The sequence below is a fragment of the Rhizobium sullae genome, from assembly GCF_900169785.1.
In the GTDB taxonomy this organism is placed as follows: domain Bacteria; phylum Pseudomonadota; class Alphaproteobacteria; order Rhizobiales; family Rhizobiaceae; genus Rhizobium; species Rhizobium sullae.
This window is the reverse complement of the sequence record NZ_FWER01000004.1, coordinates 226,990-284,660: the sequence shown is the minus strand read 5'-3', so window position 1 is coordinate 284,660 and position 57,671 is coordinate 226,990. Positions and strand designations below refer to the sequence as shown.

Genomic DNA, 57,671 nt, shown 5'->3' with positions numbered 1-57,671 from the left:
GACGGCGTCAACGTCACCGACGGCCTCAAGGCCGGCGATCTCGTCGTTGCCGCCGGTACGCAGTTCATGACCGAGAACCTGAAGGTCTTGGTTCCGGGTCAGCAGTCGGCTTCCGCCGAGCCTGCCGGCACCGTCCAGTAATTGCTGTCCAGGAGAGGGAAGACTGTCATGGACAACACAACCACTGAAAAACGCCCCTTCAACCTGTCGCGTTGGGCTATCGGCCATCCGAGTATCGCGCGCTTCCTCTTCGGCTTGATCATCGTCACTGGTGCGCTCGGACTGATGCGCATGGGCCAGAAGGAAGATCCGGACTTCACCTTCCGTGTCATGGTTGTGCAGGCCCTATGGCCGGGCGCATCCATCCAGGAAATGGAGGATCAGGTCGTCAACAAGATCGAGCGCAAGCTGCAGGAAACCCCACATCTCGATTTCGTTCGCTCCTACACCCGTGCTGGCAGCGCGATCATCACGCTGCAGGTCAAGGGTGATACCAACGCCGCGGAAGTGGCGGACGCCTTCTATCAGGTGCGCAAGAAGGTCGGCGATATTTCGAACGAACTGCCCGAAGGCCTGCTTGGGCCTTATTTCAATGACGAATTCGGCGATACCTTCATCACGCTTCATTCAATCAGCGGCGACGGCTACTCCTATCCGGAACTGAAGAAATTCGCGATTCAGGCGCGCGACATGCTGCTTTCGACGCCGGGCGTCGAGAAGGCCGTCATCATCGGCGACCAGCCAGAAAAGATTTATATCGACGTTTCGTCCAAGGCGCTTGCCGAACGGGGGCTAACAATCCTCGACTTGCAGAATGCCATCAAGGGCCAGAACAATGTCGATCCCGCAGGATCCGTCGATACCGGCCTCCATTCGGTGCGCATTTCCGTCGAAGGCGATGTAAAGAAGGTCGAGGATATCCGCGAACTGCGCCTGCGCTCCGGAAATCAGGTGACGCGTCTCGGCGATATCGCCACCGTCACCTCCGGTCTCGAAGACCCCTATCAGCGCAAGTACCGCTTCAACGGGCACGAAAGCGTGCAGGTTGGCGTGGTTATGGCCAAGGGCTTCAAGGTCACGGATGTCGGCAAGGCCATCGAGGCGACCTACCAGCGCTTCGATGAATCTCTGCCCTATGGCGTTTCCGTCGACCAGATTTCCAACCAGCCGGATGTGGTGACGGACGCCATCAGTGAATTCATGCATGCGCTTGGCGAAGCATTGATCATCGTGCTGATTGTCTCGTTCCTGTCGATCGGCTGGCGGTCTGGCCTTGTCATCGCGATCGCGATTCCGCTCGTGCTGGCTGCTACTTTCGCCATCATGTACGAAATAGGCATCGACCTGCAGCGCATCTCGCTCGGCGCACTCATCATTGCGCTTGGGCTCTTGGTCGACGATGCGATGATCGTCGTCGAGATGATGGAACGAAAACTGGAAGAGGGCCTGGTGAAGATCGAAGCCGCGAGCTTCGCCTATTCCTCGACCGCCTTCCCGATGCTGACCGGCACGCTGATCACCACGGCGGGCTTCATTCCCGTCGGCTTTGCGGAGTCGACGGCCGGCGAATATGTGCGCTCGCTCTTCTACGTGGTCGGCATCGCGCTCGTCGTCTCTTGGTTCGTGGCGGTCTATTTCACGCCGTGGCTCGGTTACATGATCCTCAAGCAACGCAAGCACGCTGGCGAGCATCATGATGTCTTCGATACGCGCTTTTATCGCCGCCTGCGGACCACCGTCGCCTGGGCCGTGCGCCATCGCATCATCGTGCTGGCCGCCACGCTCTTCACCTTCGCCACGAGCCTCTGGGCCTTCCAGTTCATTCCGCAGAACTTCTTCCCGCAGTCCTCGCGCCCCGAGATCCTCGTCGATCTCTGGTTGCCGGAAGGCACCAGCATCAAGGAAGTCGAGACGCAGGCAAAGGCGCTCGAAGCCAAGATGATGGATGACAAGGACAAGAAGTTCGTCGCCACCTATATCGGTGAAGGCGCGCCGCGCTTCTTCCTGCCGCTCGACCAGCAGCTTCGCAATCCGAACTTCGCGCAGCTCCTGATCATCGCCAATGACGAGCCTGCCCGCGAGCGGCTGATCGTCAAGCTGCGCGGCATCCTTGCGGAAGATTTTCCGTCCATTCGCAGCAAGGTCGACCGTCTCTTCCTTGGTCCACCGACGGGCTGGCCCGTGCAGATGCGCGTCATGGGGCCGGATCGCCAGGAGGTTCGCCATATCGCCGATCAGGTGAAGGCGAAGTTTGCAGAGAATCCGCAGCTCGGCGCCGTCCACGACGACTGGCTGGAGCCGGTGCCGGCCATGAAGCTGGTGATCGATCAGGATCGCGCCCGCGCTCTTGGTGTTACCTCGCAGCGTGTCCGTCAGACGCTGGAGGCGGCGATGTCCGGCCAGCCCCTTGACGACTTCCGCGACGGCGAAGAGACGGTCTCGATCGTCGCCCGCGAGCCGGATTCCAGCCGTTCGCTGCTATCGGCTGTCAATTCGGTCTATGTCCCGACAGACTTCGGTGGCTCCGTTCCGGTCGCGCAGGTCGCCAAGGTCGTCCCGGCGATGGAACAAGGCGTTGAATGGCGGCGTGACCGTCTGCCGACGATCACGGTTCGCGGAACGCTGCCGGACGGCATTCAGCCGAACGACGTGGCGATGAAGATGTATGCCGATATTCAGGGCCTGCGCGACAGCCTGCCTGCCGGCTACCAGATCGAAATCCAAGGCGGTGCGGAAGATGCTGCCGAAAGCCAGGCCTCGATCGCAGCCAAGGCGCCGATCATGCTCGTCGTCATTGTTCTGCTCTTGATGGCGCAGCTACAGCACTTCGGCAAGGCGATGCTGGTGCTGGCCACCGGCCCGCTCGGCATCATCGGTGCTGCCGCGGCGCTCCTCATCAGTGGTGCACCCTTCGGCTTCGTCGCGATCCTAGGCGTTATCGCGCTGCTCGGCATCATCATCCGCAACTCGATCATCCTCGTCGATCAGATCGACCAGGACATCAAGGCGGGCATGCACCGGCAGGAGGCGATCGTGGGTGCGGCCGTGCGCCGTTTCCGGCCGATCATGCTGACGGCGCTGACGGCGGTCCTGGCCCTCATCCCGATCTCCCGCGGCGTCTTCTGGGGTCCGCTCGCCTACGCGATGATGGGCGGCATTCTGGTCGCGACCGTGCTGACCATTCTCGTGCTGCCCGCCGGCTATGCCCTCTTCTTCGGCCGCGAGCCGAAGGCGACGGACGCCGAGGCCGAATTTGCCAATGCCAACCAGGAAGAGGCGGAAGACCATCGTCCGCCGGCATTGGCGGCAGAGTGAAAATGGCGCGGTGAAAGCCGCGCCGTTTTCATCTTTTTGATCAGCCCCAAAAACGCTCTTACGCCGCTTCCGCTTTCAAGCCCAGGAGAGCTGCGCCGATGAGGCCCGGCTCTAAACGGCATTCGCTGCGCACGATCAACGGCCGGTCGAACTTGCGTAGCGTGCGGCTTCTCACTGCCTTGTCGAGTTCGGCAAGCAGCGGCTCGACATTGGAAAGTCCGCCACCAACTGGCACGATGGTCGCGCCGGTGATATTGATCGTGAGCGCCAGGGGTGAGGCGACGAGATCGGTATAGACGTCGATCGTGCGCGTTGCGTTTTCCTCACCCCGTTGCCATTGCGCGATGATCTCCTCGCTCGTGAAGTCAAGGTTGTGCAACGTCTTGTGAAGCCGCTCCAGGCCGCGGGCGCCGCCGACGGTATCGACACAGCCGTTCTGGCCGCAGCCACACCGAAAGGCTGGGATTTTCACAGGAGGATTACCGGCTTCGGAGGCGAGGATCGGGCCATGACCCCATTCGCCAGCAAAACCGCCCGATGCATTGACGAGCCGGCCATCGGAAACAAGCCCGCCGCCGACGCCGGTGCCGAGGATCGCGCCGAAAACAATGCGGTGGCCTCGTCCAGCGCCGAGCTCGGCTTCTGCCATGGCAAAGCAATCGGCGTCGTTGGCAATCAGCACCGGAAGACCAAGTTCGGCCTCCAGATCAGCCGCAAGGCTGCGGTTGTGAATGCAGGGAATGTTGGCGCAGGTCAGCCGCTGTGTGTCGGGATCGACAACACCGGCAATCGAGAAGGAAAGGCGCGAGGGCGTTTCACCGGTTTCGGCGATGATGCTGCGGATCGTCTCGGCGAAAGCGGCGAAATCATCTTTCGGCGTCGGGCGGCGGCCAAGCGGGACGATGTCCGTTTCAGAATGCGCGATGCCGCCCTTGATTGCCGAACCGCCGATATCGAATGAGATGATCATGTTATCCGCCGTCTCGAAAGTTTCCGCGTCTGCTCGCACCCTTCGGGCGGATTTGCAAGTCCTGTGCCGGCAGGTTCACCCTGCTTCAGAGGGTCAAGCGAAGGGTGTCGGCGAAAAATAGTCATGTAATGGCCGTGATCCAGAACTGGCACGGCCATGATGGCGGCGCATTCGACAGAGAAGATTCACACTGGGATGGTATCAGTCGCAAGCCGACGAGCCGGGATGCAATGACAATCGAGGGAATGGAGAGATCACGCAGGCATTTTGTCAGGGGTCCACGCCCAAAGGGGCGGCGGCTTTCTGCTATCCTGAGGCAGCTTGCGGGTGACAGAAGCCGTGAGCGCATTTCAATCGGCGATCTTTTCGAGGTGATGGGAGACCGCGCGACCGGCGCGCTGATGCTGGTCTTTGCCATTCCCAATCTGGTGCCGACGCCGCCGGGAACCTCCACAATCCTCGGCGCGCCGCTGCTCTTTCTGGCCTCGCAGCTGACATTCGGGCTGAAGCCATGGTTGCCGAAGGTAATCGCCGGCCGCTCGATGAGGCGCGAGGATTTCGAAGTGGTCGTCTCGCGCATCCACCGTTGGCTCGCCTTTGCCGAACGCATGCTGCAGCCGAGGCTTTCCTTCCTCGTAGAGCCGCCTGCCGAATATCTTGCGGGCTTTCTCTGCCTGGTGCTTGCGATCATCCTCACGCTTCCCATCCCGCTCGGCAATATCCTACCGGCCTTCGCCATCTGCCTGTTTTCTTTCGGCATATTGGGCAGGGACGGTCTCTTTTCGCTGTTCGGAATGATCATGGCCGGGATTTCGCTGACAGTAGTCGGCGGCGTGAGCTACGGCCTTATCAAGGCTGCGATCTTCTTCGTCACAAATTGGTTCGCCTGAGCGAATTTTCGCCCACGCGACCGTTGCATTTTCTCAATGCACTCGACTTTTGCTCAATTTTGTTCTGATCTGGCGCTGCGCAGACTCAGAGAACATTCATACACGCGGTAGACCTCAATGGCGAAAAGAACCGAGACATCGGGACGGCTGGACGACGCAGCGCGTGCAGGTTGGCTCTATTACGTGGCTGGCCGTACGCAGGACGAGATCGCCTCTGCGATGGGTATCTCGCGGCAATCGGCGCAGCGGCTGGTGTCGCTGGCCGTCGCCGAAAAACTCATCAAAGTGCGGCTCGATCATCCGATTGCTGCCTGCCTTGAGCTTGCCAACCAGCTGCGGAAGAAATTCGACCTCAAGCATGTCGAGATCGTGCCGAGCGATCCGGGGTCTTCATCGAGGACAGTCGGCATCGCCGAAGCGGCGTCAGCCGAGATTGAGCGCTGGCTCAAGCGGCCGGATCCGATCGTGCTCGCCGTTGGAACCGGCCGTACGCTGAAAGCCGCTGTCGACCAGCTTCCGATGATTGAATGTCCGAACCATCGCATCGTTTCGCTGACGGGCAATATCACCCCGGACGGTTCGGCCGCCTATTACAATGTCATCTTCAGCATGGCGGATGCGGTGAAGGCGAGGCACTTCCCGATGCCGCTGCCAGTGCTCGTCACCTCGGCGGAGGAGCGCGAATTGCTCCATGGCCAGCAACTCGTGCGCTACACGCTTGCGATAAGTGCCCAAGCCGATGTGACCTTCGTGGGTATCGGCGAACTGGGCATCGACGGCCCGCTTTGCGTCGACGGCTTCCTGGAGAAGGACGAGATGATGGAGCTGATGCGCGAGGGCGCGATCGGCGAAATCTGTGGCTGGATTTTCGACGGGGAGGGCAGGCTTCTCGATAATCCGATCAACGAACGCGTCGCGTCGGCTTCGATTCCTTCACGCGAAACCTCGACAGTCATAGGAATCGCCAAGGGCAAGCGCAAATTTAAGGCGATAAGAGCCGCAATCGTTGGCCGTCAGATCAATAGTCTGATCACTGATGAAGAGACGGCTGAGTTTTTGCTCAGTATTTGAGCAAAAATTATACTGTTTTGAATCAACAGGATAGCCAGTCATTTCGCTATCGCAGCAACGAATTCAATTGACATTCCGTACCCAGTGGTGAGTAATTGCCCATGAGCAAAGCGAATGCTCATACCCATCTTCTGGGAGGAAGATATGACATTGAGAACTATTCTGCTGGGCGCCTGCTCAGCATTGGCGTTTGCCGGCATGGCTTCGGCCGAAACGCTGACGATCGCGACCGTGAACAACGGCGACATGATCCGGATGCAGAAGCTGACGGATGACTTCAAGGCAAAGAATCCCGACATCGACCTTGAATGGGTTACCCTCGAAGAGAACGTTCTGCGCCAGAAGGTCACGACCGACATCGCGACCAAGGGCGGCCAATACGACGTTCTGACGATCGGCACTTATGAAGTTCCGATCTGGGCAAAGCAGAACTGGCTCTTGCCGCTCGACAACCTCGGCGCCGACTACGACGCCGACGACCTGCTGCCGGCAATCCGCAGCGGCCTGACCGTAGACGGGAAACTCTATGCTGCGCCATTCTACGGCGAAAGCTCGATGGTCATGTACCGCAAGGATCTGTTCGATACCGCCGGCCTGAAGATGCCCGACGCGCCGACCTGGGATTTCATCGCTGACGCTGCGAAGAAGATCACCGACAAGGACAAGGGAATCTACGGCATCTGCCTGCGTGGCAAGGCCGGCTGGGGAGAAAACATGGCCTTCCTGACGGCGATGTCGAACTCGTTCGGCGCCCGCTGGTTTGATGAGAGCTGGAAACCCCAGTTCGACCAGCCGGAGTGGAAGGACACGCTGAGCTTCTACGTCGACTTGATGAAGGAAGCCGGCCCTCCCGGCGCTTCGTCGAACGGCTTCAACGAAAACCTGGCGCTCTTCCAGACCGGCAAGTGCGGCATGTGGATCGACGCTACCGTCGCGGCTTCCTTCGTCAGCAACCCGAAGGAGTCAAAGGTCGCCGACAAGGTCGGCTTCGCACTGGCCCCGGACAAGGGGCTCGGCAAGCGCGGCAACTGGTTGTGGGCCTGGAGCCTCGCTATCCCGGCGAGTTCGCAGAAGGTCGAAGCGGCCGAGAAGTTCGTCGCCTGGGCAACGGGCAAGGACTACTCCAAGCTCGTCGCCGAGAAGGAAGGCTGGTTGAACGCCCCTCCCGGTACGCGTACCTCTCTGTATGAGAACGCGGAATACCAGAAGACCGCACCCTTTGCGAAGATGACGCTGGACTCGATCAACGCCGCTGACCCGACCAAGCCGACCGTCAAGCCGGTCCCCTATGTCGGCGTTCAGTTTGTGGCGATCCCGGAGTTCCAGGGCATCGGTACGGCCGTCGGCCAGCAGTTCTCGGCCGCTCTCGCCGGCCAGCTCTCGGTCGAACAGGCCCTGCAGAGCGCGCAGCAACTGACGACCCGCGAAATGACCAAGGCTGGATACATCAAATAACAACCTCCTGAGACGGTGGGATTGTTGACCTCCCGCCCCTCTGGGCCGCCGAATGCCCGAATTGCGTCGGCGGCCCCTTTTTTCCTAGCTGCCCTGCAGCCGCGTGCCCCTCGAAACAGGATCGGTCATCGCCATGGCAACGTTACACACCCGCTCCGCAGCGCGAATGATGATCGCACCGTCCGTCGTGCTTCTCTTCGCTTGGATGATCGTTCCGCTTGTGATGACGATCTACTTCTCGCTGCTGAACTACAATCTTCTCAGCCCGGGAATGGAGAGCTTCGTTGGCTTTCTGAACTACAGCTACTTCCTGTCCGATCCGGCCTTTTTCGCGGCGCTCACCAATACGCTGCTGCTGGTGCTCGGCGTGCTGATCATCACGGTGGTCGGCGGTATCGCCTTCGCCTTGCTGCTCGACCAGGACATTTATGGCCAGGGCATTGTGCGCATCCTGGTGATTGCGCCTTTCTTCGTGATGCCGACGGTCGCAGCCCTCGTCTGGAAGAACATGTTCATGAACCCGGTCAACGGGCTCTTCGCGCATCTTGCGAAGGCGCTCGGCCTGCAGCCCTATGACTGGCTGGCAAACGCGCCGCTCTTCTCGATCATTCTGATCGTTGCCTGGCAGTGGCTGCCGTTTGCGACGCTGATCCTGCTCACGTCTCTGCAGTCTCTGGACGAGGAGCAGAAGGAGGCTGCGGAAATGGACGGCGCTGGCGCGATATCCAGATTCATCTATATCATTCTGCCGCATATGGCGCGCGCCATCACGGTCGTGATCCTGATCCAAACGATCTTCCTGCTCTCGGTTTTTGCCGAAATCCTGGTCACCACTAACGGCGGCCCGGGTACGCAAAGCACGAACCTGACCTACCTCGTCTATGCGCAGGCGCTTCTGCAATTCGATATCGGCGGTGCCTCGGCGGGCGGTATCATTGCCGTCATCCTCGCAAACATCGTCGCGATCTTCCTTGTCCGCCTTGTCGGCAAGAATCTGGAGGCTTGAGATGGCTAGAAAAGTCACCACTCAACGCAAGGTCATCATGACGGCCATCGCCTGGACGCTCGCGATCCTGATTTTCTTCCCGATCCTTTGGACGTTTCTCACGAGCTTCAAGTCGGAAGCCGACGCCATCGCTTCGCCGCCGCAGTTCGTGTTCTTCCACTGGACGACGGAAAGCTATGCAGAGGTGCAGAGCCGGTCGAACTATCTCGGCCACTTCATGAATTCGGTGATCATCTCCTTCGGCTCGACGCTGATCGGTCTCATCATCGCGATCCCGGCCGCCTGGGCCATGGCGTTTGCGCCGACCAAGCGGACCAAGGACGTGCTGATGTGGATGCTGTCGACAAAGATGATGCCGCCGGTCGGCGCGCTGATCCCGATCTACCTGATGTTCCGCAATTCCGGGCTGCTCGACAGCCGGTTGGGGCTGGTGATCGTGCTGATGCTGATCAACCTGCCGATCATCGTCTGGATGCTCTACACCTACTTCAAGGAAATCCCCGGCGAGATCCTCGAGGCGGCGCGCATGGACGGCGCGTCGCTCGCCAAGGAAATCATCTACGTGCTGACGCCGATGGCGGTGCCGGGCATTGCCTCGACGCTACTCCTCAACATCATCCTGGCCTGGAACGAAGCCTTCTGGACATTGAATCTCAGCGCCTCGAAAGCCGCGCCGCTGACAGCATTCATCGCCTCCTACTCCAGCCCCGAAGGTCTGTTCTACGCCAAGCTTTCCGCAGCATCGACGATGGCAATCGCGCCGATCCTGATCCTCGGCTGGTTCTCACAAAAGCAACTCGTCCGCGGGCTGACCTTCGGCGCGGTGAAATAAGACATCAGGGAGAGAAACATGGGCAGCATTACCCTTCAGAGCGTTTCGAAGGTCTTCGGCGAAGCCAAGGTCATCCCTTCGATCGATCTCGAAATCAAGGACGGCGAATTCGTCGTCTTCGTCGGCCCTTCGGGTTGCGGCAAGTCCACGCTGCTCAGGCTGATCGCCGGGCTGGAGGACGTTTCCGGCGGCAAGATCGTCATCGACGGCAAGGACGCGACCGAAAAGGCGCCATCCGAGCGCGGACTTGCGATGGTGTTCCAATCCTATGCGCTTTATCCGCATATGAGCGTGCGCAACAATATTGCCTTCCCGCTGAAGATGGCGGGCATGGACAAGGCCGAGATCGACAGGAAGGTAACCGACGCCGCACGCGTTCTGAACCTCACTGACTATCTGGAGCGGAGACCACGGCAGCTTTCCGGCGGCCAGCGGCAGCGCGTTGCGATCGGCCGCGCCATCGTGCGCCAGCCGTCGGCCTTTCTCTTTGACGAGCCGCTGTCGAACCTCGATGCCGCACTTCGCGTCAACATGCGCCTGGAAATCAGTGAACTGCACCAGCAACTGAAGACAACGATGGTCTACGTCACCCACGACCAGGTGGAAGCCATGACCATGGCCGACAAGATCGTCGTGTTGAACCGCGGCAACATCGAGCAGGTTGGCTCGCCGCTCGAGCTTTACAAGAGCCCGCGCAATCTTTTCGTTGCCGGCTTCATCGGCTCGCCGAAGATGAATTTCATCACCGGTCAGAATGCGGCGGCGCTGAATGCCCACGCGATCGGCCTGCGTCCTGAGCATGTGCTGCTTTCGATGGACAGCGGTGACTGGAAGGGCAGGGTTATCGTCGCCGAGCATCTCGGCTCCGACACGTTCCTGCATATCGATGTCGAAGGCATCGGCTCGGTCACTGCACGCGGTGGCGGCGATTTCGCGGCGAAGGCCGGGGACATCGTCCATCTGACGCCGGACAAGGCGCGCATCCACAAATTCAACGAGGGCGGCCTCGCCATCTGAGGCGACGGCCGGGTGGGGTGGGAATGCAGACCGGGCAAGGCGCCCGGTTTGCCGAAAGCAGGGCGGCTGGATACGCTCCGCAAGGCCTCAAGAGGACTGAAACATGACGTGCAAACTATCGCTGGCAACGCTTTCCGATGCGGCTAAAACGGCCACCATCCCGGCTTATGACAGAGCGTCGCTCAAGCCTGGCATCGTGCACTTCGGCGTTGGCAATTTCCACCGCGCGCACCAGGCTATCTATCTCGACGACCTTTTCAACGAGGGCCAGAATCACGACTGGGCCATCATCGGCGCAGGCGTGCTCCCTTCCGACGCCGCGATGCGCGAGAAGCTTGCTGCGCAGGACTTTCTGACAACGGTCGTGGAGCAGGATAACAACAAGACGGCGGCGCGTGTGACCGGTCCGATGGTCGGTATCCTGCCGGTCGGCGATTCCGGAGCCATCATCGCCAAGCTCTCCGATCCTGCAATCCGCATCGTCTCGCTGACGATCACCGAGGGCGGATATTTCATCGACGCGGCGGGAAAGTTCAATCCGGCGCATCCGGCGATTGCTGCGGACGGACAGAACCCGTCCGAGCCAAAAACCGTTTTCGGCCTGATCGTTGCCGGTCTCAAGGCGCGCGAGGAGAAGGGCATCGTGCCCTTCACCGTTATGTCCTGCGACAACATTCCGCATAACGGTGCCGTCACCAGAAACGCCGTCTTGGGTACGGCGGAGCTCTCCGATCCGGCGTTTGCCGTGTGGATCAAGGCCAATGTCGCCTTCCCGAATGCCATGGTCGATCGCATTACGCCGGCAACCGGGCAGCGCGAGATTGATCTGTTGAAGGACACGTTCGGAATCGAGGACAACTGGCCGGTCTATTGCGAAGAGTTCAAGCAGTGGGTGCTGGAAGACAAATTCACCGCCGGACGGCCGGCGCTTGAAAAGGTCGGCGTCACCTTCGTTCCAGATGTCACGCCTTACGAGCATATGAAGATCCGCATCCTGAACGGCGGCCATGCGGCGATCGCCTATCCGGCGGCGCTCATGGACATTCATTTCGTGCATGATGCGATGGAAGAGCCGCTGATCCGCGCCTTTCTCGCCACGCTCGAAAACGACGAGATCATCCCGATCGTGCCGCCCGTGCCGAACACCTCGCTCAAGGATTATTTCGCGCTTATCGAGCGCCGTCTTCTCAACCCGAAGATCGCCGACACGGTCCCGCGTCTGGCGCAGGACGGATCGAACCGTCAGCCGAAATTCATCCTGCCCTCGACGCTCGACAATCTGCGCCAGGGCAAAGACGTCGTCGGCCTTTCGCTGGTTTCGGCTCTCTGGTGCCGCTATTTCGCGGGCACGACCGATAGCGGCAAAAAGATCGCCTTCAATGATGCCAGTGCCGACCGCCTCCATGCGGCCGCGCTGAAGGCAAAGGACGATCCGATGGCATTCCTTGCCTTCGAAGACATTTTCGGCGAAGTGTCGCAATCCGAGGTATTCCGCAAGCGTTTCGCGCATGCCTTGAAAACCCTGTGGGAAAAGGGCACCCGCGCGACCTTGCAGCTCTATCTCGACGGCAAGCTTGCAGTGTAGGAAATCAGGATGGCGGCAAATCCTGCCGCCATCGATCCGGCCTTATGCATAGGGGGGCGCAACGACAATGCATCCGATCCGAACTCTGGTTGGTCGTTCATGACTGATGCTGAAATACGCCTGGTGATTTTCGATTGCGACGGAGTTCTCGTCGATAGCGAACCGATTTCTGTAAGCGTGCTCGTCGGGGCGATGAACGACCTCGGCATCCCCATCACCGAGGAAGAGGTCTATGGACGATTCCTCGGCAAAAGCCTCGCTACCGTCATCGAAACGATGAAGAGCGAATACGAGGTGCATGCCGGCGAGGAGTTTCTCGAGCGCATCCGCACCAATCTTTATGCGCGGTTCAGGAAGGAACTGAGGCCGATCGAAGGCATAGGTGCGACGATCGACGCGCTCGCCATCCCCTGCTGCGTCGCCTCGTCGAGCCAAGTCGAGCGTATCAGGCTGTCGCTCACGGTCACCGGCCTTATCGACAAGCTGCCGAACATCTTCAGCGCCTCGATGGTGAAGAATGGCAAGCCGGCGCCCGATCTCTTCCTGCATGCGGCGCGCGAAATGCGTGTCGATCCGAAGAACTGCGTCGTAATCGAAGACAGCCCTGCGGGCATCGAGGCGGCCAAGGCTGCAGGCATGACAGTCTTTGCCTTTACCGGCGGCTCACATGCCAATTTTGCGGGCTATCGTGCCGAACTCGACCGACTTACGCCGGAACTCGTGTTTGACGCGATGCCGGATTTGATACACCTTATCCAGAAACAAAAGCTGGACGGGACTCACCCTTGATGCATGATCATGTGGTTGCGGTGGATGTCGGCACCGGCAGCGCGCGTGCTGGCGTGTTCGACGCCTGCGGACGCCTGCTCGGCAAAGGCGAACATCCGATCATCATGAACAGGCCACGTGAAAACCATGCCGAACATGATTCCGAAAACATCTGGTCCGCGGTCTGCATCGCCGTTCGCAAGGCGATGGGACAATCGGGCGCAGCTCCCGTGTCCGTCGGCGCGATCGGCTTCGACGGCACATGCTCGCTCGTCGTCCGCGATGTCGATGGCGGGCAGATCAGCGTCTCGACGGGCGGCGAGAGACGCTTCGACACCATGGTCTGGCTCGACCACAGGGCGCTGAACGAGGCGGATTTCTGCACGGCCACCGAACATGCGGTTCTCGATCATTCCGGGCATTTCATGTCGCCAGAGATGGAGATGCCAAAGCTGATGTGGTTGAAGAAAAAACTGCCCGGCACATGGATGAACGCCGGCTATTTCTTCGACCTTGCCGACTTCATGACATGGAAAGCGACGGGCTCATTTGCCCGTTCGCGCAGCACGCTGACGGCGAAGTGGAACTATCTGGCGCACAAGGAAAAGGGCTGGCAAAGAGATTTTCTGGCGCAGATCGGATTGGAAGACCTGCAGGAACGCGGCCGTCTGCCCGATGAGACAGTGCCGGTCGGTGCGAGCGTCGGCACCTTGACCCAGGAGGCTGCATCGGCTCTCGGGCTGACGACGGATTGCCATGTTTCGGCGGGCCTGATCGACGCCTATGCGGGCGCGCTTGGCGCGCTTGCCGGCTATGCGGCCGACCCAGCGCAGCTTGAGCGTCATCTGGCGCTTATCGCAGGAACCTCGAGCTGCATCATTTCGTTCTCCCGCGATCGCAAGCCAAGTCACGGTATGTGGGGACCTTACTATGAGGTCGTCTTTCAGGATTCGTGGCTCGTTGAAGCCGGCCAATCGGCGACTGGCGCGTTGCTCGATCATATTGTGCGCATGCATGCCGCCGGCGGCGAGCCGACCGCCGCATTGCATCAGAAGATTGTGTCCCGCATTGCGCAGTTGCGTTCCGAAGAAGGCGATACACTCGGTTCGCGCATCTTCGTGCTACCGGATTTCCATGGCAACCGGTCGCCGCTTGCCGATCCGCACGCGGTCGGCACCATCAGCGGGTTGACGCTCGATACGTCATTCGACGGGCTTTGCGCACTCTACTGGCGTACGGCCGTCGGCATTGCGCTCGGCATCCGGCATATTCTCGAAAAGATGAAGGAATATGGCTACGCGCCGGACACGCTGCATGTTGCTGGCGGGCATGTGAAGAACCCCGTGCTGATGGAACTTTATTCGGATGCTACGGGCTGCAGGGTCGTCGTGCCGAAGATGAATGAGGCTGTGCTGCTGGGAACTGCGATCGGGGCGTCTGTTGCCTGCGGCTTACATAAGGATCTCATGGCGGCCGGGGCGGCAATGTATCCCGGGGGTGACGAGCGTGCGCCCGACGTGACAAAGCGGGCTCTGTATGATCGCGAATACCGGCGGTTTCTCGCGATGTATCGCCATCGCGCCGAGCTGGAAGCGATAAGCTAGCGATTGCCGCTTTCTCCGAGAATGGTGCCGAATTCCGACATTCGCCGCCGACGTTCGAATGCCTCTTCGCCCGCGGCGGCAATGACGGATTCCGACAGACAGTCGAGAAGAGCGATCAGCGGGGGAAGATTGTCCTCGTCGGGCGAGCGGGTAGGCGGAAGCGCCAGCATGATGTTGGATTGATCGGGCAGCCAGTCGCTGTTTTCCGTCGTGATCAGCACGACCTTGTAGCCATAACGCCGCGCCGTTCGCGCCAACAGACGCGCTTTGCCGAAGCGTCGACAATCGATGATGATCAGGAGGGCACCCTCGCCGCTCGGGCGGGCGAAGAGTTCGGCGAAGCGGTTTGTCGAACCGTCCAGTGCGTGGACGCCATCGCGGGACCGTGTCAGCCGGTGGGCGAAATGTGTCGCGAAGCCCGCGAGCCGTACATGCGTTGCAATGAAAACTTCGCGCGCCGTGCCGATCATCGCTACGGCTTCGGCCCAGTGCGTCTGTGCCGTCAGATGATAGATGTAGTGCAGCGCCTGAATCTGCTCGGTGACGAGCAATGCAAGCGGCTTTCCTTCCGAGGCATCGGTCTGCAACTCGCTGAGCGAATTTTGAAGCTGGACTGGAGAGGTGACGGCGGTTTCGCGGAAATGAATTTTGACGCTGTCGAGTCCTTGATAGCCGAGCGCGCGCAGAAAACGGCCAACCGTCATCGGGCTTAGATCGAGGCGGTCGGCCACCGAAGCTGCGGTCTCAAAAGGAAGGTCGTTCAGGTGCTCGGTAAAATATTTCGCGATCCTGCGTTCGGCCGGAGTGCCTGACTTCACATAGTGTCTGAGCTTCTGGACAAAGTCTTCCACATCAGCCTCCTGACTTCCCAGAGGCATTTCGCGGATGCGCTATTGGCGAGACTTGCCGTTGCAACTATTTCCGGAAGCTGCGTCCCAGGCTCAAGTTTATATCGAATACTATAGACTATATATTAGTGTGTTATTTTAGACAAGTTTTCCATTGTTGCATGTAATTTTATTTCGACTTGCCGTCGGGCGTTGAGATTCCTACATGCGCAGGCATAAACCGGAGATGCGAAGAATGATCCTCGATGCCGCGCGCCTTGCCTTTGTCAACCTTTTTGCACGGGAAACCCGGTCGGTTTTCTGGAAGGTGCTGGGGCTTACGCTCCTGGCACTCATTGGGCTCTGGTTCATGCTGCGAAGCCTGTTCATGACTTTTCTGTTTCCGTGGATCGCGGGCTTCTTTCCGGAAGTGCCCGATTGGGCTGGCTGGCTGAGCTTCGTCTTTGTCATTCTCGCAGGCATCGGTCTTGCCTTGGGGCTGGCGCTGCTGCTGTCGCCCGTGACGGCGTTGATTGCCGGCCTTTTTCTCGATGACGTGGCGGAAGTGGTAGAGAAGCGGGATTATCCCGAGGATATCCCGGGAACGGCCATGCCGCTCGGCCCGGCAATCGCGAGTTCACTCAAGTTCTTAGGCGTTGTGATCGTCGGTAATATTGTCGCCCTTTTCCTGCTTTTCATTCCGGGCGTGAACCTGATCGCCTTCTTCCTGGTGAACGGTTATCTGCTCGGCCGTGAGTTCTTCGAGTTTGCCGCGATGCGCTTCCGTTCGCCGGAGGAGGCGCGGCTCTTCAGGGCGAAGCACGCTTCCACGGTCTTCCTCGGCGGCCTGGTCATCGCTGCTTTCCTGGCGGTTCCCTTCCTCAACCTGCTGACGCCGCTCTTTGCTGCAGGCATGATGATTCATCTCTACAAGCTGATTTCCCAAAGGGACCTCGGTTTTCACCGCAGAGCAGTTTGAGGAGGCCGATGGTTCGGCTACTCGACGGCCTCGCCAATCACCTGCGGCGGTAATTCGACCAGCGGCGCCGGTATCTCGCAGCTCTTTTCCGGTGATTTGCACAGATCGGCGATCACGCAGCGTTCGCATTCCGGGCGGCGTGCCTTGCATGTGTAGCGGCCGTGCAGGATCAGCCAGTGGTGAGCGTGATAGAGGTAGTGCCTGGGGATCACCTTCATCAGGCGGTCCTCCACCTCTTCCGGTGTCTTTCCCGGTGCCAGCTTGATGCGATTGGCGATGCGGAAGATGTGCGTGTCAACCGCCATGGTCGCTTGAGCGAAAGCCATCGAGAGCACTACGTTCGCCGTCTTGCGTCCGACCCCCGGCAGGCGCACGAGTTCTTCCCGTGTCTGCGGAACCTCGCCGTTGAATTCGTTGACCAGCATCTGCGAGAGCGCCATGACGTTCTTCGCCTTGTTGCGATAAAGGCCGATCGTTTTGATGTAGTCGCGCAGGCGTTCCTCGCCGAACGCCAGCATCTTCTCCGGCGTATCTGCTACCTTGAAAAGCGGCCGCGTCGCCTTGTTGACACCGGCATCCGTTGCTTGGGCGGAGAGCGCCACGGCAACGACGAGTGTGAACGGGTTAGTGTGTTCCAGCTCGCCTCTGGGTTCCGGTCGCTGGATCGAGAAGCGGCGGAAGATCTCTTCGCGTTCGGCTTGCGAATACGCGGTGCGTACGGCCGCCGGTTTGCGGCGGCTGATCACTTCTGGTCCTGGCGGGGCTTTGCGGGCGGATTTGAGTTTCGGTTCTGGCATAGACAATCTATACTCATCAGCCATGACGGAAAGCAACGCCGACAGCGCGAACGAACAGCCTGTTTTTGCAGCCGAACTTTTTCCTTACCGGTCGCTCGGCCGCAAGGGTTTCAGAGTGCTGCTGCTGATTTCCGGTGCCGTCTGTTTCATGTATGGGATGTTCTTTATCGCTACCGGTGCCTGGCCGATCGGCTTCTTCTTCGGGCTGGATTTCGCGTTGCTCTACGGTGCCTTCTGGCTCAACTACCGCTCCGGCAAGGCGCGTGAGGAAGTGACCGTTTCGCGCACTGATGTCACAATCCGCAAGTTCGCGCCTTCCGGACGCATGGTGGAGCATCACTTCAATCCCTTCTGGGCGCGTTTCCTCGTCCGCCGCCACCAGGAAATCGGCATTCTCTCCATGCATATTTTCGGCGAGGGCCGGCGGACGGACATCGGCTCCTTCCTCAATCCAGATGATCGCGAAAGCTTCGCCAACGCCTTCAAGGGCGCGCTTGCGGCGGTCAAGCAGCGTATTTGAACGCTGCGCAAGAAACGGGTGGCTTGCGGTCCTCCCCTTGACTATCTCCTTGTTACAAGGAGAAGAACGATGAATATGATCGCAAATCTGAACAGAGACATTACGCCCGAGAGCCCGGACTACGAGACCGTCCGGCAGGTCATCGAGCTCATCACCGAGGATTATCGCGACCAGCCGTCGCTGGAGGCGATCGCCGCGCGGCTCAACCAGTCGCCGACGCAGCTCCAGAAGACGTTTACCCGCTGGGCCGGGCTTTCGCCCAAGGCCTTCCTGCAGGCGGTTACGCTCGATCATGCGAAGCGATTGCTGCGCAAGGAAGATATGCCGCTGCTCGAAACTTCGATCGAGGTGGGTCTTTCGGGTCCGAGCCGTCTTCACGATCTTTTCGTCACCCATGAAGCGATGTCGCCTGGCGAATGGAAGGCAAAGGGCGGCGGCCTGACGATCCGCTACGGCTTCCACCGGTCTCCCTTCGGCGTCGCGCTGGTCATGGCCACCGATCGCGGCCTTGCGGGCCTTGCCTTCAGCGATCTCGGCGACGAGGCCGCCTGCTTGGAAGATATGACTTGCCGCTGGCCGAATGCCCAATATGTCGAAGATCGGCAGGCCACCACGCCTTATGCCGAGCGCATCTTCGAGCCCGGAAAGTGGTCTGCCGACCAGCCGTTGCGGGTTGTGCTCATCGGCACGGATTTTCAGGTCCGCGTCTGGGAAAGCTTGCTCAAGATCCCATTCGGCAAGGCGGTAACCTACAGCGATATCGCCAACGACATCGGCAAGCCGACAGCGATGCGTGCAGTCGGCGCCGCGGTAGGACGTAATCCAATCTCATTCGTCGTGCCGTGCCATCGCGCGCTCGGGAAAAATGGCGACTTGACGGGCTATCATTGGGGTCTCACCCGCAAGCGGGCGATACTCGGCTGGGAAGCCGGTCAGGCTTAAGATTTAGTATTCCGGCAGCCGTGGTCCCTTCTCCCAGCGGGGAGATACACACTCGACCTCGCGCCGCTCGGCCGTTCGCGACTACCTCGCTCACCCCTCACCGCCGCGCTATCGATCCGACACTTCTCCCCGCTGGGGAGAAGACACAAGCGGTACCGTCTCGGCCAAATCCAAGAGCGCCTTTGCGGCGCTCTCGTCCGTGATCAGCGTATTGCAGCCGATGCGCCGGATGGTGGCGCGGATCGCCACCGCGCGGTGCGCCCCACCTGAGGAGAGCACGATGTGCCGTGCCTTCTTCAGGGTATCCAGATCGACCGACATCACACGGCTGTTGATCGAGTGATCGACAGTGTTGCCGTCCTTGTCCAGAAAATTGAACATCGTGTCGCAGACGCAGCCGGCGTCGATCAGCTCTTGCAGTTCGGCCTTCGAAATCCAGCCCTCCGACAGCGATGTCGAATGCGGGCCGATGTCACCGCAGCTAACGATCGCAAGATCGAGGTCTTCCGCCAACCGGTAGATCGTGTCCAGTCCGCATTTCTCGATCAGATTGCGCTTGGTCTCGACCGAATCGACGAGCAGCGGCGAGAGGAACATGTAGCATTCGGCGCCGAGCTGGCTTGCCAGCCGCCACGTATAGTCAATGGGGTTTGTTTGATGCACGGCGACGATGCCGCCAAGCAGCGAAACGACCTTGCAATTGGCGCGGCGGGGCGGACGAAAACTCGAAAGCGACGCCGTCATTGTGCGCCCCCAGCCAACTCCGATCGTATAGTCGTCTGGAATCGTCTCGGACAGGAACTGGCCGAGCGCGAGGCCGACGCTCTTTGCCAGACTACCGACGTCGGAATTGACGGGAGCGGGGACAACGATCGCCTCGTCGAGCCCGTAGGCGCGCTCCAGCTTCACGGAGAGCTCGACGCAGTCGCCAATCGAATCGTTGATCCAGATCTGCACCTCGCTGCGCTTCATCGCTTCGTCGAGCAGGCGGATGACCGTCGTGCGGCTGATGCCGAGCTGCTCGGCGACGTCCTTTTGCGTCAGGCCCTGATTGTAATAGAGCCACGCGGCGCGCAGCCTCAGCGACGAGGCTTCTGAGTAAGCGGTGTGCGTGCCACGTTTCAGCTTACCCACATCTTCTCCTGTGTGAATTTCACCCTACTTGCACCCCGGAGGCGACAGCGCCGGCATTTTTCTTGAGGATGATAATGACGCGTGTGACACTTATGTCAATTGAAATGAACAAATGTCCTTGACTTTCCCTTTAGGGAACGGCGATAGTCACGTCAACACAGCCGTTACTTGTCTGTCCGAGGGACAAAATGTGCGGACGCACGGGGAGGTCTCGGCCGGACCGGCGCCGGCCGCAGCTCAAGTTAGCAGTTCGAGTTCACAAGGGATTTTTGACCATGACATCCAAGCTTGACCAACTCCGAGACATGACCACGGTCGTCGCCGATACCGGCGACATCGAGGCCGTCGCCCGCCTGAAACCGGTGGATTGCACGACCAATCCAACCATCGTTTTGAAGGCGCTCGGGACGCCGATGTTTGCCGATACCATCAAGGAAGCCGTGTCCTGGGGCAAGAAACAGGGCGGAAACAGCGATGCGGTAGCCGCAGCCGTTGCCGACCGCCTTGCAATTTCAGTCGGCGCCGCCTTGTCGAAGCTCGTGCCGGGCCGCGTATCTACGGAAGTCGATGCCGACCTTTCCTTCGACACGGAAGCATCGATCGCCAAGGCGCGCGGCATCATTGCCTCCTACAAGGAGCGCGGCATTGAGCGTGACCGCATTCTCATCAAGCTTGCTTCCACGTGGGAAGGCATCCGCGCTGCGGAAGTGCTGCAGAAGGAAGGAATCGACTGTAACCTGACGCTTCTCTTCTCCAAGGCCCAGGCCGTTGCCTGTGCCGATGCGAAAGCCTTCCTGATTTCGCCCTTCGTCGGCCGTATCCTCGACTGGTACAAGAAGTCGACCGGGAAGGATTATACTGCGGAAGAGGATCCGGGCGTTCAGTCCGTCCGCGACATCTACAACTACTACAAGGCGCATGACATCAAGACGATCGTCATGGGTGCCTCGTTCCGCAATGCCGGCGAAATCGAAGCGCTGGCAGGTTGCGATCGCCTGACGATCAGCCCGGCGCTGCTCGACGAACTCGCCAGCGATCAGGGCACGCTTGTCCGCAAGCTCTCGCCCGACGCCAAGGAGGCCGAGCCGAAGATCGAAATCGACGAGAAGACCTTCCGCTGGATGATGAACGAAGATGCGATGGCAACCGAAAAGCTCGCCGAAGGCATCCGCGCCTTCGCCAAGGACCTGACGGCGCTGCGTACGATGGTCCAGAAGGAATTGCAGCTCGCTGCCGCCTAACGTCTTCATAGAAAGCAACTGAAGGCGCGGTTGCCAATGGCGGCCGCGCCTTTTTCGTGCTGATATCAAGGGCATGGAGCCTGAGGAAAGTCATGGCGGACAACGATCAGCGCAGCCCGATGATGATCTATGCGGTCCGGCATCGGACCATCATCATTGCTTTCATCGCAGGCTTGGCGGTTTTCCTGCTTCTCACTTCCCGGGACGTGAACGCCAAGAATGTGCTAATCGGCTGGAACGTTACGGCCATCGTCTTCACCTGCATCAGTTGGCGAAGGATGTTGCGGGCGACGGTCGCGGATATCAGGAAGCGAGCAGAAGATCTGGATTTTTCCGACACCTTCGTGCTTTTCCTGTCGATCACGGCGGCGCTCGCGAGCATTGCCGGCATCGGGCTCGAGCTGCATTCCGTGAAAGAAGCGCCGCCTGATGTGGCTTTGGCCAGGGCCTGTGCGGCGGTCGTCACGATCCTGGTTTCGTGGATTTTCCTCCATACGCTCTTCACCATCCATTACGCCCATCGATTTTACGGCGGACTGGACAAAGGTGAAGGATTGATTTTCCCAGACAGGATCGGAGAGCCTGTTTACTGGGACTTCCTTTATTTCTCATTCACGATCGGCGTCGCGGCACAGACGGCGGATGTTGCCGTTTCCTCTATGACAATGCGCAAGATCACGCTGCTTCATGCGGTGCTGTCGTTTCTCTTCAATACGACAATCCTGGCACTCGCGATCAATGTCGGAGCGAGCCTGCTCTAGGCAGGGCCATGAGCGTTAGAGAACCGCCTGGCCGGCCATTAGCGCCAGGATCAGGAAGATCAGGAAGATGACGAGGGCGATGCCGAAAAGGACACGCGCGATCGTTGCAGTGGCGGCGGAGATGCCGGAAAAACCGAAGAACCCGGCAACCAGCGAAATGACGAGAAATATGAGAGCCCATTTGAGCATGGAGGTTTCCTCTGTGTTGGATACAGAAGAGGACGCGGGAAAGACCAAATTGTTCCGCCGCAGTTGTCTGCGACGGTCTTGGTCACAACTGACACGGGTCAAAATTACTTAACCATGGTTGATCATCACGTGCCGGACGGCGGTGTAATCCTCGAGCGCATAGACCGACATATCCTTGCCGTAGCCGGATTGCTTGAGACCGCCATGCGGCATCTCGTTGACCAGCATGAAATGCGTGTTGATCCAGGTGCAGCCATATTGCAGGCGCGCAGCCGTCTTCATGCCGCGGCTGATATCATTGGTCCAGACGGAGGATGCGAGGCCATAGTCGCTGTCGTTCGCCCAGGCAACGGCATCCTCGATGTCGCTGAAGCGCGTCACGGAGACGACAGGGCCGAAGACTTCGCGACGGACGATCTCGTCCTCCTGCGTGGCGCCGGCAATGACGGTTGGCGTGAAGAAGAACCCCCTGTCGCCTGAGGTCTTACCGCCAGCAGTGATTTCCATGTGCTTGTGCTCGGCGGCGCGGGTGACGAAGCTTTCGACGCGGTCACGCTGGCGCTTGGAGATCAGCGGGCCGATCTCGTTTTCGGTGTCTTCAGCCTGGTTGAACTTAATCGAGGAAACCGCCGAGGAGAGGTCGGCGACGAACCTGTCGTAGACCTTGGCATCGGCATAGATACGGCAGGCGGCGGTGCAGTCCTGGCCGGCATTGTAGTAACCGAAGGTGCGGATGCCGGAAACGACCGCATCGATATCGGCGTCGTCGAAGACGATGACAGGGGCCTTGCCGCCGAGTTCCAGATGCGTGCGCTTGACGGTCTTTGCGGCGGCCTGCAGCACCTTCTTGCCGGTCGCGACATCGCCGGTGATCGAGACCATGCCGATCTTTGGGTGGTTGATCAGCGCATTGCCAACACTTTCGCCGCGGCCGAGGACGACGTTAACGACGCCCTCAGGCAGGATATCGGCGAGCAGTTTCGCCATCTTCAGAGCCGTCAGCGGCGTTTGTTCGGAAGGCTTGAAGACGACGGTGTTGCCGCCGGCGATCGCGGGTGCCAGCTTCCAGGCCATCATCATCAGAGGATAATTCCAGGGGGCGATCGAGCCGACGATGCCGATCGCGTCGCGGCGGATCATCGAGGTATGGCCGGGCAGATATGCGCCGGCGACGGGGCCGTGCAGGTTGCGGACAGCTCCGGCAAAGAAACGGTAGCAATCGACGATTGCCGGGATTTCGTCGTTGAGCACGGCGTTGATCGGCTTGCCGCAGTTCAGTGCTTCAAGCGTGGCAAAGCCTTGTGCGTCTTCCTCTATGGCACCGGCGATCTTCAGCAGATAGCTGGAGCGTTCGGCGGGTGTCGTCTGCGACCAGCTCTTGAAAGCCTTCCCGGCGGCGTCCACGGCGGCATCGATCTGGCCGAGCGAGGCTTCCGGCAGATTCAGCACCGTCTCGCCCGTCTTCGGGTTCAGGATGTGCTCTTCCGTTTCCGTGCCCGCTTCGAAGCGGGATCCAATCAGCATCTGGGTGTCCATGATGTTCTCCCTTTTCATTTGCCGGCGCCGGCGATCTGGTCGCCGTCGCGGGTGAGGTAGTAGGCTGCCAGGATCGGCAGGAAAGTGACGAGCACGACGGCCATCGCGACCACGTTGGTAACGGGGCGTTGGCGGGGTCGGATGAGTTCTTCGAGCATCCAAATCGGCAGCGTCGATTGCTGGCCGCCGGTGAAGGTGGTGACGATGACTTCATCGAAGGACAACGCAAAGGCGAGCATGCCGCCAGCAAGCAGCGCCGTGCCGATATTCGGCAGGATGACGTGCCGGAAAGTCTGGAAGCTGTCGGCGCCGAGATCCATCGAGGCCTCGATCAGCGAGCCGGAGGTGCGGCGGAAGCGGGCGACCGCATTGTTATATACGACCACAACGCAGAAAGTGGCGTGACCAAGTACGATTGTCCAGACCGAGAACGGGATGTCGAACAGGCTGAAGGCCGAGCGCAGCGCAATGCCCGTGATGATGCCGGGAAGCGCGATTGGCAGGATGACGAGCAGGGAGATTGCCTCACGGCCAAAGAACTTCGTCTGGCTGACGGCAGCGGCGCAGAGCGTGCCGAGCACCAGCGCGATGGCTGTGGCGATGCAGGCGACTTGCACAGAAAGGCCGAGGGCCGCCCAGACATCAGGCCGGTTCCAGGCCACGTCGAACCACTGCGTCGTCAGGCTGGGCGGTGGCCACTGGTAGCTCTTTTCCTCGGTGGTGAAGGCATAGATGAAGATCAGCAGGATCGGCAGATGCAGGAAAAGCAGGCCGCCGGCAGCTGCGATCTTCAGGAGGAGAGGGGAGCGTTGTCCGCGATCAGAGCGCATCGAAAGCTCCCTGCTTCTTCGCCATCCAGAGATAGATGGCCATGATGACGATCGGCACGACGGAGAAGGCGGCGGCAAGCGGCACGTTTCCGGCTGTGCCCTGCTGCGCATAGACCGCCTGGCCGATGAAGAGACGCGAGGAACCGATGATCTGCGGGATGATGTAATCGCCGAGGGTCAGCGAGAAGGTAAAGATGGAGCCGGCGACGATGCCGGGCAGCGCCAGCGGGAACAACACCGTGCGGAAGGTCTGGCTCGGCGTGGCGCCGAGATCGGCGGAGGCCTCGATCAGGTTTGCAGGCACGCGCTCGAGGGCGGCCTGCGTCGGCAGGATCATGTAGGGGAGCCAGATATAGACGAAAACGACGAAGGTGCCGAGATAGCTCACCGAAAGCGAATTGCCGCCGACGACCGGCAGCGTGAGAATGCTGTCGAGCAGCCAGGAGAGGTGCAGCTTGGCGAAAATCCAGGTGAGGATCCCTTCCTTGGCGAGAATCAGCTTCCAGGCGTAAACCTTGACGAGATAGCTCGACCAGAGCGGCAGCATAACGGCCAGATAGAAGAAGGCCTTCCATTTTCCCTGTGCGTAGCGCGCTGCGTAGTAGGCGATCGGGAAGGCGATGACGGCAGAGGCGATCGTCACCATGGCCGCCATCACGACGGTACGGACGATGATATCGAAATTGGTGGGGTTCAGAAGCTCAGCATAGGTCGCGAGCGTGAACTCGTAATTGACCAAGCCGGAGAAATCGTCGATCGAGAAGAAACTCTGCAGCAGCAGTGCGAACAGCGAGCCGATATAGATGATGCCGAGCCAAAGCAGTGGCGGCGTCAGCATCAGCAAAAGCAGTAGCTTCGGATGGCGCCAAAACGCGTCCGATAGTCCACCGAAGAAACCGCCGCGCCCAGGCAGGATTGAGGTCGTAGCGCCGGGCTTTGTCAGAGCGAGCGCTGTCATGCTGCGTCATCCATGTAGTGCACGTCGGCCGGCTGCCAGGCGAGGCGCACGCTGGCACCGATATCCGGCACATTGACGCCGGCAGGCAGCGTGACGTGCAGGCGCGTGCCCCTCATGCCGACCGTCAGGCGAGTCGCGGCGCCAAGGAAACTGGTGTTTTCGACCGCTGCCTCAACGCCGTCGCCGGAGATGTGAATCGCTTCAGGACGCAGGCTCGCCCAGCGCCTTTCGCCGCCGAGGAGGGTCATCACATCCGGCGAGATGACGTTCGAGGAACCGACGAAATCGGCGACGAAGCGTGTCTTCGGACGGCGATAGATATCCTGCGGCGTGCCTTCCTGCACGGTGCCACCGTTATTGAAGACGGCGACGCGGTCTGCCATGGATAGCGCCTCGCCTTGATCGTGGGTGACGAAAACGAAGGTGATGCCGAGTGCGCGCTGGAGGCTCTTCAACTCTTCCTGCATTTGCTCCCGCAGCTTCAGATCAAGCGCGCCGAGCGGCTCGTCGAGCAGCAGAACCTTTGGCTTGTTGACCAGCGCGCGGGCGAGCGCCACGCGCTGCCGCTGTCCGCCGGACAACTGGCCCGGACGACGTATACCATAGCCTGGAAGCTTCACCAGCTCGAGCGCTTGCTCAGCCGCCTTGGTGCGTTCCACCTTACCGATACCCCTGACCATCAGCCCGTAGGCGACATTGTCCAGGATGTTGAGATGCGGGAAGAGCGCGTAGTCCTGGAAGACGGTGTTGACGTTGCGGCGGTAGGGCGGGACGCCTTCAGCCTTTTCGCCGAAAATCTGGATATGTCCCTCGGTCGGCTGTTCGAAGCCGGCGATCAGACGCAGGCAGGTGGTCTTGCCGGAGCCTGAAGGGCCGAGCATCGCGAAGAACTCGCCCGGCGCGATTTCGAGATCGACGCCGTCGACGGCGCGAACCTGGCCGAAATGGCGCGAAACCTTCTGGAAACGGACGGCGTAGGTCATTGGGGCTCCATGGTGTCTACGAGGTCGGGCGCATCAGCCAACCCCTCACAACCCTCCTCACAAGGGGGAGGGAGGTAAATTGCCGTGTTCGCTATCTGCCGGCACATGGCAGCACGTTGCCGTTCAAGCCCCTCCCCCGTGGGGAGGGGTTGGAGAGGGCTTTCCTTACCGCCCGCCGATCACGCCGATATAGTCCGACACCCAGCGATGATACGGCACGCATTCGCTCTGCGTCGTGCACTTGGCGACGGGCGTCTTCCAGAATTTGATCTTGTCGAAATGGTCGAAGCCGTTGGTGGTGCAGCCGGCATCGGTCAGCAACTCGTTGCCCTTGCAGGCGGCCGGAACGGAGGGCACCGTGCCAAACCAGGCGGACACATCACCCTGCACCTTCGGCGACAGGGAGTGCTCCATCCACATGTAGGCGCAATTCGGATGCTCGCTGTCGACGTGCAGCATGGTGGTGTCGGCCCAGCCCGTCACACCTTCCTCCGGAAAGGTCGAGGCGATCTTCTGCTTCTCAGCTTGCAGCAGGTTGACCTGGAACGGCCAGGAACCGGAGGCGACAACGCCCTCGTTCTTGAAATCGTCGATCTGGATCATAGCATCATGCCAGTAGCGGCCGATCAGTTTGCGCTGGCCGCGCAGCAGGTCGAGAGCTGCCTTGTACTGGTCCTCGTTCAACTCATAGGGATCCTTGATGCCGAGTTCCGGTTTGTGCGCCATCAGGTAAAGGGCGGCATCGGCGACGTAGATCGGTCCGTCATAGGCCTGGACGCGGCCCTTGTTGGACTTGCCGTCGGGCAGTGTTTCTTCCTCGAAGACCACCTTCCAGCTGGTCGGCGCCTTATCCTTGAACGCGTCGGTATTATACATCAGCACGTTCGGGCCCCAAACATACGGGGTTCCGTAGTGAACGTCGCCGACCGTGTGCCACGGCGCGTTCTGCAGACGCTCGTCGATTGTCTTCCAACTCGGAATAAGACCGGTATTGATCGGCTGCACGCGCTTGCCAGCAACGAGACGCAGCGAAGCATCGCCCGAAGCGGTGACGAGATCGAAGCCACCTTCGTTCATCAGCGCCACCATTTCATCCGAGGTCGCCGCGGTCTTCACGGAAACCTTGCAGCCGGTCTCCTTTTCAAAATCGGTAACCCAGTCGTAATTCTTGTCGGTCTCGCCGCGCTCAATGTAACCGGCCCAGGCGACGATGCTGACCGCACCCTCACCCTTGCCCAAGGCCTTCAATGGTTCGGCAGCGGCAACCTGCGTCACGAGGCTCAAGCTCGCTAGGGCAGTGGTGCACGACTTCAGAAGATACTTCATCGCCTGTCTCCCGGTTGGTGCCGCTTGCCGCGGCGTTTTGTTCCCGGCAGAAAAGGTGCGCTGAAAAATCCGGTTTCGCAAATTCATTTGTCAGAAAGGCGATATCGGAAATTCCGATATCGTCATCGCGGACGGCCGGATCTCATCGCTTCGGCGATGCCGACGAAATCGCGGGCCGCCTGAGGCAGACTCGAGCCTTTACGCCAAACCATGCCAACCTGCACGACCGGCAGCGAACCGGATACGTCGCGGCTTTCGATGCGGTCGCCTTCCAGCGACCAGGGGCGGTAGACGAGATCGGGAAGTAGGGCGACGCCGGCGCCTGTTGCAACGAGACTGCGCACGGCTTCGACCGAGCGGGTGCGGAAGGCGACATGCGGTCGGGCGCCGAGGGCTGACAGCAGCTTGCCGGTATTCTCTTCGATCTCATCGACCGTCAGCATGATCAGCGGCTCGCGGGCGATGTCAGCGACGGAGATGATGTCGGCTGAAACGAGCGGGTGGCCTATCGGCAGCCAGAGACGATAGGGTGAAGTCTCGAGAATTTCCGCCTGGAGCGCCATGCGGTCGCGGAGGTTGGAAATGACCATGACCGCAACATCGAGTTCGCCGCCAACCAGCAGATGCTCGAGATAGCCACCATTGTCTTCGATTGCGCTCACCTCCACACCCGGGCAGGCACGGCGGTAGCGCGCCAGGAGGTCGGAAAGTACATAGCCTGCGACCAGCGAGGTGACGCCGATGTTCAGTGTGCCGGAAAGAGCGCCTTGCAGGCTGGAAAAACTGGCGCGGGCATCGGAGACACTGGCTAGAATTTTTGTCGCATGCCGGAGAAATTGATGGCCGTTATGCGTGATCGTCAGCCCGCGCGGGTGACGTTCGAAAAGCTCGACGCCGAGGTCGGTTTCCAGCTCCTTCAGCGCTTCCGTCACGGAGGATTGCGAGATCGATAGATTCTGCGCAGCGCGCGTCACCGAACCCTGTTCAGCAACGGCGACAAAATACTGGATCTGACGAAGTGTGAAGGCCATGCATGTTTAGAACACGGCCGAACGGATCATGACAAGCGTAGTGTGTGGTGGACCTTTTTTGGTCTTTCAGCCGAATTGGTATGTTTCTTGGAAGACCACTTAAGCATTCCGAAACGTCGTTTGACTAGCTTCACTGGCATGTGTTGCGTTGGAGTTTTTTCGATGGCGGAGCAGTTGGCGTGAAGGCCTTACTGCGCATCTTCCGGCCCTCCCGGAAATTGGTGGTCGTGATCGGCGGAATGGCCCTCTTTGCGGGCGCTTCCGGCGGCGCTGCGCTTTATATCGGCAGGGACAATATTATCGGCCGGTCCCTGGAAGAGCTGAACGGCGTCTCCTGCACCGATGTCAACCTCGTGACCATCAAGAAGCAGGATCGCGTCTGGATCCGCAAATACATCAAGACCGAACCGACCGACGGCATGACGCGGGTGAAGACTGCCTTGCGCGTCGCGCAAGCCGTCTATGAGCAGGAAAAGCCCGATCTGGTGCAGGTTGTGGTTCTCGATGAGAACGGGCCGACGTTGCGTTCGGATATTCGAGGCCGCGCGATCGGCGCAGATGTGGTCTATATCCCGCATCCCGACGAGTTGGTCGAAGGGCTGAACGGCAAACCCTATACTGCCCGCTATTACGATGGTCTGGCGAGCGAGAATGGGCTGTTCTTCGGCGAGCGCATCGACTTGCCAGCCGAAGAGATCCAGGCGCTTAGCGCCTCCTTCAAGCAACGCTCCGATTGTATCGATCCGACCGCCGTCGCCGCAACCGAAAGCGAGAGCAAGATGAAGGACGGCGAGGTGGACGCATCACCGGAAGGCGAAACCGCTTCTTCGCCAGAAAGCGGCAAGGCTGCTCCAGCTTCCGGCCATTAGATCACTCACATGCAAAAGGCGGGCAACCACCGGCCGCCTGCCTTTTTGAATCTGCTTATCTTCGCTAGCCTTGCGCTCAGTCCGCCTTGCTGCGGCGAGCCGGGAAGAGGATGATGTCGCGGATCGAAGGTGAATTCGTAAGCAGCATGATCAGGCGGTCGACGCCGATGCCGAGACCGCCTGCCGGCGGCATGCCTTGGTCGATCGCATCGAGGAATTCGTCGTCCAGCTGCTTTTCTTTCTCGCCGCGCGCGTGTGCCTGCTCCAACTGCTCGACCATGCGCTTGCGCTGCTCTTCCGGGTCGTTGAGCTCCGAGAAGGCATTGCCGAGTTCCCAAGCGTTGCAATAGGTCTCGAAACGCTCGACGAGGCGCGGCTCGCCCGGCACTTCTTTGGCGAAGGGCGAGATGTCCTTCGGGAAATGCGTGACGTGCGCGGGCTGAATCAGTGTGCTTTCGACCTTCTCCTCGAAGATGAAGGCGAGGCATTCGCCCCAGGTCGCGTCCTTTTCAATTTCGAAACCAGCCGCCCTTGTGGCGGCGCGGGCTTCCTCATCGGTCTTGATTGCCAGGAAGTCGATGCCGGTTGCTTCCTTAACGGCATCGGGCATCGGCACGCGGCGGAACGGACCCTTGAAGGAGATCTGCTTGTCGACGAAGGTGAATTCCGTGCTGCCATGGATGGAAATCGCGAGTTCGGCGAACAGGCGTTCCACGAGGTCCATCATGTCCTCGTAGTCGGCGTAGGCCCAGTAGCACTCCATCATGGTGAATTCGGGATTGTGCCTTGTCGAGACGCCTTCGTTGCGGAAGTTGCGGTTGATCTCGAATACCTTGTCGGTGAGACCCGAGACGAGCGTGCGCTTCAGAAAGAGTTCCGGCGCAATGCGCAGGTACATGTCGAGCTTCAGCGCGTTGTGATGCGTCTTGAATGGCTCGGCTGTTGCACCGCCATAGACCGACTGCAACATCGGCGTCTCGACTTCCATGAAGCCGTCGTTCTCCATGAAGCGGCGGATCCCGGAGACGATCTTCGAACGTTGCTGGAAGCGGAGCTTGGATTCCTCGTTGGTCATGATGTCGAGGTGGCGCTTGCGGTAGCGCAGCTCGATGTCAGAGAGGCCATGCCACTTCTCGGGCATCGGCAGCAGCGACTTGGTCAGCATGGTGATCTGCTGAGCGTTGATCGTCAGTTCGCCGCGCTTGGTGCGGCGGACGACGCCAGTCACACCGATGATGTCGCCAATGTCGATCATCGGCAGCAGCGCGCGAGCTTCTTCGCCCGTCACATCCTTGTGGCTGAAAATCTGGATTTTGCCGGAGGCGTCATGGATATCCATGAACATGCCGGAGTTGCGCGAGGAATAGACGCGGCCGGCAACGGTGACGACATCCTGCGTCTCGGTGTCTGGCTCCAGGTCCTCGTATTTCGCAGTAAGTTCGGCATTGGTGATCGTCCGGTGGAAATGCGCCGGATAGACATCGCCGACCTGTTCGCGCAGCAGCTTCAGCTTCTGGGCGCGGACTTCCGTTGCGTCGGAGGAAAGGGTCGCTGTTTCGGTCTTTTCAGTCATGATGCAAACGTCCGGTTCAGTTCTTCGGGCCGACGAGGGAGGCGACTGCCTGCGACGCCAGTTTCAGCCGTTGCCGCACGACCGCGCGGCCGAGGATCGCCATGGAATCGAAGAGGGGCAGCGAACGCGACGAGCCGGAGATGGCAACGAAAAGCGGTGCGACGACCACCTTCAGCTTCTTGCCGATGCGGTCGGCAACGGCACGCAGCTCGGCTTCGATCGACTCGACGTTCCATTCGAGGATCTTTTCGAGGTCCGGCTGCACCGTGTTGAGGATCTCCAGGATCTCTTCCGGCGGCGACTTGATCTTAGCAAAAGCGGACGGATCAAGGTTCAGGTCCGATTTGAACAGGAAACCCATGAGGTCCGGCAATTCGCCGAGCTTGGAGATGCGCGACTGTGAGAGCGCAAGCCCTGCCTTCAGGCGATCGTTTTCCATCGCCCAGTGCAGAACGCGGTGCTGGAATTCCTCTTCCGAAAGCTTCTCGCGGATCCAGCGGCCGTTCAGCCAATCGAGTTTCTGGATATCGAAGATTGCGCCGGCCTTTGAGAGGTTCTCCGGATCGAACTTTTCGGTGAGTTCGTCCATCGTCATCAGCTCTTCGCCTTCGGCGATCTGGACGAAGAACAGGCCGAGGAAGTTCATCAGCGCCTCGGGGATATAGCCGAGTGCGGTGTAGTAAGAGATCGAGGTCGGGTTTTTGCGCTTCGACAGCTTCGACTTGTCGGCATTGCGCATCAGCGACAGATGCATGAACACGGGCGGCTCAAGGCCGAGATACCGGTAGATCAGGATGTGTTTCGGAACCGATGCCAGCCACTCCTCGCCGCGGGCGACGTGGGTGATCTTCATCAGGTGGTCGTCGACGACGTTTGCCATGTGATAGGTCGGCATGCCATCTGCCTTGAGCAGAACTTGCATGTCCACCGCATCCCACGGGATTTCCACGTCGCCATAGACGCCGTCGGTAAATTTGCAGGAACCCTCGGTAGGGATCTTCATACGCACGACGGAGGGTTCGCCCGCTGTCATGCGCGAGCTGACTTCCTCGGCCGAAAGGTTCAGGCAGTGCCCGTCATACTTCGGCGGCAGGTTGGCAGCGCGCTGCGCCTCGCGCATCTTTTCCAGGCGCTCCGGCGTGCAGAAACAACGGAAGCCGTGGCCAGCAGCAACGATCTTCTCGACATATTCGCCGTAGATATGCTTGCGGTCGCTCTGGCGGTACGGGCCATAAGGGCCGCCGACATCCGGGCCTTCCGACCACTTCAGCCCACACCATTTCAGCGCGTCCAGCACCTTCTTTTCGAATTCGGGGGTCGAGCGCGTCGCATCGGTATCCTCGATGCGCAGAATGAACTCGCCGCCGTGCTTCTTGGCGAAAAGGTAATTGAAGAGAGCGATGTAAGCGGTGCCGACATGCGGCTCGCCGGTCGGCGAGGGAGCGATGCGGACGCGGACGCCGGAAGCTGTCATTTTATGTGCCCGTCAAATGAATGCCGGACGGCTTTCCTTGGCGAAAGCGACGTTCGGCGGAAGAATGCAGGTTACTGGATCAGGAAACCGGCCGGATAAGGGCATTCTGCCCAGTTCATCCGCCGATTGTCCGTTTGGCTGGCCTTAAGGCCATATTCGACCGCGCACGTCAAGGAAAATGGGCAGTACCCTGCCTCAGTGGACAGGCCAGACGTGGAGAAGCATCGGCACGCTGACGAGAATGATGATGAAGGAGAGCGGCAAGCCAAGGCGCGGATAGTCGCTGAACCGGTAGCCACCGGGGCCGAAGACCAGCGTATTACACTGATGACCAATCGGCGTGAGGAAATCGCAGCCTGCGCCGATCGCAACCGCCATTAGGAAGGCTTCCGGCCTGTACCCTAGCGTCTGCGCGAAGCTCGCGGCGATCGGTGCCATGACAAGCACGGTTGCCGCATTGTTGAGGAAGGGTGTTATCGCCATCGCCGTTATGAGGATTAGCGCAAGCGCTCCGGAAGGCGGCATCTGGGTCGCAAAGTGACCAAGCCACCCGGCGATCAGCTCGCTGCCGCCCGTCGTCCTCAGGGAGTCCGAGACGGGAATGAGCGCCGCCAGCATGATGAGAATTGGCCCATCAAGCGATTTGTATATCTCGGCCAAAGGGATCACGCGGAAGATGACCATGGAAAGGGCCGCGCAGAAGAAGGCAACGGAAACCGGGGCGAGCCCTGCGGCAGTCACACCCATGGCCGCGACAAGGATGAGGATCGGCATAAAGGCGCGGCGCTGCGTGCCTAGCATGATATCGCGCTGCGCCAACGGCAGGCACGAGAATTCCTGCAGAAAGCCCGGCAGGTTCTTTCGGCTTCCCTGAAGCACCACAACGTCGCCCGCGCGCAATGTGACCTCACTTAGCCGCTCGGTCAGACGATGGCCATGGCGGCTCACGGCCAGCAGGTTGATGCGCCGCCGGTTGAAGAGTGAAAGCTGGCGCGCCGACCAGCCAATGAGCGACGATTCCGCCGAAATGACGGCTTCAATTGACGTGACGTCGCCTTCCGCCCTCATCTGCGGCATCTGCTTTCCCGAGAGCCTCAACTTGGCGTTGGAAACGACACGATCGAGGACTTCTGGTCTTCCCTCAAGCAGGATGGTGTCGCCGGCCCTAAGCGTGATATCCGGAAAGGGCGACATCCGGGCATGGCCTCGAAGGATCGCTGTCGCCACGACTTCTCCATCACCCAACTGCAGGATCTCGTTGAGCGCCCTCCCATCGAAGCTGGAACCCTCGACCACGCTCGCCTCGGAAAAGTAGGTCTTCAGATCGAGCGCTTCTTCCAGCGTTGGATTCTCGTTCTGCCGTTCGGGCACCAGCCAATAAAAGAAGATCAAGAACGCGACGCCGACGAGCGTTAGCGTTGCGCCGACGGGCGTGAAATCGAACATGGTAAAGGGGGTGCCGGTGATCTCGTCACGCAGCCGCGATACGACGATGTTCGGTGAGGTGCCGATCTGCGTCATCAGGCCGCCGAGCAAGGCCGCGAAGCTCATCGGCATCAGGTAGAGCGAGGGCGACTTGCCAGTTTTCCTTGAGAACTGGAACGCGACGGGAATCATGATCGCCAGCGCACCGATATTCTTGATGAAGGCGGAAAGCACTGCGACGACGATCAGAAGAAGCGCCAACTGCAGATGCAGTTTGTCGAGGTTCGGGAAGAAGCGTTTGATGGCGTTGTCGACGACGCCGGAACGCGCTACGCCCGCACTTACCATCAGCGCGCTACCGACGATGATGACGATCTCGTCGCTGAAGCCGGAAAAGGCCTTGTCGAAGGGAACAATGCCCACTGCGATGGCCAATACCAGCGCGCAACAGGCAACGAGATCATAGCGGAACCGGTCCCAGATGAAGATTGCCATCATCAGGCCAATAACGCCGAAGGCGAGAATCTGCGCAGTAGTCATGCTGCTCCAGGACTCGGACCGATCGGCGGAAGAAGATCCGCCCTCGGACAGTAAATGTGACGCTTGCGTGGCTTATCAATGCGGCGGCGCGATCAATGTTCCTGCCACCTTCCTAGCTCTTTATTTCGGCAAGTGCCCGCTGAAGTGGTGCATCGGAAATCTGGATCAATCCCGCAAAGGGGATGTCCATATCCAGGACGAGATACAGCGAGGCCGAAATAAGCAGCGCAGACATGACGAACATTGCGGCAACAATGATATTCTTGGGTGCCCGGTAGCCGAAGCTCGCAAAGATCAGGGTAAGCCAGGCAGCGAGCATGCAGATGATAGGTAGGGGGATGACCCCTTCCGACTGCTCGACGATGACCCATCGCTGCTCGACGATCTTCTGATATTGCTGGCGTGCGTTATCCCACAGAGCGACATGACCGGCATCGATAGGACTGATCACCGACAAACGATCGCCTACGCCGTTTAGGGCTAGTTCCGACGCCCGATCGCTTCTGACGAGCGAGCCGTCGATACGCGCCGTATTGGTCAATGCTTTTTCGACATAGGCAACAAGACTTTGTCGGGCGTCATGAGCTTCGAGGCCATAGGTGCGCAACGTTCGATCGAGAAGAATGATCTCGGTAGCGAAGGAATGAACGTTGTTGTCAAGTGCTTCGAATGTGTTCTTCGCCGAGTTGATCATCAGCCCGAATACGAGGGAGGTCATCACAACGAAAATATTGGCGACCAGCCGGACGACAGTGTTGGTTTCATCCTGGCGGTGATGTGCAGGCAACTTCGAATAGCCCAGCATCGTTCCGAGCGAAGCGATCACGAGGCAGGCGAAAACCAAGGCCGCTACAAGCACTTCCCGCACGGTTCCTCCCCCCATAGAATGTGCTGTCCTTCGCATGCAAACTAGCTGCTTTGAGATGATTTGCCCACTATGCGGACCATCAACCCGCTGGACAAACGAAGGTGCGGGTATCGTTTTCGCTTCGGGATTCGAGCTGGAGAATGGCTATGACTGATCTTTTGAACGTATCGGCAAAGTTGGCCGATGGCCGTGAAACGACGCTGAGCGACTATCGCGGCAAGGTGATGCTGGTCGTCAACGTTGCCTCGAAATGCGGCTTGACCAAACAATATGACGGCCTCGAAAAGCGCTGTGAAGACAAGCGCGAGCGCGGCTTCGTTATCGCGGCCTTCCCGGCCAAGGCGAAGATACGCACCCGCTCTATCAGCGTCTGACCACCGCTGGCCGCAGTGGGAAGGTCGTCGCCCGCTTCGCGCCGGATATCACGGCAGAGGATCAGCGGCTGGTGTCGGCGATCGACAGGAAACTCGTCAGGGCTGGCTGAACAAAAGCAAAGGGCGCGGTGTTGCCGCGCCCCGCTTCAATTTCGTCAATGCCCGCCGGCCTTCTTCCGCATTCGGGCGTTTCTCGCGAACATATTCAAGATTTCGACCAGCGCCGAGAAGGCCATGGCGGCATAGACATAGCCCTTCGGCACATGGAAACCCATGCCATCGGCGATCAGCGTCGTGCCAATCATCAAAAGGAAGGCGAGCGCCAGCATGACGATCGTTGGGTTCTTCTCGATGAAATTTGCAAGCGGCGCTGCTGCAAACAGCATTACTGTCACCGCTGAGATGACCGCGATGATCATGATCGGCAGGTGCGGCGTCATGCCGACAGCGGTGATGATGCTGTCCACCGAGAAAACAAGATCGAGTAGCAGGATCTGGCCGATCGCCGCCGCAAATCCCGTCGTCGCCGAACTCGCGATGAAATCCTCGTTGTGATCCTCCGGATCGACACTGTGGTGGATTTCCTTGGTGGCCTTCCATACGAGGAACAACCCGCCGGCAATCAGAATCATGTCCTTCCACGAGAAGCCGTGACCGAAAGCCTCGAAAACAGGCGTGGTGAGCTGGACGATCCAAGCCACGGTGCCAAGCAATGCAAGACGCATGACGAGCGCGAGGCTGATGCCCACCTTGCGGGCCTTGTCACGATGCTCGACCGGCAACTTATTGGTGAGAATGGAAATGAAGATCAGGTTGTCGATACCGAGAACGACTTCCATGACAACCAGGGTCACCAGAGCCACCCAGGCTGCCGGATCCTGAACAAGCATCATGATATCTTGCATATCGATATTTTTCCTCGCGCCATCAAATCTGACGCCCCGCAATTTAAGGTGAAGGCGCCAAGAAACAAGCGCGCAGGGGGATATACGAAAGCGGGAAGGCTTTTATTCCCTCACCCGTATCCAGACTTCCGTGACGCCCATGCCGGTATGGGGATCAAAATGCTCGTCGTAACGCCCGAACATGTCCGGCATCTCGGCGTGCTGCAGACCCGAGGAGGGGAGCCAAATCCCAAGGTATGATGCATCGTTGCCGGAATAGCGGAAACGTGACCGCGATGGGTGACGACAGTGTAGCGCTGACTTGGCACCTGCGTAGTAAAACCCTCCCGCAGGTCGCCCGTGTCTGTGACTTCGGCACCTGCCACATAGCGGAACTTCTCGGCTTCTCCTTCGATATGCGTGCAGATGCCATAGGCGGCGATACCGCGCTGGCCGGGAATATTGCCGCCGAAATAGGTATTTAACTTCTGCCAAAGCGAGGGAATCGCGGTATTGCCGCCCGCGAGGCAGGGCTTGATCGCTATTGTTGGATTTTAGTGCGACGCCGGGCGAAATCGAAGGCGTTTAGGCCGACCGGTTCTGGTGAGTGCCGTAAGCCGCAAGGAAAACGCGGATCGCGCCGCGGATGATACGGCTCATCTCTTCTTCGGAGGGAGGACCCGCCATGTCGCCCAAGAGGCGTAGCTTGAAGAAGCCTCCGCCGCAAAGTTCCAGGAACTGGCGCGCCGCGAGTTCGACATCCTCGATCACAAAATGCCCGGCGGCGACCTGCGTCTTCAGATAGTCGGTGAGGACGGTCCGGATGTTCTCGGGGCCGGTGAAGAAGCGTTGACAGAGGTGCGGCATGCGGTCGCGCACCCCGATGACGGTGCGTATAGCATTGATGACCTTTTCTTCGGTCGTGTGCCGGACGAAGGTCATGCCGAAATCATAAAGAGCCGTATCCGGGTCAGGATTTGCATTGAGAGCCGCACGCACGCTGGCGACAAAGGCGGCGCGCTCGGTCTCCATCATCGCGGTAAAAAGTTCTTCCTTGTTCGCGAAGTAGACGTAGAGCGTTCCTTTTGAAACACCTGCCTCGCGCGTCACGTCGTTCATGCTCGCGGCATCGAAACCGAGTTTCATGAAGACACGCTTGGCTCCTTCGAGGATCTGTTTGCGCTTTGCCGGATCCTCTCCCGCCGCCCATCGGCCGCTCGCAGCCGGGGCTTCTACGACGGAATCTTTGAAAACCTCTGTCATCGTCTCCTTAACCACGTTCGCACTCGCGAAGATTCTTTAGCAAAAATCGAACCGCGCGGTTCGATGTGACTTGATATGGCTTTAAAAAGGCTCTATGTCAACTGAACCGAACCGTTCAGTTCGATCATTATCACTCGTTTACCCGGTATCTGTTCATGTCGTCCAGTCAGAAAACCAATGTTGCACGCATTGTTAGCGATTCCGCCGAGGCCGAAGCGGCCAAGCCGGAAGCCGTAGCCTCCGCGGACGCCCCCACCGCGGAGGCTCGCGGCGCTCCGCAGGTGCAGAGCGTTGAGGCGATGCCTGATGGCAAGGTCGAGGAAAAGAAGAAGCGCCGCAGCCTGGCGCTGCCGGTCATTGCGCTTGCCCTCCTCGCAGGCGGTGCATGGTACGGCTACGAATGGTGGACGAACGGCCGCTTCATGGTCTCGACCGATGACGCCTATATCGAAGGCGATATCGCAACGATCTCGCCGAAGGTCACCGGCTATGTCGCCAAGGTGAACGTCTTCGCCAACCAGCAGGTGAAGGCCGGTGACGTGCTCGCCACGCTCGACAATGGCGATTATCAGAATGCGCTCGAACAGGCCGAAGCCCAGATCGCGACTGAAAAGCTGTCGCTGAGCCGTATCGACGCGCAGATCGAGGGCGCCAAGGCGGCGCTTGCGCAGGCGCAGGCTTCCAAGGTCGCTCTCGAGGCAGCGGTTCGCGGCGCCGAGATCACTCAAAAGCGGCAGTCGGAGCTTCAGGCGAAAGCGGTCGGCACGACAGCCGATCTCGACAACGCCAACATCGCTCTCGACCAGGCCAAGGCCAATCTCATCGGCGGAGATGCCAGCATCAAGTCATCGGAAGCCAACATCGCCATTCTCGAAGCGCAGCGCAAGGAAGCCGAAGGTTCGGTCCGCACGCTCGAACTTCAGCGGGACAAGGCTGCCCGTGACCTCTCCTTCACTGTCCTCAAGGCGCCTTATGATGGCGTCGTCGGCAACCGTTCGGTTCAGGAAGGCGACCTCGTTTCGCCGGGGCAGCGTCTGATGGCGCTCGTTCCAGTGCGTCAGCTCTATATCGACGCCAATTTCAAGGAAACGCAGATCCAGCACCTGGTTCCAGGCTCTAGAGTCAACGTGCATGTCGATGCCTACGACGATCATCCGATCGTCGGCACCGTGGAGTCGATTTCGCCGGCTTCCGGCTCGGTCTTCTCGCTGCTGCCGCCGGAGAATGCGACGGGCAATTTCACCAAGATCATCCAGCGCGTCCCGGTCCGCATTGCCCTGTCTCAGGATGCGCTTAACAGCGGCCGTCTGCGCGCCGGTCTGAGCGTCGTCGTCGATGTCGATACCCGCACGGCGCCGGCTGCAGAGCAGGCAGCAAAGTGATCAGCCAGCCGGAGTAGGGCCAATGGCTACCACCACCGCTACAGCAGGAGCCATTCCGGGCGCCGGTGCCGAAGAGCGAATGGACCCGCGCAAGCTCATCGCGTTCTTTGCGATGGTGCTTGGCATGTTCATGTCGATCCTCGACATCCAGATCGTCTCTGCATCGCTCGCGGAAATTCAGGCCGGCCTTTCCGCCGGCTCGGATGAGATCGGCTGGGTGCAGACGTCCTACCTGATTGCGGAAGTCATCATGATTCCGCTGTCGGGCACTCTCGCGCGCATCATCTCGACACGCTACCTTTTCGCGATCTCAGCTGCCGGTTTCACGCTGTCGAGCGTGCTCTGCGCAACGGCAACGAACATCGACCAGATGATAGTCTACCGCGCCATCCAGGGCTTTATCGGCGGCGGCATGATCCCATCGGTCTTTGCGGCAGCCTTCACCATCTTCCCGCCGTCGAAGCGCAGCATCGTCTCGCCGATCATCGGCCTGATCGCCACGCTTGCGCCGACGATCGGCCCGACCGTCGGCGGTTATCTCAGTCACGCCTTCTCGTGGCACTGGCTGTTTCTCGTCAACGTCATTCCCGGCATTGTGGTGGCGACCGTCACCTGGAATTTCATCGATTTCGACAAACCGGAACTGTCGCTCTTCAGGAAATTCGACTGGTGGGGGCTCCTCTCCATGGGCATCTTCCTCGGCGCACTGGAATACGTGCTGGAGGAAGGCAGTTCGAACGACTGGTTCAACGATGACTATATCGTCGCCGGTGCTGTGGCTTCCGCGGCAGGCGCGATCATCTTCTTCTATCGCGCCTTCACCGTGGACTTTCCCGTCGTCGACCTCAGGGCCTTTACCAACAGGAATTTCTCCTTCGGTTCCGTGTTCTCATTCGTCATGGGGATCGGGCTATACGGCCTCACCTATATCTACCCGGTCTATCTGGGGCGCATCCGCGGCTACGATTCGCTGATGATCGGCGAGACCATGTTCGTCTCTGGGCTTGCGATGTTCCTCACCGCACCGATCGCTGGCCGGTTGTCGACAAAGATGGACCTGCGCCTGATGATGGCAATCGGCTTTACCAGCTTCGCGGCCGGTACCTTCATCATGACACATCTGACGGATGACTGGGATTTCTACGAGCTCCTCATCCCGCAGATCCTGCGCGGCTTCGGGTTGATGATGTGCATGGTGCCAATCAACAACATCGCGCTCGGCACGATGCCGCCTTCACGTATTCGTGGTGCGTCCGGACTGTTCAACCTGACTCGTAACCTCGGCGGGGCTGTCGGCCTTGCGGTGATCAATACGGTGCTGACCAATCGGCAGGACGTGCACTATGAGCGCCTGCGCGAAAACATTGACTGGGGAAATCCGGCCGCGGTCGACCAGATCAACAACCTGACTGCCAACTTCAATTCCTATGGCATGGACGGGGCGTCGGTTGCCATCAAGCAGATGGTCGGGCTTGCCACCAAACAGGCGATCATCCTCTCCTTCAGTGACGTATTCCTGATCCTGACGGTACTTTTCATGGCCATGATCCTCGGCGTCGCGATGATCAAGAAGCCGGCACCTCAGGGCGGTGGCGGCGGAGGCCACTGAGCGTTCAAAGAAATGAAATTACGGCCGGCTTGGAAAAACCAATGCCGGCCGTTTTATGTGCGTTTGGCAACTGCCAAAAAAATTTGATTTACGTACATCAGATTTGGAGTTAATGGTTTCATCAGGAGGAGCGATGAGGCCTACAGTTCATGATATCGCCGCTGCGGCAGGGGTCAGTCTCGCGACCGTCGATCGCGTGCTGAACCAGCGCCCCGGTGTCCGCCGCATCACACGCGAGAAGGTGGAAACGGCAATCCGCAAGATCGGTTATGTCCGCGATGTCGCTGCCGCCAATCTTGCCAAGGGCCGCACTTATCCGCTGGGTTTTATCCTGCCTGCCTCCGACAATTCCTTCATGCACGGCCTCAACGCCGAAATCCGCGAAGCGATGATCCGCTCGCCGGCCGAGAGGACGAGCATCCGGACGGTTGAAGTTGCCGCCTTCGATCCCGCTGCTCTGGTCGCGGCACTCGAAAAACTTGCCGATGAACGTCCGGCCGGGATCGCGCTCGTCGCCATCGATGCACCGGAAGTGGTCGCCGCAGTCGACAAGCTGGTAGCCGTCGGCATTCCTGTCGTGACGCTGGTTTCGGACCTCACAGGATCCCGCCGACATCACTATGCGGGTATCGACAATATCGCCGCCGGAAGAACCGCAGCGCGTCTTCTCGGACGCTTTCTTGGCGATGCCGAGGGCGAGGTGGCAGTGCTTGCGGGTTCCATGCTGGTGCGCGACCATCGCGAGCGGCTGGAAGGCTTCGCCGCGTTGATGGCGCAGGAATTTCCAAAGCTTTCCGTCCGGCCGGTCCTCGAAGGCCGCGACGATCCCGAACTGGCGCATATGCTGGTCGCCGATGCCTTGGCCAAGCACGAGCGGGTGATTGGCGTCTACAGCTTGGGCGCCGGCAACCGTGGCCTTATCAGAGCGCTGAAGGCGAAAGCATCATGCCGCACTTTGACGGTCGTTGCCCATGAGTTGACCGTCCATACACGCGCGGCCCTCATCGACGGCACGATCGATGCAATCCTCAATCAGAACGCCGGCCACGAGGTGCGCAGCGCAATCCGGGTTCTTAAAGCAAAGGCCGACGGGCTTGCCGTCATCGATGCGCAAGAGCGCATCCGCCTCGACATATTCCTGAAAGACAATCTGCCGTAACGGCAAGGAGAATGACATGTATCTGGGTCTCGATCTCGGAACCTCGGGCGTCAAGGCGATGCTCATCGACGGCAATCAGAAGATCATCGGCTCGGCGAATGGTTCGCTCGAGGTTGCGCGTCCGCATTCCGGCTGGTCGGAACAAGAACCGTCGCATTGGATTCGTGCGACGGAGGAGGCAGTAGCGGGCCTGAAGGGCAAACATCCGAAGGAATTTGCGGCCGTCAAGGGTGTTGGCCTTTCCGGCCAGATGCACGGCGCGACGCTGCTCGACGCCGATGACAAGGTGCTTCGTCCCTGCATTCTCTGGAACGATACGCGTTCTCACGTTGAGGCTGCAGCGCTGGATGCGGATGCGAGGTTCCGTAGGCTCACCGGTAACATCGTCTTTCCCGGCTTCACCGCGCCGAAGCTTGCCTGGATCGCCAAAAACGAGCCGGAAGTCTTCGCCAAGGTACGCTGGGTGCTGCTGCCGAAGGACTATTTGCGGCTCTGGCTGACCGGTGAGCACATGTCGGAAATGTCGGACTCGGCAGGCACGTCATGGCTCGACACTGGCAAGCGCAAATGGTCGCCGGAGCTTCTGGCTGCGACGGGTCTCGACGAGAATCAGATGCCTAAGCTGGTCGAAGGGACTGAGCAGGCCGGCAAACTACGCGGCGAACTTGCCGCCAAGTGGGGCATTGCGGGCGATGTCGTCGTTGCCGGCGGGGCAGGGGACAATGCGGCATCTGCCTGCGGCATGGGCACGGTCAGTCATGGGGCGGCCTTCGTCTCGCTCGGCACCTCCGGCGTTCTTTTCGCGGCGAATTCCGCCTATCTGCCGAAGCCAGAGAGTGCGGTCCATGCCTTCTGCCACGCACTGCCGAACACCTGGCATCAGATGGGCGTCATTCTCTCGGCCACCGATGCCTTGAACTGGCATTCGAACGTCACCGGCAAATCCGCCGCAGACCTCACGAACGAACTCGGCGAGGCGCTGAAGGCACCATCCGGCGTCACCTTTCTTCCTTATCTTTCAGGCGAGCGCACGCCGCACAATGATGCCGTCATACGCGGCGCCTTCATCGGCCTTGAGCATGAAAGCAGCCGGGTGGTGCTGACGCAGGCGGTGCTCGAAGGCGTGTCCTTCGCCATCCGCGACAATCTTGAAGCCCTGCGTTCGGCAGGCACGGATATTTCCCGCGTTACCGCCATCGGTGGCGGTTCACGCTCGCGCTACTGGCTGGCGTCGATCGCAACGGCGCTTGGCGTCCCGGTAGACCTGCCGGCGGACGGCGATTTCGGCGCGGCCTTCGGTGCCGCCCGCCTCGGCCTGATTGCGGCCACACGTGCCGATCCGGTTGCCGTATGCACGCCGCCAAAGACGGCAGGAACGATCGAGCCGGTCGCGGCTTTGAGCGGTACGTATGAGGATGCCTACAGACGCTACCGGGCGCTTTATCCGGCGATCAAATCGCTGGTGCATTAGTTCGGATAGCCCCCTCACACTACCCTCTCCCCGAGGGGAGAGGGGGAGCCTCGCAGAACCGGCTTCGAAAGAGGCGCGATGTTGCAGCGGGTCTCTTCTCCCAACTGGGAGAAGGTGCCGGCAGGCGGACGAGGGGGCCGTCTGGCAGAACAACAATTTGAAACCCAAGGAGACAAAACCATGAGCACCGGATTTTTCGGCGACATCCAGAAAGTGAAATATGAAGGGCCGGATAGCACCAATCCGCTGGCCTTCCGCCACTACCAGCCCGACGAAATTGTCATGGGCAAGCGCATGGAAGACCATCTGCGCTTCGCGGTTGCCTACTGGCACACTTTCACCTGGCCGGGTGGCGACCCCTTCGGCGGCCAGACCTTCCTGCGTCCGTGGTTCGAAGACACGATGAAGGCTGCGAAGCTAAAGGCCGACGTCGCTTTCGAATTCTTCCAACTGCTCGGAACGCCGTTCTATTGCTTCCATGACGCCGACGTGCGTCCGGAAGGCAAGAACTTTGCGGAGAACACGAAGAACCTCAACGAGATCGTCGACTACTTCGCCGAGAAGCAGGTGGCGTCCGGCGTCAAGCTGCTCTGGGGCACAGCGAATCTCTTCTCCAACCGCCGCTTCATGTCCGGGGCTGCGACCAATCCGGATCCGGATGTCTTTGCATTTTCGGCTGCGACGGTGAAGACCTGCATGGATGCGACGCAGAAGCTCGGCGGCGAAAACTACGTTCTATGGGGCGGCCGCGAAGGCTATGAGACGCTGCTGAACACTGATCTCATGCGCGAACTCGACCAGCTCGGCCGCTTCCTCAACCTCGTCGTCGAATACAAGCACAAGATCGGCTTCAAGGGCACGATCCTCATCGAGCCGAAGCCGCAGGAGCCGACCAAGCACCAGTACGACTACGATGTTGCGACGGTTTACGGCTTCCTGAAGAAGAACGGCCTCGAAAACGAAGTGAAGGTCAACATCGAGCAGGGCCATGCGATCCTCGCCGGCCATTCCTTCGAGCACGAGCTGGCGCTTGCCAACGCGCTCGGCATCTTCGGCTCGATTGACATGAACCGCAACGATTACCAGTCCGGCTGGGATACTGACCAGTTCCCGAACAACGTTCCGGAAATGGCGCTCGCCTACTACCACGTCCTGGCAGGCGGCGGCTTCAAGACCGGCGGCACGAACTTCGACTCCAAGCTCCGCCGCCAGTCGCTCGATCCGGAAGACTTGCTGATCGGCCACATCGGCGGCATGGATTGCTGCGCCCGCGGTCTCAAGGCGGCGGCCAAAATGATCGAGGACAAGGCTCTCTCCAAGCCGCTCGAAGACCGTTACGCCGGCTGGAACACCGCCGAAGGCCAAAAGCTGCTGCGCGGCGAATACTCGCTGGAGCAGATCGCCGGTTGGGTCGAGAGCAAAGACATCAATCCGCAACCGAAGTCCGGAAAGCAGGAACTGCTGGAAAACGTCGTCAACCGCTACGTTTGAGCGATGCGGCCGGCGGCAGCTTTCATTCGGCTGCCGCCGCCGTCTGTCCTACTTCCACGTCCAGTTGCGCGAGGGCGCGGAGACCGAGTTGCGGACCACCAGATCGGGTCTGAGCAGGATTTCTGTCTCGGCTGGCTGGCCGTCTGACAGGAGTTCGAGCAGGAGCGCCATGGCATGCTTGCCGATGGCTGTGCGTGGCTGGCGGATCGTCGTCAGCGATGGCGATATGAAGACCGCCTGCGGCACGTCGTCGAAGCCGGTCACGGAAAAATCCCGTGGAATATCGTAGCCGCGCGCACCGAGGCCTATTATCACGCCGATCGCTGTCTGATCGTTGACGCACATGAAGGCCGTCGGCAGGGTATCGCGCATGAAAAGTTGTTCGACCGCCAGTCGTCCGCTTTCGATCGTGCCGTCACCTTCGAAGACAATTCGAAGATCGGCACCGATGCCTGCGGCATCCAGTCCCGCGTCATAACCCATGCGCCGTCGGCTATAGGCCAGGCGGGTGCGCGAATCGCCGATGAAGGCGATCTTCTGGTGGCCCTCAGCAATCAGCAGATCAACTGCCTTGCGGGCTCCGGCGGTATCGTCGACGCCGACATAGGGAATACCACCGTTGAAGACCGGCTCGAATACGCCAACGCTGGGCGGCAGGCGCGCCGTCATCGTCTGATGGCCGAAGGGCAGGATGCCGGTGAAGAGGATCAGCCCGGCCGCTTGGTTGGAATTCAGGAATTTCAGATATTCGAGGCCGCGTTGCGCATCATTCTGCGTATGGCCGATAAGGATGCCGTAGCCATGTGCGCGCGCCTCATTCTCCAGTCCGATCAAGATGTTGGAGAAATTCGGATCGCCGATGTCAGGCGCGACGACAAGAATCATGTTCGAGCGCCCGAGCCGCAGGCTGCGCGCCATCGCATTCGTTGTGTAGCCGGTGATGGCGATTGCCTGATTGACTTTGAGGCGCGTCGAGTTCGCGACTTTCTCAGGCATATGGATTGCGCGGGAGACCGTTGCAATCGAAACCTGGGCAATTCGGGCGACATCTTCGATTGTTGCGGGGCTGGAATTCGACACTGCGCTCTGCCTTGGGTCTCGTCTTGACCCGGGACACTACACAGACTTCCCCGAAGGTCAAAGGCGACGCTGAAAAATTGCCGTGTGGGCTATGATGTAAACCTTTACATGGGCAATGTAAAGGTTTACACAATCCGTCAGCGGACGGGAGCCGTATGGAGGGAATAATGGGTCCGGAGACCGTCGACGACGGCGCGGTGGTGCTGTCCGCAAGGCGAATTAGCAAGTCGTTCAGCGGCGTGCAGGTCCTTTTCAGCGTCAATTTCGATCTTCGCGCCGGCGAAATCCATGCGCTGATGGGCGAAAACGGTGCCGGCAAATCCACCCTCGTCAAGATCCTTTCCGGTTTCGAAGAGCCAAGCTCCGGCGAAATCCTGCTCGACGGCAAGCCGGTGAAGCTGCCGCCCAATGGTGCCGCCGAAGCGCTCGGCATCGTCATCATCCATCAGGAATTCAATCTCGCCGAACATCTGACCGTCACCGAGAGCCTGTTTCTCGGCCGCGAGGTCACGCGTTTGGGCGTCCTCGACCGCAAGTATATGCGTGCTGAAGCGCGGCGTGTCCTCGATCTTCTCGGCTCGCATGTCGACGTGAATGCGCAGATCAGCACGCTCTCGATCGCCGACAAGCAGATGGTGGAGATCGCCAAGGCGATCAGCCGCAATGCGCGGATCGTGTTCATGGACGAGCCGACCGCCGTGCTCTCTCGCGAGGAGATCAACAGCCTGTTCAAACAGGTGCGCAAGCTTCGCGACAAGGGAACGAGTTTCGTTTTCGTTTCCCACAAGCTTGACGAAGTCATGGAACTGACGGACCGGGTCACCGTGCTGCGCGATGGCCAATGGGTGAAGACCTCGCCCACCTCCATCCTAGACGGTGAATCGATCGCCCAATTGATGGTCGGGCGCGAACTCTCCAGCCTATATCCTGCCAAGCATGAGCCCAATGTCGACGAAGTGATTGTTCTCAGCGTCAAGTCCGTATCGACCCACTATGTCCGTGATGCGAGTTTCGAGGTCCGGAGGGGCGAGATCTTCGGCTTTTCCGGCTTGATTGGCTCCGGCCGCACCGAGCTTATGGAGGCGATCATGGGTCTGCGCTCGCGCTCGGCTGGCGAAGTCACGGTCAACGGGCAGTCCGTGCCCGCGCACGATGTTCATGCCGCAAACCGCGCGGGCTTGGCCTATATGACCAAGGACCGCAAATCTAAGGGACTGCTTCTCAATTCCGGCATGATCGCCAATCTTACGCTGCAATCCTTGGACAAGCATGGCCGGTTTGGCTATCTGAGCGCCGCGAGTGAAGCCTCTGCGATGGCGAGAGCGCGCCGCCGCTTCGACATTCGTGTCAGGGACGGCAACATCGTTGCCGGCCGCATGTCCGGTGGCAACCAGCAGAAATTGCTTCTGGCCAAAGTCATGGAGATCGAGCCGCAGATCATCATCATAGACGAGCCGACCCGCGGCATCGATGTCGGCACCAAGCAGCAGATCTACCATTTCATTTCGGCTCTGGCCCGTGATGGCCATTCGATCATCGTGGTCTCTTCGGAGATGCCGGAGGTGATCGGGCTTTGCACGCGTATTGCCGTGATGCGCGAAGGGCGGGTCGTTGGCATTCTGGAGGGTGATGAAATCTCCGAACAGGAAATCATGCGCTACGCGGCGGGATTGAAAAAGAAGATTGCTGCCTGACCAGGTGAAATATCCGGTCGAGGCGTAGCGGGCGAATTCCCAGGGGCAATGGGACGGGAGGTTGGTTTTGAGCATGAGTGCAAGTGAGGAAAGCAGCGAAAAAGAAAGTCGGCGCCGATTGTGGCGCGATGTCGATCTTCGGGCGGTCGCGCCCTTTGCGGCATTGGCTTTGCTTCTCGTGGTTGGCGCGCTGGTCAATCCGAATTTCATCGGCATCACGAACCTTGCAAACGTCGCGACGAGAAGCGCTTTCATTGCCATCATCGCGGTCGGCGCGACCTTCGTGATCTCTGCGGGCGACCTGGACCTTTCCGTGGGGTCGATGGTCGCTTTCGTCGCCAGCCTGATGATCCTGTTCATGAATTCCGGAGCGATCGCCGATCCGGCGCTGATGCTGACGGCTGCTGTCGTGCTTACGATTGTGATCGGCGCGTCATGCGGGCTCGCGAACGGTCTCATCACCACCGTCGGCAAGATCGAGCCTTTCATCGCGACGCTTGGCACCATGGGCGTCTATCGCGGCTTGACCACCTGGCTTTCGCAGGGCGGGGCCATCACGCTGCGCGAGCCTGAACTGCAGACGCTCTACCGTCCGGCCTATTTTGGCTCCATCCTCGGCGTGCCGGTTCCGATCGCCGTGATCCTTGCCGTCACCGGCGTTGCAGCCTTCGTCCTCTACCGCACCCGCTATGGACGGCATGTCGTGGCGGTCGGCTCCAGCAGCGATGTGGCGCGTTATTCCGGCATCGCCGTCAACCGTGTGCGTACCATCGCCTTCGTCATCCAGGGCCTGTGCGTAGCCATCGCCGTGCTTCTCTACGTGCCGCGGCTTGGCTCGACATCGGCGACGACCGGCATCCTCTGGGAGTTGCAGGCGATCACCGCCGTGGTGGTCGGCGGCACGGCGCTCAAGGGTGGCGCGGGCCGGGTCTGGGGCACGATCTGCGGCGCCTTCATTCTCGAACTCGTCGGCAACATCATGCTGCTTTCGAATTTTATCAGCGAATACCTGATCGGTGCCATCCAGGGGGCGATCATCATCATCGCCATGCTGGTTCAGCGGTCGCTGGTGCGCAAACCGTGAATAGCCGGGTTTATGGGTCGCCCGGTCCTCGATCGATAGGCCCAGTCATTATTTGGGAGAGAGAAAAATGCGTAAACGAATTATGGGGCTGGCCGTCGCCGCCATGGCGGTCCTCACGGGCGTCTCGTACGCCCAGGACAAGAAGGTAACGATCGGCGTTTCAATTCCAGCAGCCGACCATGGCTGGACTGCTGGCGTCGTGTTTCATGCGGAACGCGTGGCCAAGTTGCTGATGGCCGAGCATCCAGGCCTCAACGTTATCGTCAAGACCTCGCCGGATGCTGCAAGCCAGGCAAACGCCGTGCAGGATCTTGCCACGCAGGGCATCGACGCGCTGGTCATCCTGCCGTCGGATCCGGATCCGCTCGTCAACGCCATTAAGGAAATCAAGGACGCCGGCAAGTTCGTGGCGCTCGTTGACCGTGCGCCGAGCAACAACGACGATTCCGTTCGTGACCTCTACGTTGCCGGCAATAACCCGGCGCTCGGCGAAGTTGCCGGCAAGTACATCAAGGAAAACACGCCGGATGCGGAGGTCGTCGTCATCCGCGGCCTGCCGATCCCGATCGACCAGCAGCGCCAAGACGGCTTCGACAAGGGCATCGCCGGTTCGAACGTTAAGGTTCTTGATCGCCAATACGGCAACTGGAACCGCGACGACGCCTTCAAGGTCATGCAGGACTATCTGACGAAGTATCAGAAGATCGACGTCGTATGGTGCCAGGACGACGACATGGCCGTCGGCGTGCTGCAGGCCATCGAGCAGGCCAAGCGTACGGACATTCAGTATGTCATCGCCGGCGCCGGCTCCAAGGACATGGTCAAGAAGGTGATGGATGGCGACAAGCTGATCCCGGTCGACGTTCTTTATCCGCCGGCAATGGTCGGCACGGCGATGGAAATGACGGCTGCGAATTTCTACGATCAGGTCCCTGTCCGCGGCACCTACATTCTCGACGCAACGCTCGTTACCAAGGATAACGCCAAGGACTTCTACTTCCCGGATTCTCCGTTCTGATCATCCGACTGCAATGCGCCCGTTCGCAAGGACGGGCGCATTTTCTTTGTTTGCGCACACGCTGCAGCAAAGATTGCTGCACGTACCTCTTGCAGCCTCCGGGCAGGCATGATTAGTTCGCTTCGGTTTGACTTTCGGCTTTTCAGGTACATCTGCTGCAAGAAGCGTGGAGGCGCCTTGCACCCGCCAGAACGCGTGTTGGAAGTTATCATAAACGTTTACGGTCGATCATCAGGGAGGATTCTGACATGAAGACGATCAAAGGGCCTGGCCTGTTCCTCGGGCAGTTTGCGGGCGACGCCGCGCCGTTCAACTCATGGGATTCAATCACCAAATGGGCGGCTGATGTCGGCTACAAGGGCGTACAGGTTCCGACGTGGGCTGGTCAGCTGATCGATCTGAAGAAGGCTGCCAGCTCCAAGGATTATTGCGACGAATTCGCCGGCAAGGCGCGCGAGAATGGTGTCGAGGTCACCGAGCTTTCGACCCATCTCCAGGGTCAGCTGGTAGCCGTGCATCCGGCCTATGACGAGGCCTTCGACGGCTTTGCCGCACCGGAAGTGCGCGGCAATCCGAAGGCGCGGCAGGAATGGGCAGTCGAGCAGGTGAAGATGGCGCTGACGGCCTCCAAGCATCTCGGCATCAAGGCGCATGCCACCTTTTCCGGCGCGCTTGCCTGGCCCTTCATCTATCCGTGGCCGCAGCGTCCAGCCGGTCTTGTCGAAACGGCCTTCGATGAGCTTGCCCGCCGCTGGAAGCCGATCCTCGACCATGCCGATGCCCAAGGCGTCGATGTCTGCTATGAGATCCATCCGGGCGAAGACCTGCATGACGGTGTGACCTATGAGATGTTCCTGGAGCGCGTCGGCAATCATCCGCGCGCCAACATGCTCTACGACCCGTCGCACTATGTCCTGCAGTGCCTCGATTATCTGGACAACATCGATATCTACAAGGACCGCATCAAGATGTTCCACGTCAAGGATGCGGAGTTCAATCCGACCGGGCGTCAGGGCGTCTATGGCGGTTACCAAGGCTGGGTCGAACGTGCCGGCCGCTTCCGCTCGCTCGGCGACGGCCAGGTGGATTTCGGCGCCGTCTTCTCGAAAATGACCGCCAACAATTTCGACGGCTGGGCCGTTGTCGAATGGGAATGCGCGCTGAAGCATCCGGAAGACGGTGCGCGTGAAGGCGCCGATTTCGTCAAGGCACACATTATCCGCGTCACCGAGAAGGCCTTCGACGATTTTGCCGGCAGCGGCACGGACCAAGCGGCGAACCGCCGCATGCTCGGGCTCTGAGCCTTGCTTTTTTCTTCTCCCCAGTGGGGAGAAGGTGTCCGAAGGACGGATGAGGAGCGGAGCGACGTCCTGAGCAAACAGCGAAAACTGCGTCCCCTGCCGCTCATCCGGCTACCGCCATCTTCTCCCCCGCCGGGAGAGAAGGGAATCGCGGCACCGTCGGTAAACACTCATTTCTTTGGAGGAACGAATGGCAATTGAAGGATCAACGGAACAGGCGCGCGAGCCGCGCATCCGCCTCGGCATGGTCGGCGGCGGGGCGGGCGCCTTCATCGGCGCCGTGCATCGGATAGCGGCCCGCATCGACGACCAGTACGAACTCATCGCAGGTGCGCTGTCGTCGACACCGGAAAAGGCGACCGCATCGGGCCGCGACCTCGGGCTCGATCCGTCGCGCACTTACGCGAGCTACCGGGAAATGGCGATCCGCGAGGCGAAGCTGAAGAACGGCATCGAGGCGGTCTCGATCGTCACGCCGAACCATGTTCACTACGATGCCGCCAAGGAATTCCTGCGCCGGGGCATCCACGTCATCTGCGACAAACCGCTGACCTCCAACCTCGCCGATGCAAAGAAGCTGAAGAAGGTCGCCGACGAGAGTGGCGCGCTGTTCATCCTGACGCACAACTACACCGGCTATCCGATGGTCCGCCAGGCGCGCGAGATGATTGCCAATGGCGAACTCGGTGACATCCGCATCGTGCAGGCCGAATATCCGCAGGACTGGCTGACCGAACCTGTCGAGCAGACCGGCGCCAAGCAGGCCGTCTGGCGCACCGACCCGGCGCAGTCGGGTGCGGGCGGTTCGACCGGCGATATCGGCACGCATGCCTATAACCTTGCCTCCTTCATCACCGGCCTCGAACTGGATAGCCTCGCCGCCGATCTCGATAGTTTCGTCGAAGGCCGCCGCCTGGACGACAATGCTCACGTGCTTTTGCGCTTTAAGGCAAAAGGCAAGGAGAAGCCGGCCAAGGGCATGCTCTGGTGCAGTCAGGTGGCGCCCGGCCATGAAAACGGCCTGAAGATCCGCGTCTACGGCACCAAGGGCGGCTTCGAGTGGGTGCAGGCGGATCCGAACTACTTGTGGTACACGCCGTTCGGCCAGCCGAAGCGGCTGATCACCCGCAACGGCGCGGGTTCAGGTGCCGCCGCTGCTCGCGTCTCACGCATTCCGTCCGGTCATCCGGAAGGCTACCTCGAAGCCTTCGCGACGATCTACACGGAGGCGGCGCACGCCATCAATGCGCACAAGAAGGGCAAAGCGGTCGACAAGGCCGTGGTTTATCCAACTGTCGATGACGGCGTGAAGGGGGTTGCCTTCGTCGAGGCCTGCGTTGCTTCATCGAAGCGGAATGGCGCTTGGGTGAAGGTCTGATGGCCAAGTTTCTGGACTAACCTCTCATCCGGGTGCCGCCACCTTCTCGTCGCTCGCGGGGAGGGATATGCCGCGCCGTTTCAGCAGAACGTGCTGTGAGTGAGGCACGTTCCCTCGCCCCGTTTACGGGGAGAGGGCCAGGGTGAGGGGTGGAACCCATACCGCTAGGTCCGCTATCCGTCTGCAACGTTACAGTTTTGACATTTCCACTCTGTACAACGCCGGTTCACTTGGCTAAACCGCCGCTCGAACGACCAGTCCATCACCAGGGGGGTCAAATGATCGATCCTAAGACACTCGCCGCCCGTTTTCCGGGCGATTTCACCTTTGGCGTCGCGACGGCTGCCTTTCAGATCGAAGGCGCTTCCAAGGCTGATGGCCGCAAGCCGTCGATCTGGGATGCCTTCTGCAACATGCCGGGTCGTGTCTATAACCGCCACAATGGCGACGTCGCGTGCGATCATTACAACCGGCTCGAACAGGACCTTGACCTGATCAAGGAGATGGGCGTCGAGGCCTATCGCTTCTCGATCGCCTGGCCGCGCATCATTCCGGATGGCACCGGGCCTGTGAACGAAGCCGGACTCGATTTTTACGATCGTCTCATCGACGGTTGCAAGGCGCGCGGCATCAAGACCTTTGCAACGCTTTTTCACTGGGATTTGCCGCTCACGCTCATGGGCGACGGCGGCTGGACGGCGCGTTCCACGGCCTATGCCTATCAGCGCTACGCGAAGACCGTCATGGCGCGTTTTGGTGACCGCCTCGACAGCGTCGCGACCTTCAACGAACCATGGTGCATCGTGTGGCTCAGCCACCTCTACGGCATCCACGCCCCGGGCGAGCGCAACATGCAGGCAGCGCTTCACGCCATGCACTACATGAACCTTGCGCACGGACTTGGAGTCGAGGCGATCCGTGCCGAGGCGCCGAAGGTGCCGGTCGGTCTGGTGCTGAATGCAATGTCCGTCATGCCGGGATCGCAAAGCGAGGCGGATCTCGCCGCCGGCGAGCGCGCGCATCAGTTCCACAATGGTGCTTTTTTCGATCCCGTCTTCAAAGGAGATTATCCGAAGGAGTTCGTGGAATCGCTCAGTGATCGCATGCCCATCATCGAAGATGGAGATTTGAAGATCATCAGCCAGAAGCTCGATTGGTGGGGGCTCAACTACTACACACCGCTGCGTGTTGCCGACGACCCGGCGAAGAACGGCGATTTCCCCTGGACGGTCGAAGCGCCGCGTGTGAGCGATGTGAAGACGGATATCGGTTGGGAAGTCTATGCGCCCGGTCTCAAGCATGTCGTCGAAGACCTCTATCGTCGCTACGAACTGCCGGAATGCTACATCACGGAGAACGGTGCCTGCTACAACATGGGTGTGGTCAACGGCGAGGTCGATGACCAGCCGCGTCTCGACTACTACAGTGATCACCTTGCTGTCGTCGCCGATCTCATCAAGGACGGCTACGCGATGCGCGGCTATTTCGCCTGGAGCCTGATGGACAATTTCGAATGGGCGGAGGGCTACAAGATGCGTTTCGGCCTCGTCCACGTCGATTACGACACCCAGGTCCGCACCGTGAAGAAGAGCGGCAAATGGTACCGGGAGCTGGCAAGCCAGTTTCCCAAGGGTAACCATAAGGTCGCTTGAATTCCGAAGGCCGGAGGAGGATCGTACGGCCGGCTCGACTTCATTGTTGTCGGTCGTTCGCTCCTTTTGTCGCTCACCCCATCGCCGCGCTGACGCTCCGGCACTTCTCCCCACCAGGGAGAAGAAACAAGCGGCGCGCTTCGTGATTCAGACAATTGGACAATGAGTGGTTTTTTGCTGCTCTAGCCGATTCAAAGAAAAAATCTCTCTGTCAATCGCGACTGGAACTCCGCCATAAACATTACATCCCAGCGTATGGCAGCCATGCGCAGATCAAATTGAATATTCCGGTTGTGCGATGATAAAGACTGCCTCTCTGTTCCGAATGCGTTGCCGAATGCCGGCCTGACCAGACGCGCCGCGTCCTCAGCCATTCAGCGACTGCGGACCTTTTTGAACATCGAGAGCATCCATGCATTCCGACTCTTCCAACGCGGCAAATGCCGCAAATACCGTCCTCTTCGAAGGCATATCGAAACGCTTCGGCGCCGAGGACAAATCGTTTACCGCGCTTGATGCAATCGATTTTGCCGTCGCGCGCGGCTCCATTACCGGCATCATCGGCCGTTCCGGCGCCGGCAAGTCGACACTGATCCGTCTTGTCAACGGCTTGGAACGTCCGACAAGCGGCAAGGTCATCGTCGATGGCGTCAACGTTCCCGATCTGGACGAGGCCGGCCTGCGCGCCCTCCGCCGTTCGGTCGGCATGATCTTCCAGCATTTCAACCTGCTGTCTTCGCGCACGGCCTTCGGCAATGTGGCGCTGCCCCTGGAAATCGCCGGTTACGACAAGGAAGCCATTCGCGCACGCGTCGAGCCGCTGCTCGATCTCGTCGGACTTTCCGATAAGCGCGACCGCTATCCGGCAGAACTTTCCGGCGGCCAGAAGCAGCGCGTCGGCATTGCCCGCGCGCTCGCCACGCAGCCGAAGCTCCTGCTTTCCGATGAAGCGACCTCCGCGCTCGATCCAGAGACCACCCAGTCGATCCTCGAGCTCTTGAAGCGCATCAATGCGGAGTTTGGGCTAACGGTGCTTCTGATCACCCACGAGATGGAGGTCGTCAAAGCCATCACCAGCGACGTCGCCGTCATCGACGAGGGTATCATCGTCGAGCGCGGCCACACTTTCGATGTCTTTACTCGGCCGCAACATCCGACCACGCGCGCATTGCTGGCCGGCCTGCCGGGCTCGAAGCTTCCTGCAGCGCTCGCATTCGGCTTGCGGCCGCAAAAGACAGCGGGTGGGCGCGTTGCCGTGCGCATCACCTTTTTCGGTCGGACGGCAGAACAGCCGCTGATCTCGCGGCTTATCCAGACGCTGGGTTCGGATATCAACATCATCGCCGGAACCGTCGACGAGATCGGTGGCGAACCCTATGGCTCCCTCATCATCGCCTATGCAGCGGACGATGCCACTATCGCGAATGCGGATAAATTCTTCGAGGCGAACGGTCTCGTTGCGGAGGTGCTCGGCTATGTCTCCTGATCTCCTGCTTCTCATTGGCAAGGCAACGCTCGATACGCTGCGCATGGTGGCGATCGCGGGCTTCATCGGCTCCCTTGTCGGGCTGCCGATCGGCGTGTTCCTGGCGACCAGCGGTCGCGGCGAGCTCTTTCCGGCGCCTTCCGTGAACCGGATCGTTGGATTGATCGTCAACGCGACACGCTCGACGCCATTCATCATCCTTGTTGTCGCAATCATTCCTTTCACACGCCTCGTCACCGGCACGTCGATCGGCACCAAGGCGGCGATCGTGCCGCTGACGATCGCAACCATCCCGTTCTTTGCGCGGCTCGTCGAAGCCGCCATTCGCGACGTAGACAAGGGTCTGATCGAAGCCGCCCGCGCCATGGGTGCGACCCCGATGCAGATCGTACGCAAGGTGCTTCTTGCCGAAGCGCGTCCGGCGCTGACGCTGGCGCTCACAATGACGCTGGTCAGCCTCATCGGCTACTCGGCGATGGTCGGCGCGGTGGGCGGAGGCGGGCTCGGCGATCTCGGCATCCGTTACGGCTACCAGCGCTTCATGCCGGATGTGATGCTGGTCGTCGTCATCGTCTTGATCCTGCTCGTCCAGGCCGTGCAGAGCGCCGGCGATGCGCTCGCGCGCCGCTTTGACAAGCGATCCCGCAAGAATTGATCGAATTGCCCATAACCCAAGGAGAAAACCCGATGAAGAAAATCATCCTCGCGGCTGCCTTTGCGGCGGTCTTTGGAACTGCCGTCGCGGCGGAAACTATCAAGATCGGCGTCACGCCGGGTCCGCATGCACAGATCATGGAGAAAGTGAAGGAAGTCGCAGCGCCCAAAGGCCTCGACATCGAGATCCTGGAATTTTCCGACTATGTCGTGCCGAACCAGGCGCTTGCCGATGGCGAGCTGAGCGCCAACTCCTTCCAGCACAAGCCCTATCTCGACAACCAGGTCGCCGATCGCGGCTTCAAGATCGTTGACGTCGCCTATACGGTCAACTTCCCGATGGGCGTCTATTCCAAGAAGGTGAAGAGCCTGGACGAGCTTGCTGATGGCGCTACCGTTGCGATCCCCAACGACCCGACCAATGGCGGCCGTGCTCTGCTGATCCTCGCCGACAAGGGACTCATCAAGCTCAAGGATGGCGCGAGCCTGAAGGTCGGCCCTGCCGATGTCACCGAAAATGCCAAGAATCTGAAGTTCGCCGAACTCGATGCCGCCCAGCTGCCGCGCTCGCTTGACGACGTGGATGCCGCTGTTATCAACACCAACTATGCACTGGAAGCCGGTCTTGACCCGGCGAAGGACCCGATCGCCCGCGAAGGTGAGAAGGCGCCTTACGTCAACATTCTGGCGGTTAGCGAGAAGGACAAGGATCAGCCTTGGGTCAAGACGCTGGTCGAAGCCTACCACAGCGATGCTGTGAAGCAGTTTATCGCCGATACTTTCAAGGGCTCGGTCATCGCAGGCTGGTAAGCCGCGGCTAAAACACCGTTATGAAATCAAGCCCTTCCCGTTCCGCGGGGAGGGTTTTTAACGCCGAGTGATTTTGATGGAGAAAAATCACACGGATGAGGCCTTGTACCGTTCGCTTTAACCGTTTTTGAAGCCTTGACTGGCAAAGTCCTCCGTTATCGGGGAGCAATGTATGCCTGCGTTCTTTAGGCAAAAAAATCAAGCTTTGGGGATTGGCCGCCACGCAACTGTTACGGGTGTGCTTTTTTCCTTTGCGGTCATGGTCGCGGTCGTAACCGTCATGGTGCTGACGGCGCTGTCACGCGTCACCGATAACGCCAATATTCTCGACGACGAACGTTCTCGTGAAACCACGGCTGGCGCTCTCAAGACATTCGTAGCCCAGCTCGGCGCAACGTTGAACGACTATGCCGCCTGGGACGATGCGGCCGTCAATGTCTATGCCCCGGATGGCATGGCTTGGACGATCAGCAACTACGGCGAAATGTCCTCCAACAGCGCGCTTTTCGACATGGCAATCGTCGTAGATGACGATAAGAAGCCGCTGATGGTCTATCGCGATGGC

General features: G+C 59.8%; 50 protein-coding genes and 2 pseudogenes (2 of these 52 only partly in view). 33 read left to right on the top strand and 19 right to left on the bottom strand.

The genetic code is table 11. From position 1 onward, the window contains the following. Both BN1800_RS06000 and BN1800_RS05995 read left to right on the top strand, forming a co-directional pair. On the top strand, window positions 1-141 hold the final stretch of the coding sequence (locus BN1800_RS06000) for an efflux RND transporter periplasmic adaptor subunit (RefSeq protein WP_086995430.1). 996 nt of this gene lie to the left of the window's left edge; only the last 141 of its 1,137 coding nucleotides appear in the window; its start codon lies off the left edge, out of view; it ends in the stop codon at window positions 139-141. 27 nt (window positions 142-168) lie between these two features. Continuing rightward, window positions 169-3,315, top strand: coding sequence for an efflux RND transporter permease subunit (locus BN1800_RS05995; protein WP_086995427.1), 3,147 nt, complete (start codon window positions 169-171; stop codon window positions 3,313-3,315). Window positions 3,316-3,373: 58 nt separating this feature from the next. Here BN1800_RS05995 and BN1800_RS05990 read toward each other — a convergent pair whose 3' ends face one another. Further along, on the bottom strand, window positions 3,374-4,285 hold the full coding sequence (locus tag BN1800_RS05990; protein WP_086995424.1) for an ROK family protein: 912 nt from the start codon (window positions 4,283-4,285) through the stop codon (window positions 3,374-3,376). 311 nt (window positions 4,286-4,596) lie between these two features. Between BN1800_RS05990 and BN1800_RS05985 the strand changes: the two genes are divergently transcribed. From BN1800_RS05985 to BN1800_RS05945, 9 genes are all read left to right on the top strand, one after another. Beyond that, the gene (locus BN1800_RS05985) at window positions 4,597-5,175 is read left to right on the top strand and encodes an exopolysaccharide biosynthesis protein (protein ID WP_244564446.1); all 579 of its coding nucleotides are present in this window, start codon (window positions 4,597-4,599) and stop codon (window positions 5,173-5,175) included. A gap of 117 nt (window positions 5,176-5,292) precedes the next feature. Beyond that, window positions 5,293-6,246, top strand: a complete 954-nt coding sequence (locus tag BN1800_RS05980) for a sugar-binding transcriptional regulator (RefSeq protein ID WP_027507902.1) — start codon at window positions 5,293-5,295, stop codon at window positions 6,244-6,246. A gap of 144 nt (window positions 6,247-6,390) precedes the next feature. After that, on the top strand, window positions 6,391-7,701 hold the full coding sequence (locus BN1800_RS05975; RefSeq protein ID WP_086995659.1) for an ABC transporter substrate-binding protein: 1,311 nt from the start codon (window positions 6,391-6,393) through the stop codon (window positions 7,699-7,701). Between the two features lie 133 nt (window positions 7,702-7,834). Further along, window positions 7,835-8,707: a carbohydrate ABC transporter permease gene (locus BN1800_RS05970; RefSeq protein WP_027507904.1), complete on the top strand. Its 873-nt coding sequence runs from the start codon at window positions 7,835-7,837 to the stop codon at window positions 8,705-8,707. A 1-nt stretch (window position 8,708) separates the two neighbouring features. Further along, complete coding sequence (locus BN1800_RS05965; protein ID WP_086995422.1) at window positions 8,709-9,539, top strand: carbohydrate ABC transporter permease; 831 nt, start codon at window positions 8,709-8,711, stop codon at window positions 9,537-9,539. Between the two features lie 18 nt (window positions 9,540-9,557). Beyond that, window positions 9,558-10,556, top strand: coding sequence for an ABC transporter ATP-binding protein (locus BN1800_RS05960; protein WP_086995419.1), 999 nt, complete (start codon window positions 9,558-9,560; stop codon window positions 10,554-10,556). Window positions 10,557-10,659: 103 nt separating this feature from the next. Beyond that, window positions 10,660-12,141: a mannitol dehydrogenase family protein gene (locus tag BN1800_RS05955; RefSeq protein WP_086995416.1), complete on the top strand. Its 1,482-nt coding sequence runs from the start codon at window positions 10,660-10,662 to the stop codon at window positions 12,139-12,141. Between the two features lie 99 nt (window positions 12,142-12,240). Next, window positions 12,241-12,930 (top strand): HAD family hydrolase, encoded by a 690-nt coding sequence (locus BN1800_RS05950; RefSeq protein ID WP_027507908.1) that lies wholly within the window; start codon window positions 12,241-12,243, stop codon window positions 12,928-12,930. Then, window positions 12,930-14,513, top strand: a complete 1,584-nt coding sequence (locus BN1800_RS05945; protein ID WP_027507909.1) for an FGGY-family carbohydrate kinase — start codon at window positions 12,930-12,932, stop codon at window positions 14,511-14,513. Before BN1800_RS05950 ends, BN1800_RS05945 begins: the two co-directional genes overlap by 1 nt. Here BN1800_RS05945 and BN1800_RS05940 read toward each other — a convergent pair. Then, window positions 14,510-15,364 (bottom strand): MurR/RpiR family transcriptional regulator, encoded by an 855-nt coding sequence (locus BN1800_RS05940; RefSeq protein WP_027507910.1) that lies wholly within the window; start codon window positions 15,362-15,364, stop codon window positions 14,510-14,512. The two genes, BN1800_RS05945 and BN1800_RS05940, sit on opposite strands and share 4 nt — an antisense overlap. A 232-nt stretch (window positions 15,365-15,596) precedes the next feature. Between BN1800_RS05940 and BN1800_RS05935 the strand changes: the two genes are divergently transcribed. Then, window positions 15,597-16,319: a sulfate transporter family protein gene (locus BN1800_RS05935; RefSeq protein WP_027507911.1), complete on the top strand. Its 723-nt coding sequence runs from the start codon at window positions 15,597-15,599 to the stop codon at window positions 16,317-16,319. A 17-nt stretch (window positions 16,320-16,336) separates the two neighbouring features. On the opposite strand, the gene nth is transcribed toward BN1800_RS05935, so the two are convergent. Next, window positions 16,337-17,116, bottom strand: coding sequence for an endonuclease III (gene nth / locus BN1800_RS05930; protein ID WP_244564445.1), 780 nt, complete (start codon window positions 17,114-17,116; stop codon window positions 16,337-16,339). A 22-nt stretch (window positions 17,117-17,138) separates the two neighbouring features. On the opposite strand from nth, the gene BN1800_RS05925 reads away from it, so the two are divergent. Both BN1800_RS05925 and BN1800_RS05920 read left to right on the top strand, forming a co-directional pair. Then, window positions 17,139-17,636, top strand: coding sequence for a DUF2244 domain-containing protein (locus tag BN1800_RS05925; protein ID WP_086995410.1), 498 nt, complete (start codon window positions 17,139-17,141; stop codon window positions 17,634-17,636). A 69-nt stretch (window positions 17,637-17,705) separates the two neighbouring features. Beyond that, window positions 17,706-18,578, top strand: coding sequence for a methylated-DNA--[protein]-cysteine S-methyltransferase (locus BN1800_RS05920; RefSeq protein ID WP_027507914.1), 873 nt, complete (start codon window positions 17,706-17,708; stop codon window positions 18,576-18,578). Window positions 18,579-18,686: 108 nt separating this feature from the next. Here the strand turns inward: BN1800_RS05920 and BN1800_RS05915 are convergent, their stop codons facing one another. Continuing rightward, entirely contained in the window at window positions 18,687-19,712 is a 1,026-nt protein-coding gene (locus BN1800_RS05915) for a sugar-binding transcriptional regulator (protein ID WP_086995407.1), read from the bottom strand. Window positions 19,713-19,987: 275 nt separating this feature from the next. Here BN1800_RS05915 and tal point away from each other — a divergent pair, with 275 nt between their 5' ends. Then, window positions 19,988-20,953, top strand: a complete 966-nt coding sequence (gene tal, locus BN1800_RS05910) for a transaldolase (RefSeq protein ID WP_027507916.1) — start codon at window positions 19,988-19,990, stop codon at window positions 20,951-20,953. A gap of 92 nt (window positions 20,954-21,045) precedes the next feature. Then, window positions 21,046-21,714 carry a DUF1345 domain-containing protein gene (locus BN1800_RS05905; protein ID WP_086995404.1) on the top strand — a complete coding sequence of 223 codons (669 nt, stop codon included), beginning with the start codon at window positions 21,046-21,048 and terminating at the stop codon, window positions 21,712-21,714. 15 nt (window positions 21,715-21,729) lie between these two features. Here the strand turns inward: BN1800_RS05905 and BN1800_RS05900 are convergent, their stop codons facing one another. The 7 genes from BN1800_RS05900 to BN1800_RS05870 all read right to left on the bottom strand — a co-directional run bounded on the left by BN1800_RS05900 (window position 21,730) and on the right by BN1800_RS05870 (window position 28,567). Continuing rightward, window positions 21,730-21,903 (bottom strand): DUF1328 domain-containing protein, encoded by a 174-nt coding sequence (locus BN1800_RS05900; RefSeq protein ID WP_027507918.1) that lies wholly within the window; start codon window positions 21,901-21,903, stop codon window positions 21,730-21,732. Window positions 21,904-22,011: 108 nt separating this feature from the next. Next, a complete protein-coding gene (locus BN1800_RS05895; protein WP_086995401.1) occupies window positions 22,012-23,439 on the bottom strand; it encodes a gamma-aminobutyraldehyde dehydrogenase in 1,428 nt (475 codons plus the stop codon). Window positions 23,440-23,453: 14 nt separating this feature from the next. Continuing rightward, on the bottom strand, window positions 23,454-24,269 hold the full coding sequence (locus tag BN1800_RS05890) for an ABC transporter permease (RefSeq protein WP_086995398.1): 816 nt from the start codon (window positions 24,267-24,269) through the stop codon (window positions 23,454-23,456). Continuing rightward, entirely contained in the window at window positions 24,259-25,227 is a 969-nt protein-coding gene (locus BN1800_RS05885) for an ABC transporter permease (protein ID WP_086995395.1), read from the bottom strand. Before BN1800_RS05885 ends, BN1800_RS05890 begins: the two co-directional genes overlap by 11 nt. Continuing rightward, window positions 25,224-26,210: an ABC transporter ATP-binding protein gene (locus BN1800_RS05880; RefSeq protein ID WP_086995392.1), complete on the bottom strand. Its 987-nt coding sequence runs from the start codon at window positions 26,208-26,210 to the stop codon at window positions 25,224-25,226. Before BN1800_RS05880 ends, BN1800_RS05885 begins: the two co-directional genes overlap by 4 nt. A 165-nt stretch (window positions 26,211-26,375) precedes the next feature. Further along, the gene (locus BN1800_RS05875; RefSeq protein WP_086995389.1) at window positions 26,376-27,536 is read right to left on the bottom strand and encodes an ABC transporter substrate-binding protein; all 1,161 of its coding nucleotides are present in this window, start codon (window positions 27,534-27,536) and stop codon (window positions 26,376-26,378) included. 122 nt (window positions 27,537-27,658) lie between these two features. Continuing rightward, entirely contained in the window at window positions 27,659-28,567 is a 909-nt protein-coding gene (locus BN1800_RS05870) for a LysR family transcriptional regulator (protein WP_027507924.1), read from the bottom strand. Window positions 28,568-28,746: 179 nt separating this feature from the next. On the opposite strand from BN1800_RS05870, the gene BN1800_RS05865 reads away from it, so the two are divergent. Then, the gene (locus tag BN1800_RS05865; RefSeq protein WP_086995386.1) at window positions 28,747-29,436 is read left to right on the top strand and encodes a hypothetical protein; all 690 of its coding nucleotides are present in this window, start codon (window positions 28,747-28,749) and stop codon (window positions 29,434-29,436) included. Between the two features lie 76 nt (window positions 29,437-29,512). On the opposite strand, the gene lysS is transcribed toward BN1800_RS05865, so the two are convergent. The 4 genes from lysS to BN1800_RS05845 all read right to left on the bottom strand — a co-directional run bounded on the left by lysS (window position 29,513) and on the right by BN1800_RS05845 (window position 35,331). Continuing rightward, window positions 29,513-31,009, bottom strand: coding sequence for a lysine--tRNA ligase (gene lysS, locus BN1800_RS05860; RefSeq protein WP_086995383.1), 1,497 nt, complete (start codon window positions 31,007-31,009; stop codon window positions 29,513-29,515). Window positions 31,010-31,025: 16 nt separating this feature from the next. Then, the gene (gene gltX, locus BN1800_RS05855; RefSeq protein WP_086995380.1) at window positions 31,026-32,483 is read right to left on the bottom strand and encodes a glutamate--tRNA ligase; all 1,458 of its coding nucleotides are present in this window, start codon (window positions 32,481-32,483) and stop codon (window positions 31,026-31,028) included. A 195-nt stretch (window positions 32,484-32,678) separates the two neighbouring features. Beyond that, the gene (locus tag BN1800_RS05850) at window positions 32,679-34,448 is read right to left on the bottom strand and encodes an SLC13 family permease (protein ID WP_086995377.1); all 1,770 of its coding nucleotides are present in this window, start codon (window positions 34,446-34,448) and stop codon (window positions 32,679-32,681) included. 112 nt (window positions 34,449-34,560) lie between these two features. Continuing rightward, window positions 34,561-35,331: a bestrophin-like domain gene (locus BN1800_RS05845; protein ID WP_086995374.1), complete on the bottom strand. Its 771-nt coding sequence runs from the start codon at window positions 35,329-35,331 to the stop codon at window positions 34,561-34,563. A gap of 131 nt (window positions 35,332-35,462) precedes the next feature. Between BN1800_RS05845 and BN1800_RS05840 the strand changes: the two are divergent. Continuing rightward, window positions 35,463-35,800: pseudogene (locus tag BN1800_RS05840) on the top strand (hypothetical protein). Window positions 35,801-35,845: 45 nt separating this feature from the next. Here the strand turns inward: BN1800_RS05840 and BN1800_RS05835 are convergent. From BN1800_RS05835 to BN1800_RS05825, 3 genes and pseudogenes are all read right to left on the bottom strand, one after another. Next, on the bottom strand, window positions 35,846-36,595 hold the full coding sequence (locus BN1800_RS05835) for a TerC family protein (RefSeq protein ID WP_027507930.1): 750 nt from the start codon (window positions 36,593-36,595) through the stop codon (window positions 35,846-35,848). 102 nt (window positions 36,596-36,697) lie between these two features. Further along, window positions 36,698-37,095, bottom strand: a pseudogene (locus BN1800_RS05830) (GyrI-like domain-containing protein); the annotation flags it as partial. Window positions 37,096-37,159: 64 nt separating this feature from the next. Then, window positions 37,160-37,837 (bottom strand): TetR/AcrR family transcriptional regulator, encoded by a 678-nt coding sequence (locus tag BN1800_RS05825; protein WP_086995372.1) that lies wholly within the window; start codon window positions 37,835-37,837, stop codon window positions 37,160-37,162. 155 nt (window positions 37,838-37,992) lie between these two features. Between BN1800_RS05825 and BN1800_RS05820 the strand changes: the two genes are divergently transcribed. From BN1800_RS05820 to xylA, 5 genes are all read left to right on the top strand, one after another. Beyond that, complete coding sequence (locus BN1800_RS05820; RefSeq protein WP_086995369.1) at window positions 37,993-39,219, top strand: HlyD family secretion protein; 1,227 nt, start codon at window positions 37,993-37,995, stop codon at window positions 39,217-39,219. Window positions 39,220-39,241: 22 nt separating this feature from the next. Continuing rightward, window positions 39,242-40,828 carry a DHA2 family efflux MFS transporter permease subunit gene (locus tag BN1800_RS05815; protein WP_086995366.1) on the top strand — a complete coding sequence of 529 codons (1,587 nt, stop codon included), beginning with the start codon at window positions 39,242-39,244 and terminating at the stop codon, window positions 40,826-40,828. A 133-nt stretch (window positions 40,829-40,961) separates the two neighbouring features. Further along, window positions 40,962-41,987 (top strand): LacI family DNA-binding transcriptional regulator, encoded by a 1,026-nt coding sequence (locus BN1800_RS05810; RefSeq protein ID WP_086995363.1) that lies wholly within the window; start codon window positions 40,962-40,964, stop codon window positions 41,985-41,987. Between the two features lie 16 nt (window positions 41,988-42,003). After that, complete coding sequence (gene xylB / locus BN1800_RS05805) at window positions 42,004-43,458, top strand: xylulokinase (RefSeq protein ID WP_086995361.1); 1,455 nt, start codon at window positions 42,004-42,006, stop codon at window positions 43,456-43,458. Between the two features lie 180 nt (window positions 43,459-43,638). Beyond that, window positions 43,639-44,949, top strand: coding sequence for a xylose isomerase (gene xylA, locus BN1800_RS05800; RefSeq protein WP_086995359.1), 1,311 nt, complete (start codon window positions 43,639-43,641; stop codon window positions 44,947-44,949). Between the two features lie 48 nt (window positions 44,950-44,997). Here xylA and BN1800_RS05795 read toward each other — a convergent pair whose 3' ends face one another. Beyond that, on the bottom strand, window positions 44,998-46,029 hold the full coding sequence (locus tag BN1800_RS05795; RefSeq protein WP_086995356.1) for a LacI family DNA-binding transcriptional regulator: 1,032 nt from the start codon (window positions 46,027-46,029) through the stop codon (window positions 44,998-45,000). A 167-nt stretch (window positions 46,030-46,196) separates the two neighbouring features. Between BN1800_RS05795 and BN1800_RS05790 the strand changes: the two genes are divergently transcribed. The 10 genes from BN1800_RS05790 to BN1800_RS05740 form a co-directional block, all read left to right on the top strand. Then, a complete protein-coding gene (locus BN1800_RS05790; RefSeq protein ID WP_027507939.1) occupies window positions 46,197-47,723 on the top strand; it encodes a sugar ABC transporter ATP-binding protein in 1,527 nt (508 codons plus the stop codon). Between the two features lie 73 nt (window positions 47,724-47,796). Continuing rightward, window positions 47,797-48,807: an ABC transporter permease gene (locus BN1800_RS05785; protein ID WP_027507940.1), complete on the top strand. Its 1,011-nt coding sequence runs from the start codon at window positions 47,797-47,799 to the stop codon at window positions 48,805-48,807. A 67-nt stretch (window positions 48,808-48,874) separates the two neighbouring features. Further along, a complete protein-coding gene (locus BN1800_RS05780; protein ID WP_027507941.1) occupies window positions 48,875-49,825 on the top strand; it encodes a substrate-binding domain-containing protein in 951 nt (316 codons plus the stop codon). 248 nt (window positions 49,826-50,073) lie between these two features. Then, on the top strand, window positions 50,074-51,126 hold the full coding sequence (locus tag BN1800_RS05775; RefSeq protein WP_027507942.1) for a sugar phosphate isomerase/epimerase family protein: 1,053 nt from the start codon (window positions 50,074-50,076) through the stop codon (window positions 51,124-51,126). 190 nt (window positions 51,127-51,316) lie between these two features. Further along, entirely contained in the window at window positions 51,317-52,504 is a 1,188-nt protein-coding gene (locus BN1800_RS05770; protein WP_027507943.1) for a Gfo/Idh/MocA family protein, read from the top strand. 278 nt (window positions 52,505-52,782) lie between these two features. Then, window positions 52,783-54,156 carry a GH1 family beta-glucosidase gene (locus BN1800_RS05765; RefSeq protein WP_086995353.1) on the top strand — a complete coding sequence of 458 codons (1,374 nt, stop codon included), beginning with the start codon at window positions 52,783-52,785 and terminating at the stop codon, window positions 54,154-54,156. Between the two features lie 412 nt (window positions 54,157-54,568). Continuing rightward, window positions 54,569-55,642 carry a methionine ABC transporter ATP-binding protein gene (locus BN1800_RS05755; protein ID WP_086995350.1) on the top strand — a complete coding sequence of 358 codons (1,074 nt, stop codon included), beginning with the start codon at window positions 54,569-54,571 and terminating at the stop codon, window positions 55,640-55,642. Then, the gene (locus BN1800_RS05750) at window positions 55,632-56,297 is read left to right on the top strand and encodes a methionine ABC transporter permease (RefSeq protein ID WP_086995348.1); all 666 of its coding nucleotides are present in this window, start codon (window positions 55,632-55,634) and stop codon (window positions 56,295-56,297) included. Before BN1800_RS05755 ends, BN1800_RS05750 begins: the two co-directional genes overlap by 11 nt. A 32-nt stretch (window positions 56,298-56,329) precedes the next feature. After that, window positions 56,330-57,106: a MetQ/NlpA family ABC transporter substrate-binding protein gene (locus tag BN1800_RS05745; protein WP_086995345.1), complete on the top strand. Its 777-nt coding sequence runs from the start codon at window positions 56,330-56,332 to the stop codon at window positions 57,104-57,106. A gap of 172 nt (window positions 57,107-57,278) precedes the next feature. Then, window positions 57,279-57,671 carry the start of a bifunctional diguanylate cyclase/phosphodiesterase gene (locus tag BN1800_RS05740; RefSeq protein WP_086995342.1) on the top strand. It continues 1,815 nt past the right edge of the window, so the window shows 393 of its 2,208 coding nt (coding positions 1-393); its start codon is at window positions 57,279-57,281; its stop codon lies beyond the right edge, outside the window.

Bases quoted from the DNA above. Each gene is read 5' to 3' on its own strand.
- BN1800_RS05995 (WP_086995427.1), top strand. From the start codon at position 169: ATGGACAACACAACCACTGAAAAACGCCCCTTCAACCTGTCGCGTTGG.
- BN1800_RS05990 (WP_086995424.1), bottom strand. From the start codon at position 4,285: ATGATCATCTCATTCGATATCGGCGGTTCGGCAATCAAGGGCGGCATC.
- BN1800_RS05980 (WP_027507902.1), top strand. From the start codon at position 5,293: ATGGCGAAAAGAACCGAGACATCGGGACGGCTGGACGACGCAGCGCGT.
- BN1800_RS05975 (WP_086995659.1), top strand. From the start codon at position 6,391: ATGACATTGAGAACTATTCTGCTGGGCGCCTGCTCAGCATTGGCGTTT.
- BN1800_RS05970 (WP_027507904.1), top strand. From the start codon at position 7,835: ATGGCAACGTTACACACCCGCTCCGCAGCGCGAATGATGATCGCACCG.
- BN1800_RS05965 (WP_086995422.1), top strand. From the start codon at position 8,709: ATGGCTAGAAAAGTCACCACTCAACGCAAGGTCATCATGACGGCCATC.
- BN1800_RS05960 (WP_086995419.1), top strand. From the start codon at position 9,558: ATGGGCAGCATTACCCTTCAGAGCGTTTCGAAGGTCTTCGGCGAAGCC.
- BN1800_RS05955 (WP_086995416.1), top strand. From the start codon at position 10,660: ATGACGTGCAAACTATCGCTGGCAACGCTTTCCGATGCGGCTAAAACG.
- BN1800_RS05950 (WP_027507908.1), top strand. From the start codon at position 12,241: ATGACTGATGCTGAAATACGCCTGGTGATTTTCGATTGCGACGGAGTT.
- BN1800_RS05945 (WP_027507909.1), top strand. From the start codon at position 12,930: ATGCATGATCATGTGGTTGCGGTGGATGTCGGCACCGGCAGCGCGCGT.
- BN1800_RS05935 (WP_027507911.1), top strand. From the start codon at position 15,597: ATGATCCTCGATGCCGCGCGCCTTGCCTTTGTCAACCTTTTTGCACGG.
- nth (WP_244564445.1), bottom strand. From the start codon at position 17,116: ATGCCAGAACCGAAACTCAAATCCGCCCGCAAAGCCCCGCCAGGACCA.
- BN1800_RS05925 (WP_086995410.1), top strand. From the start codon at position 17,139: ATGACGGAAAGCAACGCCGACAGCGCGAACGAACAGCCTGTTTTTGCA.
- BN1800_RS05920 (WP_027507914.1), top strand. From the start codon at position 17,706: ATGAATATGATCGCAAATCTGAACAGAGACATTACGCCCGAGAGCCCG.
- tal (WP_027507916.1), top strand. From the start codon at position 19,988: ATGACATCCAAGCTTGACCAACTCCGAGACATGACCACGGTCGTCGCC.
- BN1800_RS05905 (WP_086995404.1), top strand. From the start codon at position 21,046: ATGGCGGACAACGATCAGCGCAGCCCGATGATGATCTATGCGGTCCGG.
- BN1800_RS05900 (WP_027507918.1), bottom strand. From the start codon at position 21,903: ATGCTCAAATGGGCTCTCATATTTCTCGTCATTTCGCTGGTTGCCGGG.
- BN1800_RS05895 (WP_086995401.1), bottom strand. From the start codon at position 23,439: ATGGACACCCAGATGCTGATTGGATCCCGCTTCGAAGCGGGCACGGAA.
- BN1800_RS05890 (WP_086995398.1), bottom strand. From the start codon at position 24,269: ATGCGCTCTGATCGCGGACAACGCTCCCCTCTCCTCCTGAAGATCGCA.
- BN1800_RS05885 (WP_086995395.1), bottom strand. From the start codon at position 25,227: ATGACAGCGCTCGCTCTGACAAAGCCCGGCGCTACGACCTCAATCCTG.
- BN1800_RS05880 (WP_086995392.1), bottom strand. From the start codon at position 26,210: ATGACCTACGCCGTCCGTTTCCAGAAGGTTTCGCGCCATTTCGGCCAG.
- BN1800_RS05875 (WP_086995389.1), bottom strand. From the start codon at position 27,536: ATGAAGTATCTTCTGAAGTCGTGCACCACTGCCCTAGCGAGCTTGAGC.
- BN1800_RS05870 (WP_027507924.1), bottom strand. From the start codon at position 28,567: ATGGCCTTCACACTTCGTCAGATCCAGTATTTTGTCGCCGTTGCTGAA.
- lysS (WP_086995383.1), bottom strand. From the start codon at position 31,009: ATGACTGAAAAGACCGAAACAGCGACCCTTTCCTCCGACGCAACGGAA.
- gltX (WP_086995380.1), bottom strand. From the start codon at position 32,483: ATGACAGCTTCCGGCGTCCGCGTCCGCATCGCTCCCTCGCCGACCGGC.
- BN1800_RS05850 (WP_086995377.1), bottom strand. From the start codon at position 34,448: ATGACTACTGCGCAGATTCTCGCCTTCGGCGTTATTGGCCTGATGATG.
- BN1800_RS05845 (WP_086995374.1), bottom strand. From the start codon at position 35,331: ATGGGGGGAGGAACCGTGCGGGAAGTGCTTGTAGCGGCCTTGGTTTTC.
- BN1800_RS05835 (WP_027507930.1), bottom strand. From the start codon at position 36,595: ATGCAAGATATCATGATGCTTGTTCAGGATCCGGCAGCCTGGGTGGCT.
- BN1800_RS05825 (WP_086995372.1), bottom strand. From the start codon at position 37,837: ATGACAGAGGTTTTCAAAGATTCCGTCGTAGAAGCCCCGGCTGCGAGC.
- BN1800_RS05820 (WP_086995369.1), top strand. From the start codon at position 37,993: ATGTCGTCCAGTCAGAAAACCAATGTTGCACGCATTGTTAGCGATTCC.
- BN1800_RS05815 (WP_086995366.1), top strand. From the start codon at position 39,242: ATGGCTACCACCACCGCTACAGCAGGAGCCATTCCGGGCGCCGGTGCC.
- BN1800_RS05810 (WP_086995363.1), top strand. From the start codon at position 40,962: ATGAGGCCTACAGTTCATGATATCGCCGCTGCGGCAGGGGTCAGTCTC.
- xylB (WP_086995361.1), top strand. From the start codon at position 42,004: ATGTATCTGGGTCTCGATCTCGGAACCTCGGGCGTCAAGGCGATGCTC.
- xylA (WP_086995359.1), top strand. From the start codon at position 43,639: ATGAGCACCGGATTTTTCGGCGACATCCAGAAAGTGAAATATGAAGGG.
- BN1800_RS05790 (WP_027507939.1), top strand. From the start codon at position 46,197: ATGGGTCCGGAGACCGTCGACGACGGCGCGGTGGTGCTGTCCGCAAGG.
- BN1800_RS05785 (WP_027507940.1), top strand. From the start codon at position 47,797: ATGAGTGCAAGTGAGGAAAGCAGCGAAAAAGAAAGTCGGCGCCGATTG.
- BN1800_RS05780 (WP_027507941.1), top strand. From the start codon at position 48,875: ATGCGTAAACGAATTATGGGGCTGGCCGTCGCCGCCATGGCGGTCCTC.
- BN1800_RS05775 (WP_027507942.1), top strand. From the start codon at position 50,074: ATGAAGACGATCAAAGGGCCTGGCCTGTTCCTCGGGCAGTTTGCGGGC.
- BN1800_RS05770 (WP_027507943.1), top strand. From the start codon at position 51,317: ATGGCAATTGAAGGATCAACGGAACAGGCGCGCGAGCCGCGCATCCGC.
- BN1800_RS05765 (WP_086995353.1), top strand. From the start codon at position 52,783: ATGATCGATCCTAAGACACTCGCCGCCCGTTTTCCGGGCGATTTCACC.
- BN1800_RS05755 (WP_086995350.1), top strand. From the start codon at position 54,569: ATGCATTCCGACTCTTCCAACGCGGCAAATGCCGCAAATACCGTCCTC.
- BN1800_RS05750 (WP_086995348.1), top strand. From the start codon at position 55,632: ATGTCTCCTGATCTCCTGCTTCTCATTGGCAAGGCAACGCTCGATACG.
- BN1800_RS05745 (WP_086995345.1), top strand. From the start codon at position 56,330: ATGAAGAAAATCATCCTCGCGGCTGCCTTTGCGGCGGTCTTTGGAACT.